This is a genomic window from Enterovibrio sp. QJM3NY_24, assembly GCF_057786035.1.
This window is the reverse complement of the sequence record NZ_CM173519.1, coordinates 2,363,395-2,421,065: the sequence shown is the minus strand read 5'-3', so window position 1 is coordinate 2,421,065 and position 57,671 is coordinate 2,363,395. Positions and strand designations below refer to the sequence as shown.

At 48.8% G+C, this 57,671-nt stretch carries 53 protein-coding genes and 2 pseudogenes (2 of these 55 only partly in view); 21 read left to right on the top strand and 34 right to left on the bottom strand.

Features of this window, described 5'->3' with window-relative positions; genetic code table 11:
* From AC3CIC_RS10615 to AC3CIC_RS10535, 17 genes are all read right to left on the bottom strand, one after another.
* On the bottom strand, window positions 1–659 hold the beginning of the coding sequence (locus tag AC3CIC_RS10615; RefSeq protein WP_488514579.1) for an efflux RND transporter permease subunit. The gene continues 2,596 nt to the left of window position 1, outside the view; only the first 659 of its 3,255 coding nucleotides appear in the window; it begins with the start codon at window positions 657–659; its stop codon lies off the left edge, out of view.
* On the bottom strand, window positions 656–1,804 hold the full coding sequence (locus AC3CIC_RS10610) for an efflux RND transporter periplasmic adaptor subunit (RefSeq protein ID WP_488514578.1): 1,149 nt from the start codon (window positions 1,802–1,804) through the stop codon (window positions 656–658). Before AC3CIC_RS10610 ends, AC3CIC_RS10615 begins: the two co-directional genes overlap by 4 nt.
* A complete protein-coding gene (locus AC3CIC_RS10605; protein ID WP_488514577.1) occupies window positions 1,801–3,417 on the bottom strand; it encodes a class I adenylate-forming enzyme family protein in 1,617 nt (538 codons plus the stop codon). Before AC3CIC_RS10605 ends, AC3CIC_RS10610 begins: the two co-directional genes overlap by 4 nt.
* Before the next feature lie 14 nt (window positions 3,418–3,431).
* A complete protein-coding gene (locus tag AC3CIC_RS10600; RefSeq protein ID WP_488514576.1) occupies window positions 3,432–4,745 on the bottom strand; it encodes an MATE family efflux transporter in 1,314 nt (437 codons plus the stop codon).
* On the bottom strand, window positions 4,742–5,854 hold the full coding sequence (locus AC3CIC_RS10595) for an acyl-CoA dehydrogenase family protein (protein WP_488515904.1): 1,113 nt from the start codon (window positions 5,852–5,854) through the stop codon (window positions 4,742–4,744). Before AC3CIC_RS10595 ends, AC3CIC_RS10600 begins: the two co-directional genes overlap by 4 nt.
* Window positions 5,851–6,495, bottom strand: a complete 645-nt coding sequence (locus AC3CIC_RS10590) for a hypothetical protein (RefSeq protein WP_488514575.1) — start codon at window positions 6,493–6,495, stop codon at window positions 5,851–5,853. The genes AC3CIC_RS10595 and AC3CIC_RS10590 overlap by 4 nt, the downstream gene beginning before the upstream one ends.
* Window positions 6,495–7,385 (bottom strand): hypothetical protein, encoded by an 891-nt coding sequence (locus tag AC3CIC_RS10585; protein ID WP_488514574.1) that lies wholly within the window; start codon window positions 7,383–7,385, stop codon window positions 6,495–6,497. The genes AC3CIC_RS10590 and AC3CIC_RS10585 overlap by 1 nt, the downstream gene beginning before the upstream one ends.
* Before the next feature lie 2 nt (window positions 7,386–7,387).
* The gene (locus AC3CIC_RS10580) at window positions 7,388–7,657 is read right to left on the bottom strand and encodes an acyl carrier protein (protein WP_488514573.1); all 270 of its coding nucleotides are present in this window, start codon (window positions 7,655–7,657) and stop codon (window positions 7,388–7,390) included.
* A 321-nt stretch (window positions 7,658–7,978) separates the two neighbouring features.
* Window positions 7,979–8,464, bottom strand: coding sequence for a GNAT family N-acetyltransferase (locus tag AC3CIC_RS10575; RefSeq protein ID WP_488514572.1), 486 nt, complete (start codon window positions 8,462–8,464; stop codon window positions 7,979–7,981).
* Window positions 8,465–8,754: 290 nt separating this feature from the next.
* Complete coding sequence (locus AC3CIC_RS10570; protein WP_488514571.1) at window positions 8,755–9,735, bottom strand: alpha/beta hydrolase family protein; 981 nt, start codon at window positions 9,733–9,735, stop codon at window positions 8,755–8,757.
* A 17-nt stretch (window positions 9,736–9,752) separates the two neighbouring features.
* Window positions 9,753–10,739, bottom strand: a complete 987-nt coding sequence (locus tag AC3CIC_RS10565) for a 3-oxoacyl-[acyl-carrier-protein] synthase III C-terminal domain-containing protein (protein ID WP_488514570.1) — start codon at window positions 10,737–10,739, stop codon at window positions 9,753–9,755.
* Window positions 10,726–11,670, bottom strand: a complete 945-nt coding sequence (locus AC3CIC_RS10560) for a transglutaminase-like domain-containing protein (RefSeq protein WP_488514569.1) — start codon at window positions 11,668–11,670, stop codon at window positions 10,726–10,728. Before AC3CIC_RS10560 ends, AC3CIC_RS10565 begins: the two co-directional genes overlap by 14 nt.
* A complete protein-coding gene (locus AC3CIC_RS10555; RefSeq protein ID WP_488514568.1) occupies window positions 11,667–12,668 on the bottom strand; it encodes an alpha/beta hydrolase in 1,002 nt (333 codons plus the stop codon). Before AC3CIC_RS10555 ends, AC3CIC_RS10560 begins: the two co-directional genes overlap by 4 nt.
* A complete protein-coding gene (locus AC3CIC_RS10550; protein ID WP_488514567.1) occupies window positions 12,661–14,256 on the bottom strand; it encodes an AMP-binding protein in 1,596 nt (531 codons plus the stop codon). The genes AC3CIC_RS10555 and AC3CIC_RS10550 overlap by 8 nt, the downstream gene beginning before the upstream one ends.
* On the bottom strand, window positions 14,237–15,232 hold the full coding sequence (locus tag AC3CIC_RS10545) for a 3-oxoacyl-[acyl-carrier-protein] synthase III C-terminal domain-containing protein (protein WP_488514566.1): 996 nt from the start codon (window positions 15,230–15,232) through the stop codon (window positions 14,237–14,239). The genes AC3CIC_RS10550 and AC3CIC_RS10545 overlap by 20 nt, the downstream gene beginning before the upstream one ends.
* A complete protein-coding gene (locus tag AC3CIC_RS10540) occupies window positions 15,229–16,836 on the bottom strand; it encodes an AMP-binding protein (RefSeq protein WP_488514565.1) in 1,608 nt (535 codons plus the stop codon). Before AC3CIC_RS10540 ends, AC3CIC_RS10545 begins: the two co-directional genes overlap by 4 nt.
* On the bottom strand, window positions 16,829–17,812 hold the full coding sequence (locus AC3CIC_RS10535) for a beta-ketoacyl-[acyl-carrier-protein] synthase family protein (RefSeq protein WP_488514564.1): 984 nt from the start codon (window positions 17,810–17,812) through the stop codon (window positions 16,829–16,831). The genes AC3CIC_RS10540 and AC3CIC_RS10535 overlap by 8 nt, the downstream gene beginning before the upstream one ends.
* A 142-nt stretch (window positions 17,813–17,954) precedes the next feature.
* On the opposite strand from AC3CIC_RS10535, the gene AC3CIC_RS10530 reads away from it, so the two are divergent.
* Window positions 17,955–18,335, top strand: a complete 381-nt coding sequence (locus AC3CIC_RS10530; RefSeq protein ID WP_488514563.1) for a hypothetical protein — start codon at window positions 17,955–17,957, stop codon at window positions 18,333–18,335.
* Between the two features lie 14 nt (window positions 18,336–18,349).
* Entirely contained in the window at window positions 18,350–19,738 is a 1,389-nt protein-coding gene (locus AC3CIC_RS10525; RefSeq protein ID WP_488515903.1) for a type III PLP-dependent enzyme domain-containing protein, read from the top strand.
* Window positions 19,739–19,887: 149 nt separating this feature from the next.
* Here AC3CIC_RS10525 and AC3CIC_RS10520 read toward each other — a convergent pair whose 3' ends face one another.
* The 3 genes from AC3CIC_RS10520 to AC3CIC_RS10510 form a co-directional block, all read right to left on the bottom strand.
* Window positions 19,888–20,628, bottom strand: a complete 741-nt coding sequence (locus tag AC3CIC_RS10520; protein ID WP_488514562.1) for a helix-turn-helix transcriptional regulator — start codon at window positions 20,626–20,628, stop codon at window positions 19,888–19,890.
* Between the two features lie 330 nt (window positions 20,629–20,958).
* A complete protein-coding gene (locus AC3CIC_RS10515; RefSeq protein ID WP_488514561.1) occupies window positions 20,959–21,462 on the bottom strand; it encodes a hypothetical protein in 504 nt (167 codons plus the stop codon).
* Window positions 21,414–21,956 carry a hypothetical protein gene (locus tag AC3CIC_RS10510; protein WP_488514560.1) on the bottom strand — a complete coding sequence of 181 codons (543 nt, stop codon included), beginning with the start codon at window positions 21,954–21,956 and terminating at the stop codon, window positions 21,414–21,416. The genes AC3CIC_RS10515 and AC3CIC_RS10510 overlap by 49 nt, the downstream gene beginning before the upstream one ends.
* 244 nt (window positions 21,957–22,200) lie before the next feature.
* On the opposite strand from AC3CIC_RS10510, the gene AC3CIC_RS10505 reads away from it, so the two are divergent.
* The 5 genes from AC3CIC_RS10505 to galM all read left to right on the top strand — a co-directional run bounded on the left by AC3CIC_RS10505 (window position 22,201) and on the right by galM (window position 27,423).
* On the top strand, window positions 22,201–22,788 hold the full coding sequence (locus tag AC3CIC_RS10505; RefSeq protein ID WP_488514559.1) for an acyl-homoserine-lactone synthase: 588 nt from the start codon (window positions 22,201–22,203) through the stop codon (window positions 22,786–22,788).
* A gap of 218 nt (window positions 22,789–23,006) precedes the next feature.
* On the top strand, window positions 23,007–23,711 hold the full coding sequence (locus AC3CIC_RS10500; RefSeq protein WP_488514558.1) for a VC0807 family protein: 705 nt from the start codon (window positions 23,007–23,009) through the stop codon (window positions 23,709–23,711).
* Between the two features lie 338 nt (window positions 23,712–24,049).
* Window positions 24,050–25,105, top strand: coding sequence for a UDP-glucose--hexose-1-phosphate uridylyltransferase (locus AC3CIC_RS10495; protein ID WP_488514557.1), 1,056 nt, complete (start codon window positions 24,050–24,052; stop codon window positions 25,103–25,105).
* A gap of 89 nt (window positions 25,106–25,194) precedes the next feature.
* Window positions 25,195–26,355 carry a galactokinase gene (galK, locus tag AC3CIC_RS10490; protein WP_488514556.1) on the top strand — a complete coding sequence of 387 codons (1,161 nt, stop codon included), beginning with the start codon at window positions 25,195–25,197 and terminating at the stop codon, window positions 26,353–26,355.
* A 9-nt stretch (window positions 26,356–26,364) separates the two neighbouring features.
* Window positions 26,365–27,423, top strand: coding sequence for a galactose-1-epimerase (gene galM, locus AC3CIC_RS10485; RefSeq protein ID WP_488514555.1), 1,059 nt, complete (start codon window positions 26,365–26,367; stop codon window positions 27,421–27,423).
* Between the two features lie 121 nt (window positions 27,424–27,544).
* On the opposite strand, the gene AC3CIC_RS10480 is transcribed toward galM, so the two are convergent.
* From AC3CIC_RS10480 to AC3CIC_RS10470, 3 genes are all read right to left on the bottom strand, one after another.
* Window positions 27,545–28,552 (bottom strand): substrate-binding domain-containing protein, encoded by a 1,008-nt coding sequence (locus tag AC3CIC_RS10480; protein WP_488514554.1) that lies wholly within the window; start codon window positions 28,550–28,552, stop codon window positions 27,545–27,547.
* Window positions 28,553–28,814: 262 nt separating this feature from the next.
* The gene (locus AC3CIC_RS10475) at window positions 28,815–29,915 is read right to left on the bottom strand and encodes an alkene reductase (protein WP_488514553.1); all 1,101 of its coding nucleotides are present in this window, start codon (window positions 29,913–29,915) and stop codon (window positions 28,815–28,817) included.
* A gap of 381 nt (window positions 29,916–30,296) precedes the next feature.
* Complete coding sequence (locus AC3CIC_RS10470; RefSeq protein ID WP_488514552.1) at window positions 30,297–33,737, bottom strand: M66 family metalloprotease; 3,441 nt, start codon at window positions 33,735–33,737, stop codon at window positions 30,297–30,299.
* 657 nt (window positions 33,738–34,394) lie between these two features.
* Here AC3CIC_RS10470 and AC3CIC_RS10465 point away from each other — a divergent pair.
* A pseudogene (locus tag AC3CIC_RS10465) lies at window positions 34,395–34,634 on the top strand (M24 family metallopeptidase); the annotation flags it as partial.
* Between the two features lie 18 nt (window positions 34,635–34,652).
* On the opposite strand, the gene AC3CIC_RS10460 reads toward AC3CIC_RS10465, so the two are convergent.
* Window positions 34,653–35,264, bottom strand: coding sequence for a response regulator transcription factor (locus AC3CIC_RS10460; RefSeq protein ID WP_394210372.1), 612 nt, complete (start codon window positions 35,262–35,264; stop codon window positions 34,653–34,655).
* Window positions 35,264–37,051, bottom strand: a complete 1,788-nt coding sequence (locus tag AC3CIC_RS10455) for a sensor histidine kinase (protein ID WP_488515902.1) — start codon at window positions 37,049–37,051, stop codon at window positions 35,264–35,266. Before AC3CIC_RS10455 ends, AC3CIC_RS10460 begins: the two co-directional genes overlap by 1 nt.
* A gap of 329 nt (window positions 37,052–37,380) precedes the next feature.
* Between AC3CIC_RS10455 and AC3CIC_RS10450 the strand changes: the two genes are divergently transcribed.
* From AC3CIC_RS10450 to AC3CIC_RS10400, 11 genes and pseudogenes are all read left to right on the top strand, one after another.
* Entirely contained in the window at window positions 37,381–38,364 is a 984-nt protein-coding gene (locus AC3CIC_RS10450; RefSeq protein ID WP_488514551.1) for a sulfurtransferase, read from the top strand.
* 97 nt (window positions 38,365–38,461) lie between these two features.
* Window positions 38,462–40,258 (top strand): FAD-dependent oxidoreductase, encoded by a 1,797-nt coding sequence (locus AC3CIC_RS10445; protein ID WP_488514550.1) that lies wholly within the window; start codon window positions 38,462–38,464, stop codon window positions 40,256–40,258.
* A complete protein-coding gene (locus AC3CIC_RS10440) occupies window positions 40,255–41,025 on the top strand; it encodes a heterodisulfide reductase-related iron-sulfur binding cluster (protein ID WP_488514549.1) in 771 nt (256 codons plus the stop codon). The genes AC3CIC_RS10445 and AC3CIC_RS10440 overlap by 4 nt, the downstream gene beginning before the upstream one ends.
* Before the next feature lie 161 nt (window positions 41,026–41,186).
* On the top strand, window positions 41,187–41,864 hold the full coding sequence (locus AC3CIC_RS10435) for a TVP38/TMEM64 family protein (protein ID WP_488514548.1): 678 nt from the start codon (window positions 41,187–41,189) through the stop codon (window positions 41,862–41,864).
* A gap of 120 nt (window positions 41,865–41,984) precedes the next feature.
* Window positions 41,985–43,132: pseudogene (locus AC3CIC_RS10430) on the top strand (ABC transporter substrate-binding protein).
* Window positions 43,133–43,137: 5 nt separating this feature from the next.
* Entirely contained in the window at window positions 43,138–44,847 is a 1,710-nt protein-coding gene (locus AC3CIC_RS10425; RefSeq protein WP_488515901.1) for an ABC transporter permease, read from the top strand.
* A complete protein-coding gene (locus AC3CIC_RS10420) occupies window positions 44,813–45,475 on the top strand; it encodes an ATP-binding cassette domain-containing protein (RefSeq protein ID WP_488514547.1) in 663 nt (220 codons plus the stop codon). Before AC3CIC_RS10425 ends, AC3CIC_RS10420 begins: the two co-directional genes overlap by 35 nt.
* A complete protein-coding gene (locus tag AC3CIC_RS10415) occupies window positions 45,468–46,085 on the top strand; it encodes a CDP-alcohol phosphatidyltransferase family protein (protein ID WP_488514546.1) in 618 nt (205 codons plus the stop codon). Before AC3CIC_RS10420 ends, AC3CIC_RS10415 begins: the two co-directional genes overlap by 8 nt.
* Before the next feature lie 141 nt (window positions 46,086–46,226).
* Complete coding sequence (trmY, locus tag AC3CIC_RS10410) at window positions 46,227–46,823, top strand: tRNA (pseudouridine(54)-N(1))-methyltransferase TrmY (protein ID WP_371733206.1); 597 nt, start codon at window positions 46,227–46,229, stop codon at window positions 46,821–46,823.
* Between the two features lie 162 nt (window positions 46,824–46,985).
* Window positions 46,986–47,843, top strand: coding sequence for a chemotaxis protein CheW (locus AC3CIC_RS10405; RefSeq protein ID WP_488514545.1), 858 nt, complete (start codon window positions 46,986–46,988; stop codon window positions 47,841–47,843).
* 221 nt (window positions 47,844–48,064) lie between these two features.
* The gene (locus AC3CIC_RS10400; protein WP_488514544.1) at window positions 48,065–48,430 is read left to right on the top strand and encodes a hypothetical protein; all 366 of its coding nucleotides are present in this window, start codon (window positions 48,065–48,067) and stop codon (window positions 48,428–48,430) included.
* A 97-nt stretch (window positions 48,431–48,527) separates the two neighbouring features.
* On the opposite strand, the gene AC3CIC_RS10395 is transcribed toward AC3CIC_RS10400, so the two are convergent.
* From AC3CIC_RS10395 to AC3CIC_RS10385, 3 genes are all read right to left on the bottom strand, one after another.
* Window positions 48,528–48,773 (bottom strand): HP1242/YdcH family protein, encoded by a 246-nt coding sequence (locus AC3CIC_RS10395; protein ID WP_017004175.1) that lies wholly within the window; start codon window positions 48,771–48,773, stop codon window positions 48,528–48,530.
* 75 nt (window positions 48,774–48,848) lie between these two features.
* Complete coding sequence (locus AC3CIC_RS10390) at window positions 48,849–49,280, bottom strand: MarR family winged helix-turn-helix transcriptional regulator (protein ID WP_488514543.1); 432 nt, start codon at window positions 49,278–49,280, stop codon at window positions 48,849–48,851.
* 38 nt (window positions 49,281–49,318) lie between these two features.
* A complete protein-coding gene (locus AC3CIC_RS10385; RefSeq protein WP_488514542.1) occupies window positions 49,319–49,945 on the bottom strand; it encodes a cytochrome b/b6 domain-containing protein in 627 nt (208 codons plus the stop codon).
* Between the two features lie 221 nt (window positions 49,946–50,166).
* Here AC3CIC_RS10385 and AC3CIC_RS10380 point away from each other — a divergent pair, with 221 nt between their 5' ends.
* Both AC3CIC_RS10380 and AC3CIC_RS10375 read left to right on the top strand, forming a co-directional pair.
* Entirely contained in the window at window positions 50,167–50,613 is a 447-nt protein-coding gene (locus tag AC3CIC_RS10380; RefSeq protein ID WP_488514541.1) for a c-type cytochrome, read from the top strand.
* Window positions 50,614–50,625: 12 nt separating this feature from the next.
* Window positions 50,626–51,093, top strand: coding sequence for a hypothetical protein (locus AC3CIC_RS10375; protein ID WP_488514540.1), 468 nt, complete (start codon window positions 50,626–50,628; stop codon window positions 51,091–51,093).
* 110 nt (window positions 51,094–51,203) lie between these two features.
* Here the strand turns inward: AC3CIC_RS10375 and AC3CIC_RS10370 are convergent, their stop codons facing one another.
* From AC3CIC_RS10370 to cmoA, 6 genes are all read right to left on the bottom strand, one after another.
* Window positions 51,204–52,361: a MalY/PatB family protein gene (locus tag AC3CIC_RS10370; RefSeq protein WP_488514539.1), complete on the bottom strand. Its 1,158-nt coding sequence runs from the start codon at window positions 52,359–52,361 to the stop codon at window positions 51,204–51,206.
* A 180-nt stretch (window positions 52,362–52,541) separates the two neighbouring features.
* Entirely contained in the window at window positions 52,542–53,522 is a 981-nt protein-coding gene (locus AC3CIC_RS10365) for an alpha-L-glutamate ligase-like protein (protein WP_017004171.1), read from the bottom strand.
* 4 nt (window positions 53,523–53,526) lie between these two features.
* The gene (locus tag AC3CIC_RS10360) at window positions 53,527–55,032 is read right to left on the bottom strand and encodes an inactive transglutaminase family protein (protein ID WP_488514538.1); all 1,506 of its coding nucleotides are present in this window, start codon (window positions 55,030–55,032) and stop codon (window positions 53,527–53,529) included.
* Window positions 55,033–55,073: 41 nt separating this feature from the next.
* Window positions 55,074–55,835, bottom strand: coding sequence for an ATP-dependent zinc protease family protein (locus AC3CIC_RS10355; RefSeq protein WP_394209900.1), 762 nt, complete (start codon window positions 55,833–55,835; stop codon window positions 55,074–55,076).
* A gap of 92 nt (window positions 55,836–55,927) precedes the next feature.
* Complete coding sequence (cmoB, locus tag AC3CIC_RS10350; RefSeq protein ID WP_488514537.1) at window positions 55,928–56,899, bottom strand: tRNA 5-methoxyuridine(34)/uridine 5-oxyacetic acid(34) synthase CmoB; 972 nt, start codon at window positions 56,897–56,899, stop codon at window positions 55,928–55,930.
* Between the two features lie 97 nt (window positions 56,900–56,996).
* Window positions 56,997–57,671: the 3' portion of a carboxy-S-adenosyl-L-methionine synthase CmoA gene (gene cmoA / locus AC3CIC_RS10345; protein ID WP_488514536.1), read on the bottom strand. 54 nt of this gene lie beyond the right edge of the window; the window shows 675 of its 729 coding nt (coding positions 55–729); its start codon lies off the right edge, out of view; it ends in the stop codon at window positions 56,997–56,999.

Here is a 57,671-nt window from a genome sequence, read left to right as displayed (position 1 = left end):
GCAGGCTGCGAAAAGGCCGATTGCACCGTGTCATAGACCTGGTTGAGCGCAAGCCCGGCGGCGTTCAAACGGTCTTGATCGACATCGATATAAATGGCATCGCTTGGGCCATAAAGCGCCACCGATTGAATGCCGGCTAAACTGCGCAGTATCGGCGTCACTTCACTTTCCAGCAATCGGCTGACCAGAGAATCTGAGCGCGCGTTAGAGGTGAATACGTATCCCAAGTCCGGCGCGAAATCGCCTTTGTCTAACCCCGAGGTCAGTTCATCAAGGTTATTTTGCACCATAGGGCGATTTGTCAGTTGGTTACTGATATCGCGAGCTACCGCGTCAATGTCCACGCTTTTGTCGAACTTACCGGTGACGCGAAGTGAGTTATTACTCACCGTCAGACGGGTATATTCCAATCCATCTTGCTCCGCAAAAATATCCTCAATATAGCTCGCTACGTGGGTCGCAATGTACTTAGCTGACTTATCGTAAAATTGGGCGGAAACAAAAATAGTACTGCTGCGAGAATAGGGGAATGAAGTGAGCGTGACGAACTTGAGTGCCGCCAGCCCACACAGAGTAATGAGCAACATCAAAATAATGTAGCCCATGCGTGATTCGAAGTAGCGACCAAGCAATGATGGCGCGGTGACTGTGCTTTTCATCGTACCATTCCCACTAATTGTTGCGCGGTGTCAGACTCAGGCTCAGCAGGCAGGGTATTGTCAGGGCGGGGCTTTTTCACGCGAACCAGTTCATTGTCCAGCAGCTTGAATGAACCTGCGGTCACAATGTAGTCGCCCGGTTTCACGCCGCTTTCAAGCTCCAACACACCATCGTCATACCAACTGACCTGAACATAATTTTTCTTCACGCGTCGACCATCGAGTTTGAACACATAAAACCCTTTGTAATCCAAATGCACCGACTTGTTTTCAAGGAAAATGCCTTGGTCTGCGCGTTGAAGCGGCAAAGTGGCCGTACAGCGTTCGAACAGTGAATGGTTTACCAAATTGGCGGGTTGGCCTGTGCTCTCCATCATCACATCGTCAGGGCTGAGCGAGCCGTAAAGGCTCACGAATTCACCGTTATCTTCGGGTTCGTGATGGCTGTACTGCGCTGTGGCAATCACATCGCCGTTATCGACAGAGCGCAGCGCGATTTCATCATTCAACGCAATGGAAGAGAAAATGTGGAGCGGAATTTTCGACGTGAACTCAAAGGTTTGGTTGCCATAAAACGTGAGTACCGACACGCCAGGATTCACGCGGTCATACTGCTTCACAGTCGGGGTTTCGAATACGCCATCTTCAGGCGCGTAGAATTTGAACGATTCAAATAACGCACGTTGATACGCCACTTCCGCGCGCAAGTTATCGACTTTCAATTGCAGCTCGTCGACTTCCTGCTTGGCATTTTTCACCCGTAGCGAGCGGTATCGTTGTAAATTCAGCTCATTCAAACGCAAGTTGTTTTGCGCCACTTGATAGTGATACCGCACCGATTCGTTTTCAATTTCGAGCAATAACTCGCCCTTCTTCACTTGATGACCGCCTTTGCGAACGTATACCACTTCACCCTCCACTTTAGGTGCAAGGTGGTAGATGTTCTGTGGTGCAATCATGCAAGCAGACTGATAAACCTTATTGCGACGTTCTGTCCGCACGAGCTGGCTTTCAACCGTTTTCATCTGAAGGCCCGCAGGAATATCTGTATCCGACGTTGTTTTCTTTACGCCTGCGAAGGTGAAAAGCGAAGCACCGAGTGCCACCGTGAAAACTGGGATAAGAAGAGCGAGTTTATTGTTCATAATGTCTCTGCTAACTGTCTTGGTTGAACATGAGAAAGCGGCTCACGTGATTGCCATTGGGTAAGGTCATCGTTCAATAACGCTTCTTTCAGGCGTGGCTTGTTATGCTTGCCGTTGTCATTGATTGGAATGTCCATCAAACGCGCAACATGCTTAGGCAGATGAGAAGAGAGAGCAGAACGCTTGAGTAAGCGCTCGCGAATCACTTTGTCTGATACGCTTTCGCCAATTTCTTCCACAATGAAGGCGGTGATTACCATGGTGTCTGGGTTCACCAAAATGCAGGCATCGCGAATTTCAGGTTGAGATTTCAACCACTGCTCATGCTCTTTGCAGGAATACTTCAAGCCATCAATTTTGAACACTTCATCTTTGCGACCGCTGAGGTAGAGATAGCCTTCGCTGTCCATGCAGCCAAAATCCCCGGTTGCAAGCTTCTTCTGGCAATCGTTTTCATCGAAGAAAAGCGCCTTGCGAGTGGCCTCTGGGTTATCTAAGTATTCGGTCATTACATGCGGGCCAGACACCACAACTTGCCCTTCTGTGCCTGCAGGAACGGGTTGGTTGTTTTCATCCAGGATCTCAATGCGCGTGCCAGGAATCGCGATGCCAACGCTTTCTGGCTTTTTGGCGTACTCGTCTGGGTGTAGCCATGTGGTGCGTTTGCACTCGGTCAAACCGTACATAGAAAAGAAGCGACAGTTGGGGAAAACGCTTTGCATGTAAGCCACTTCACCGCCGTGGATAGCCTCTCCCGTGTTCGTAATGGTAGTGACAGAATCCAGTGATTTAGCCGCACCAAATTGCTTAATCAAGCGCGCCATTGACGGCACAATAGGGAAATGGGTCGCATTGATTTTCTGCACTTCCATCAAGTTCTTCTGCGGGATCATAAAAGAGTTGGTTAAGAAGGTTTGGCAGCCCGTGAACAGTGGGAACAAGATTTGATAAAAGCCGTAATCGAAATTCAGGGGTAGGGCGTTGTAAATCACATCGTCGGCACTGATTTCCAAATATTCGATGATGGATTGGGCTGCGAACAGCACATTTGAATGACTCAGCGCCACACCTTTTGAACGGCCTGTTGAACCTGAGGTGAAGAACACCAAACCTAGATCGCTAGCGACGGGTTTGCGACTGCGCTGCTGTGCCGACACCGCGGTATCACACACGCCGGTTGCGCGGTCATTGCGAAGCCAGCAAGGCGCGTCTAATGCATAACCATCTTGGGCATGGGCGTTTAACTCCCGGTAGTAGCTCAATTGATACAGGGCTTTGCTTGCATGTTCAGGGGCAATCAACAACACATCGGCTTCATACTGATCGATAATGGCTTGATTTTTAGCCAGATCAGCGCGGGCATCAATGGTGGAAAACAGCACACCGAGCTTATTCGCCGCCAGAAGTAGCGGCAACGTATTCATGCCGCGACCTGCGATGTAAAGCAAGCGATCACCAAGACCGAGCCCTTCACGCGCCAGAGCATCGGCATGGCTATTGGCTTTATCCAGCAAGTCGGTGAACGTCCAATCGTTCTTCGCGTCGCGCAGACATACTTTGGTTGGGTACCGCTGTTGAATGTGTAGTAACTGATCGTAAAGTGTCGTTTTCATAGGGTCATATTCCTTCATAGCGTCACAGACTGCATTTTCTGCATCAGGTGGTATTCGTAGCGAGAACGGCCAATTTCAAACACGATGAAAATGGCAGAGGCGAAAAACGCCACGGCAAGTAAGGTGTAAAGCTCAATGCTGGTGGTGCAATAAGGGCGGACAATCTCAATCAGTGCGACTTCACCGCCGAGGTAGAGAAAGTTGTAGATAAACGCGCGACGAGAACGGAAGGTTTGTTCCATATACACCGTCATGCCGACATAAGTAGAGAGCACCAATAGCGCTGGGGAAATAATGCGAAGGTATTGCGCACATTCCGCTGCAATGGACGGCTCATTGACCAGCCAAAGAGCAATGTTTTCGCTGAAGATAAACACGGCCAACAGCACAGGGATTTGATACAGCGCCGATTGAACCACAAACTGGGTCACGCTGTTTTTGAGCATGCTGTAGTCGTAATCTGCCGAATGTTTATTGAAACGAATGGCTTGGCTTACCCCAACCGCAATGGACAGCATGATGATCAGATTCTGAATCCGCGCGTAAAGTGGGAAGGCAGACGCTGCCGCATCGCTGTATTGCAACAAGACATAGGTGATGTAAAACAACCATGCAATGAGTAACAAGTAGCTGGAAAATATGGGGAAAATAATGGATAGCAACTGTTTGCATTGCGCTTGCATGGCAGAGAAGTAGGCCAATGCGCGAGGGGCGATGATTTGGCGTAACGTCGGCGATAACGTCAGACCCATCGTGATGGCAACCAATGTTGAAGAGGCTGCAGCATAAGGCATTGCCATCACGCCGTGACCTTGCTTGGCAAACACGAAAATCAGGCTCAGTTGCAGAACATTGGCGACCACCACAATGCTGGTGGCCAGCGCGTTTTTCTCTTTCGCAAACAGGCAAGTTGTTAAAACCGAAGAAACAGTGATGGGCAAAAACACCAACGTCATGGCCAGCAGCAAGTCCGAGAAATCGAGATACGCGACGATTGGCAGATGAAAATAAGACTGGAGCAGGGGCATTAGCCCCCACACCATCGCGCCTAACCCACCAAACAGCACCAGCGCCATACCCAACAAAGTGATAATGGCGCTGTGAACCTCGGGCGATTTTGCATCGTCATGACTCGATACGATAGGCAGTGCACCTGCTCGTAACGCATCAGACAATGCAGACAGCGTGAAGCCAAACGGCATGAACACCGTAAGGATCAGAAGTGCCCGCTGGTCTTCTTGGCTGATGATCCACACTGCCAACAACTGCGTGACAAACGTCGACGACGAAGAGGCGAAGATAGAAAGTGTCGATGCGATATGTCTCATTGTCCGCTCCAAGGGCTCACGTAATCATTCCGCTTCAGGATGTTGGCCAAGTTATGCTTTTGGATAACGTGCGTGCCTTCCATAAAATCGAAGCCGTAGCTATCACGCATAAACTTACGAACGTGGGTGAAGTGGTCAGATTGCAGCTTGTTGACGTGCTGGAATAAGAACGGACGGATCTGTTTCACCAAATCATCCAGTTCGATTTTCGCCAGCGAGGAATACGCCATGTTGTCAGGCTCTTTATCCGCGGTTTTCGCTGCCACCAGATTCACCTCTCGAATGGTGGCGAGAATGGTGTTGAAGTAACGACATGTATCTTGCGGAATACCTGCCTCTTTGCCGTGTTCCAGCAAGAGGTCAACCGCCGCTTGTGCATAGCCAATACTTAAACCCACCACACAAGGGCGCATTTTGTTGAAGGTGCGGATCATGGAAAACAAACCGCGCTCGCAAGGGTGAAGGTGCTCCCCCAGCAATTGCTCTTGTGGAATTGGCAGTGAATCAAATTTCAAATAAGACAAACGCGCGCCACGCAAACAGTATTGCTTTAATAAACGGCGTTCTATCTGTGGCGAGTCAATCATCTCCTTGGTGAGCAATGCAGCGCGGGTCGCGAGCGGGCTAGCGCCTGTTTTGAACAGCACCACGCCCATGTCGCCGCGTGTCCCGTTGCCAATCAGCCACTTTTCGCCACTCAATGTTCCATTGGTATAGCGCGATTCCAATCGTCCGGCATCACTGCCTTTGTTAGGTTCAGTCACCGCAAAAAAAGTGCGGCAGTTGTGCGCTTTCAGGTAATCGTAAAACTGTGCTTTTTGTTCTTCCGATCCGGCTTCATTTAAGATCACCCCAGACAAACTTGGGCCAGGAGAGAACAACAAAGCGCCGGGGTCGCCGTAAGAAAGCTGCTCAAACATGCGGACACGTTGTTCCGTGGTCATGGAAAAGCTGCTCAGCAGCAGCGCATCCAGTTGCGCGTTGCGAAAATCCGTGTTGCTGTGAATGTCTTGGTAGCTATCAACCGCCGTCGCGATTTCACGCAGCCACTCAATATGCTCGCCATACAGCTCGCCGTAGGTCGCGGAATATCTGTCTAAGCTAATCATCGCCATTGCTCCAAATCGTTCAATAAAAGGGCATATTGCAGGTGATGTTCAACACCGCCTCCGGCAAGAATGGAAATGCCGCCTTGTAAGTTGGAAAGGATATTGGCTGCCAGCAGTACGCGCTCAGTCAGCGGCGCTAAGGTGTCTGGCAGCGTCTTAGACGACAATTCAACTTGGAACAAAAAACGGTGATAGTCGGTAACGGAAAGGGCAACATTTTCGATATCGAGTAAGGTGTTATCGCCGACTTTCTTTGTTTTCAGTCGTGACACAACATGGCGAAAGAACACCGACATTTCAGTGTGAAATTGGCTCAAAGATTGGGTGACAAAATCTGCCCAAACGTCGCCTTGCTTGGGGTCGGTTTCGTGGGTAAACGCCTCTTGGTTCACCGGCAAAGTAGGCAAGGTGTTGCCAATACGCGATGACACTTTCACCAAATAGGTATGAGGCAGGGCGATGAGGTTTTCAGCCTCAACAAGATCTAGGCTCACGGCAGGGCCGTGCGCGTTGGCTTGGCGATCTATCATCACCATGCTGCCATCGGCACCATGAAAAACAGAGATCAAGCTTCCTGTTATTTGCTCTTGTTGCAGATCATCAATGATGCTGCAATTATTTTCAAAATCGAGACGATACATTACAACGGCCTCAACAAGCTGATGGTTGTATTTAGCGATTCGGCATCTTCATCAATGAAAACCCAAATACTGCTGCGAAATGAATCGGGGTGTTGCTGATACTCTGCTAAGAGCTTGGGTAGGGAATTAACCGAATACTCCGGAGGTAAGAAGTGTGCGTTCGTGAGTAATGCTGGCGGGATCTCGCCTTTGTCAGATAAATAATCCAACTGCTTAAAGGCGGCCGTATTTCGCTGAAGGAAAAGGGTGCAATCTCCCGCGCCGAGTTTGTGCTTTTCGAGCAGGGCTGTTATTTCCCCGCTCAGCGCAAAGTGGGACGTATAGATTTTGTTTTCATTCAAAAATACGGAGTCTTCAAGTTTGAACAGAGCACCGTCGCGGTTGGCTTGGCTGACAAACATGGCTGAACCGCTCGACCCAGCAGGCATGATGTTGTTGTCTGGCAGGTAGCGAGGCACAGAGTTTTGCTCCATACCCACCAAGATCTTGGTGCGAGCGTCTTGCAAACTGTCGGTGTTGAAAAGAATGTGTAGCGCCGTCGTGGTAGCGATTGACCCCACATCGCACACATCAATGATCTCGGCGTCTAGGTCGCGTTTCCAAAGGAAGTAAGTCGCAAATGCCGAGTACTCTGGGTCCCACTCGGGTGTCCAATAACTAAAGGCCACATCGGAGATATCTTGGTAAGCCGCGAAAGGTAAGTCGCCGTCTAGCACCGTATCAATAATGTTGGTATAGCTGTATTGGTCACCCGCCAAAAAGGTTTCTTGCGACAGGTTCTTGTCGGAAATACGGTATAAATCCTTAAAGTAGGTGGTATACCGCTCCCGAGGTTCCTGTCGAAGGCTCCTTTCTTTCAGTGGGAAATATTGGCAATAATTAATGTACATAATTAAGCAGCCGGTGCGAGTTCTACATTTTCAACAATGTAATCGACCATGGCGCCAATTGAGCTGAAATGGCGTTCCTCCAAACTTTCAGGATTAATCGAAAACCCATCAATAGATTCTTCAAGCTCCATCAAGAACGTAAGAGAGCCTAATGAATCCATCCCTAAGTCATCACGTAGGCTGGTGTTCTCAGCAAGTTCAACATCTTCCGGAATCGTGATGGTTGATTTCAGAATGGCCACCATATTTTGATACGCAGTTTCTCTTTGCATAATTAACTCCATTTACTCGGTTAGGTTGTTTGTATGTTGCTAGAAATCCATGAATACAAACTAAGCCTGAGACGGAGATTTGATAACCTGACACTTTTAACAGTGCGTTTTTTCAAGGACAGAGTGGAAGAGGTATGTAGGCCTAATTGCTTGATTTTAATTATGTAAATTTGGGGTTGGTGTTAAGGCATGTATGGCGAGCGAGCGGAGCTGTCACTTATGACAGGCGAGTGGGTGCATAGGGGAAAAAGGCGAGAAAGAAGGAAAGATGAGAGCAAGGGAACATGGGGGATGGGTGTGCAAAGACGCCATTGACGTCTGTTATGTTCGTAGCCATTTGTACATGATGTAGCTATCAACTAGCCCTAACTGAGCATGTTTATATGCTTTTGGGATAGTACCAATGATAGTGAAACCCAGCTTCTCCCAAAGCTTGACCGCGACGTCATTGGTAGAGACAACGCTGTTAAATTGCATTGCATCGAAACCGAGCTCAATCGCTGTTTTTTGTGAGTGTTCACACATAAGGCGAGCAATACCTTTACCTCTCGCCTCACTTGAAACCATGTACCCACAATTGCAAATATGACGACTTGGACCCATCGCATTTGGCTTAATGTAGTAGGTGCCGAGAACGAGATCATTTTCAATGAAAACATAAGCTTTTAGTGGCATTTCACACCATAGCGAGAATGCCTGTTTCAACGTCATATCGGGGTCGAATGCATAGGTTTCTTGAGCCTGAATAACGGCATAAAACGTTGGCCAGAATGATTCGAAATCCGATCTTGTGATTTCCCTAATCATGAGTGTTCTCCTTGAACATAACACCTCTCGATAAGTCATCATGTCTAAACCAGATGTCTCTATCAAGTCGGTATCTATTCAGCGTGCTCCAACATCCCTTTTCTAAACACTAGGTTTCTGAACACAAGTGAGCACTGAGCTTTCTTTATCTTTTTGGTGGAATTAGTTTTCGCTTGTGAAAATGCGAGTTAGCAGGGCTTTTAAGTATCGGTGGGGTCGCTGACGGGAGGATAGGCAAAGGAAAGATGCTCCCCCACCTTTCAGCAAGGTGAGGGAGCCAAACCATCCCGCTATTGTGTGACCAAATTTTCATCAAAAAACGCCACCACATCATTCGCGAGTGCGGTTTGCTTAGGGGTGCGCTCAATTGGTTTCGGGTCTTTGCAGTTTTCCAAAAAGAGAGAAAGCGGCCAAGGGCATGACGGCAGGTAAACATAGTGTCCTGCACCTTCTAACTCTTGGTGCTGTTTGATGTAAGGGTGGGACTGCGCGAGCGATGCCATGTCGCTTGGGCTGACGTACTCATCTAACTGGCCGTTAGCAAGGAAAACCGGTGGCGCATTTTCTTGGTCTGCCATGTCAATCAGCTGAGTGTAGGCTGGCGCAAAAAGCGCGATGGCAGCAGCAGGAATTGCTGGGGTGAAGCTTAGTGACGATGCGTTAGCGTCTTGAGAAAGAATCGCCTGAATGCGCTGCCCAAAACGGGGGTTACACAGCAAGATGTTTTCACCACGTGGTTGGGTTTCACAAAATGCAGGCTGCTTGTCTAACAGCGGTGGAAAGGCAGTGCTGGTGAGCGCGGCGTAACCGCCTAATGAATACCCCAAGATGCCTACTGGTAAACCGCGAAGGGCATGTTGGACATCGTTGGTGTAAAGCTGTTCGAGCAGCAGTTGTAAGTGTCGTTGCCTGGCCACCATGGGGTCGTTTTCAACAAGGCCGCTGCGCAAACCTTTGAGATCATCATGAGAGACGGCGGCAACCACATAACCTGCGTGCGCCAATTGTGCGGCGTATACGCGCATGGTGCCTGCGGTGGCAGAAAAACCATGCGAGACTAGAATCACGCCTTTGGGTTGGGTATTACTGTCGGGGGGTAATTGCCAAGTCCGAGCCTCCAGCTCGGTTTGACCGGCGGCGTCGTCCACGGTGAATGTTGACACCTGCAAGCCTTTCTCTAGCGCAGGGTCTACTGGGGGGCGTTGCAATAAAAATATCGCCAGTACGATGATGCTCAGTACGACGATAGTGGAAATCAGAAAAATACTCATCTTCTTCCATCGACCTCTCATTCTGTTTCATTTCCTTTAGATATGCCGAATAAGGTAGCGCCAAAAGAGGCACCGATACCTGCTGCAACAGCGAGGCAGGTCACTGAGGTTGGGCTGTCTAATTCGTTATACAAATCGTTAAGATTGACGAACAGATCACCACCGAAGCAATGACCATATCGGGCAATGTTCTTGGTGTAAACCTTGTCCATGTTAATGCCTAATTTGGCTGTCAATTTCTTCCACGTTTGCACGTTGACGTTATGCGGCAATATCACATCAATGTCGTCGCGAGTGAGCTTGGCTTCTGCGAGGCAGCGGTCGACCACTCTTTCCACGTTGATCTGATAGAACTCGTTGTATTTTTGCTGAATACCGTCGTTGGATTGCAGGTAGATCCCGCCTGAAAATTGCCCGTCGAACAGGGTCGCGACAGACAACACCGAGATATCACTTGGCGTGCGAGTAAGCTGCACCATGTTGATGGTGTCTGAGCTGAGTGCAACAGGATTGACGCGAAGATCCACGTTGTCGGCAATGTCGCCCGTGACCAAAAGAATATTATTCAGGGCGCGGTTGCGTTCGAAATACTTCATCAGTTGCATCGGTGTGGCGCATTTTGCCGCCGAGGAAGAAAACGGCAGCCAGTTGTTGTCGGCCTCGTCGTTTTTGCTTAGCGCGGCGCGGCTGCTTCTTAGCATGACCCGTTCGCCAAACACGCCACATAACGCACCTGTGTGGTTGTGTACCACGGCATCTAGCGGCGCTGATGCGGTTTGTGAGGGCGATGAATGTTCAGTGTTGTCAGCCTCGACGAATGCGTGCAGCGCTTGCTGATAATACTCGGTGCAGGGGGTGTAATCGTAAAAGGGCAGTTCGTGGAACCCGTACCATTGGCTGAATACTTTGGCGGATGACGCGCTCAAAAAAAGCGCCTCATGGTCGGCCAACACATTCAGCACCCGAGGCGCGTCTGCCGTGACGTTGCGACTAATATAGAACATAGTCATTTTTCCTTACCGACAGCTTTTTATGTTTTCCTAGCGTGGGTGACACGCTGATTTCGCCGTCGGGCAAAAAGCGATCATCGTTAACCAACAGTTGATAACACTCGGTAAACGCTGCTTCATCGAGAAAATCGGTGGCAGCAATGGTGTCTAGCGCTTCTAGGTGCGGCTTGAACTTTGGCATCACACCTGGTTTTGAATCGGTTAAATAGCCCCATAAGTCAAACACATCAGCTTCGTATCGGCACAGGCTTGCCAAATCAAACAGCATGATTTTACGGACATACCACAACCCCATTTGTGCGTTGGGTGTGGTGCCACTGAACCATTCAGCGCGCAGGGTTTTGTTTCGGATCTTGTGCCATGCGCGAGGACCATTGATGAACTTTTTCGGGTCTACATCAATGGGGTTAATGCCTAGATCCTGATGGGCCATGAGACGAGAACTGCCGCGTGGTTCTAAGATTTTCCAACGTCCTTCATCGAAGTATTCCACCACCACGTGATCGGCGAGTGCGCGTTTGGTGTCGTAATACATGTGTGTAAACCCAAAGCGCAGGCGGGCAGGTACCCCTTGGGCGCGAAACTGGCTGCACACTAACAGCGCCAAATCACGACAGCGACCACCGACGGGGGTGGCAGGCGCAGACGGGTCGGGATTGAGTTCATGGAAGCGAGTAATGATTTCGCTGACCGAGCGCAGTTCGAGATCGTTGGCGCGCTCCGGGGCCATTTTGTGGAATTCGGAGTGGTTGTAATGCGCCACCAGCTCGTTGGCAAGGTCAATGGCGCTTTGTGGATCAGACAAGATGTCGTCACCGTATGCCGGATCAAAACGTTGCCAATCCTCAAATGCGGTGTATGGCGTTGGCGTGGAATAGACATTGGCGATGTTAGTTAAGCTCGTTGTGGCTATGTTCAGGCTCATTGTGTTTCTCCATGAATCAGGCTGTCGAGAATCGCTAAGCAAGCATGCTTGACGGTGGACGCGTGTTGAGATTGCGCCGAGGCGCCGCTGGCGGTGAGTTGCGCCGTTTTCTGTGCCGATTTTTGTATCGACAGTGGCAGATGTATGAAGTCGTAATGCTCACCATGCGAGAGCGCGTGAAGCTGAGTGCGTGATGGTTCAAAAAAGGTTAAATAGCGTAAGGGATCGCCAAAGGTTGGGTGCGTATCTTGCGCCGAGTGAACAAGATCCACATGGCAAATCGGTGCATCGGCCAGTAACGCAGCTACCCCTGGTGTGGCGGATAGCCCCGGTGCCATCAATAACAAGTGATGCTGCCAAGCGGGGCAGTTCCCCTTTCTGACGGCGCGGAGCAAGGGGTAGATACCTGCTGAAAAAGACAGGTATCGGATCGCTTTGATTGCCTCTGACGAAAGGGGCAATCCGGTGAGCTGAGTGAACGCTTCCAATACCGAGGGGTAGGCGGCGTATGCATCTTCCAGTGCAAGGGCAATCTTGTCGGGATCGTCACTCGGTTTGAGATCAGGGTTGATATAACAGCCTACAGACATCACCCAGTAGCCTGCTTTGGCCAGTGATTCAGCAAGGTGAAATTGATCGAAGGGGCCACCATTAAAACCGGGGAAAATCAGGCACAGTTTTTTCACCCGCACCTCTGGCTTTGCCTGAACGTGACGCGTTTTGAAGGCATCACCTTTGTGCGTGAGGTAGTAGCGCATGGTTTTTTGCTCACCCTGTGCACGTGCGTCATCGGTTAGTGCTAAATCTGTCATTGGCGCCCAAATGGCGAGGTTAGTGGGTTTGCCGTCAATGGGAACAAGCCGGTTGAACACCGCAATGGCTGGCGCGCGCGGCGGCGTATTCGTGACGTTGATAAGCGCGTCATAGGACTGCTTTGCGTAGTCAATGGGGGCTTCTCTTCGTGCCAACGTGCTTAAAGAAGGGCGTTGATCAAACATGGCATGCCACCTTTTCCATCAAGGCTTTTTTGTCCAGCTTGCCGTTTCGGTTGAACGGGAGCTCTGACACATTAACGAAGTGAGGCTGCACATAGTTATCGTATTGGTCGCGGAAAATACGCGCCAAGGCGGCTTCGCTGATTTGGGCATTCACGGTGATCACAAGCAGGCGATCAAACGTGCCTTCGGTGCTGTGCGAAAAGGGCGTCACCACCACGTCTTCGGCCTTGGATACTTCTTCGACAAAAGTGCGGCAGGCGGCGGTATTAAAGCGGTAGCCACCAATTTTGATGTCGTCATCTTGGCGTGCGATGAACGCGTGGTTGCCGTCTTCTTCAATGCGAATGATATCGCCGGTGCGAAACAGATAACCGTGTTCGGGGTGGTAGGAAAAACGGAGTGATGTTTGCTCAGGGTTTTTCCAATAGGCCTTTAATACCTGCGGCCCAGCGATGAAGGCTTCGCCTGTTCCCGTGGCATGAAATGCACCGTCTTGCTCGGTTTGAATGAATAAGCGATGGCCGCCAAAAGGCCGTCCGAGTGGCATGTGTTGAGCGTATTCTTTGTTCGGGTCATACAAGCACGCCATCATCGCGACGGTGCATTCGGTAGGGCCGTAATAGCTGTAAATGGTGCAATGTGGAGCGGCGACCGACAAGGTATGAAGCAGCGACGGTTGAACCGGTTCGCCGCCAACAAATGCCAAGCGCAGCGCGGGGTACTGGTTGGGGTTTAATTGTCGGGTTTTGTTTAGGTATGCCACGGTAGAGGGCACCGATGCCCACACGCTGACGGCATGTCGTAACAAATAGCCTGAAAAGTTGAATTTGTCGTTTTCACGCAGTACGGCAATGGCGGCTTGATTGAACAGTGCAATGAAGATCTCGTGAATACTGAAATCAAAACTCAGCGGGGAAATATGGCTGAGAATATCGTCTGCGACTATGCCAAACTCATCCCGTGTGGCTTCCAAGTAGTTGAGCAGGTTGTGGGATTCGACACTCACGCCTTTGGGGTTACCCGTGCTGCCAGACGTGAAGATCAAATACAGATCGGGGTTGTCTTGGCTTGGGGTGGCGTTTGTATTCGTCTTTGTTTCTTGCGCATTGGTTTCTAGCAGACTGTTTTTTTGTAGATTGGCTTCTTGTGAATGGCTTTCATGGCGAGGGCTCGGCTGATAAAAAATGCCGTCGCTGAGTCTTTTCCCGCGTTCCGCCACCCAGGTCGGGCACAGGGTTTGTTGTGCCAGCGTGAGTAAGCGCGACGAAGACGTGTCGGTGAAGAAGAAGGCCACCGGAAGGTCATTGATTAAACGCGTTAATGAACGGTCGTCGATTTCAGCAGTGACAGGCACCAAGGTATAGCCATAGACCACACTGAACACATACATGACCACACTGGTGTAGGAGCGTTGTGCCGACATCAAGATGTGCGTGCCAGTGGGGTTGCCGTTTGCGGCGAGATTGAGTTTCTCACGCAGCAAGGCGGCGTCTTCCAATACGTCTTGGTAGCGATAGGTTTTATCTTGGTCGAGAACAGCAATGCGATCGCCCGCCTCAACCATGATGCTATATAGCGTGTCTCTCATTACGTAATCCTTCTAGCTGAATAACATCAAGCACACAGGCGCCGAACATCCCGCCGGCGCCGGCGGCCACGGCAAGAAAACGCAAGGGGCTTTCTGCGGTGGGTGGGGTGTCTTCATGGGTAAATGCGTCTAGCGCATCACTGAGGTTGATCACCATGTCGTTGCAGAAACAGTGACCTTCACTTTGGATGTTTCGCGAGAACAACCGCGATTCAGACACATCGAGCGATTGGCACAGAAAGCGCCATGATTTGATGTTGATATTGTGGGGGAGCAGGTGGTCTATTTGTGACAGGGTGACACCTGCTTTGTCTAAGGCGCAATGGATCACCTGGTGCATGTTTTGGCGATAATTTTCTTCGTAGGCTTTGGTTTCCACATTATCGCCCCAAATGCCCCGCGCAAAGCGGCGGTCATAGTGCAAGTGCACACTACTGACTTGGATCTTCGGCGAGTCTGTGTGGCTTAACCGCAAGCTGGTGTTGCTGTCACCTTGCACTGACAAGCCACGGGTAATGCGCATTTCTTTGCTAAACGCCAATTCGCCATTGTGAATACAGTAATGACGAGGTGCAGGGGCAGTGCGCGAAATCATATCCAGTTGCTTAAACAAAGAGACACAGCGATTGGCGTTGCTTAATCCCAAAGGGATCAGATTGTGAATTCTCGCCAAAGAACGGTCGATAGATTGACCGAATTGCGCCCGCATCGCCCCCGTGTTGGCACTGCGCAATTCCACCTCTTGCCCGTTGCCGATTGGCGTTGACACCAAAGGCATCATCAAAGTTTGATGGGGTTCACCGTCGGGCAATACATTGACGGTTTCAATCCCCATCATCTTCTTTAAAATGTGCGCGTTGAATGATGTGCAATGCACGGCGTCATAATTGTCCACCAACACCAGTTTCTGCTTCGGTCGCACCACACAAATGGCATCAATAGACAGCGCGATATTTTCGTTATCGTCGATCCTCATGAGGTTTCCACCTCTGGGTTCACGTGGGCGAAGAGTTTCTTGTGGTCAATCTTCATGTTTTTGTTCATCGGCAGTGGGCCGATATTGATTTTCAATGGCAAGGCGTAGCTTGGCAGGGTGCGTGCTAAACGCCGGCGAATGTCCACCTCTTGCAAGTTCTCACCGCAGATAAACAGCACGATGCCGACAGTGGTGCCATTGCTGGAATTCTTCTCGACCACGGCGAGGTTAGAGCAGGGAATGGTTTGGCAAATTAGGTGTAAAATCTCGTTTTTTTGGATTCGATGTCCACGTATCTGCAGTTGATCGTCACCGCGACCTAGATAGTGATTGGATTGACTGTGCGAGAGGTCGACATTGTCGCCAGTGCGATAAAGCAATTGCCCCGTTTGCGGTTCTTCGACGAGTTTTTCTCGACACACGCGGCCTTCACGGAAATAGCCGTCAAAGACTTGTGGCCCACCGACTAATAACTCCCCTCGGCCTTCTTGACGGATGTGACCTTCATTGAGCACATAGAACTGGGTGTTGTCCCACGCCTGACCAATGGTTAGCACACCGTCGCGAATATCGTCTTTCCGCGGGTGTGTGACGTCTTTGCCTGAAACAGATACGGTGCATTCTGTTGGCCCATAGAGATTGAATATTCGGCTGTTGGGGGCGAGTGCTCGCCACGCTTGCTGGATCACTAACGTCAGCGCTTCACCACAAATCATGGTGTTGCGAATGCTGTTGAAGGTGTCGCTGTTGTATTTACGTAAATGGTCTAAATGGTTGATGAAAGAGGGAACACAAGACCAAAACGTGACGCTGTGGCGTTCAACAAATTTGCTGACCGTGGCCGGGCTGAGCAAATCCGATTTATCGGCAATGCACAGGCACCCGTGATTGTGAATGGGCAGGTACAGTTCGTGAATATTGAAGTCGAAACACACATCGTGGATCACCGAAAAGTGCTCGTCTTGCTCGATAGGAAAAAAGCGGGTTGCGGCGGACAGATACGCATCAAGATTGTGGCGTTTGATCGGCACCGATTTGGGCACACCCGTTGAGCCGGACGTGGAAAGAATGTACACACATTCGTCGAGCGATAAGTGGTTCTCTCCGGCGTTTTCGGGCCGAGATTGGATGCGATAGGAGAGGTCTTCATCGGCAATCAATGTCAGGCTGGCGCGCTCGGCAATGGGGCCAAGCTCGCTCTCTGTTTGGGTGTCGGTCAATAACACAAAGTTTTGCCATTTGCTGGCTTTAGCAATGGCACGATCGAACGGCTCATTCAGTGATAGTGGCTCATAGGTGATGCCTTCAATCCCAAGCAGTAAGTTGAACAAATTGGCGAAAAGTGGCGACCGCGAGCAGGTGAGAACGGGCACGTTATTTTGGTCACAGCCATTAAGCGCGCTTTTGCCTTCGTCTTTGACAATACGATGGGCATTAATTTGTTCTCGAAGTTGGCTGGCAAGCACCAACAAAGCGCGATAGCTGTAAGTGGTATCGCGATATCGCACTGCGGCTTTATCGCCAAGTTTGTCGATATTTGCCACCATGGTTTGTTGCAAAGCAGTCGGCGTGAAGTCACGCTCATGCGAGGTCGTGTTAGTCATAAGACGGGTCCTTTTTCATGCTGGTCGGTTTCAGCGTCACGCTTGAGAAAAAGCCACCTACGCCAGCGGTCACACACAGAAAGTAATCGGGCGTTGGGGGCGTTTGGTTGTCGTTAAATTGCTCAGCATGGCGTTTTTCGAGCAACTGAAGATTGATGAACGCATCGCTGCCATAGCAGTGCCCGTGGTCAGCCACGCCGTCGGTGAAGAAAAAAATCTGCGGGTTGTTGAGCTTTTTCTCGATGGCTTTCCATGTGTAGACATTGACGTTATGCGGAACGATAGCGATTCGGCTGTCTGCATCGAGCTTGTGTTCACGCGCAAGGGCCGCGAGCGATTGCTCGATCAACGCGACAATCCGATCTTTATAGGTTTTCTCGTAAATAGCGTGTTGCTCTGCCTCTTCCCACGCGCCCCCAAAATGGGCCGGATAAACCTGCGATTCATAGCCCACCAACTGATAGTCGCCCGCTGCACTGTCGTCCAAGCAAATGGCACTGCGCGCGTCGCCTGTTACGGTCGATCCGGGAATGTCTTTGAGGATTGGCGTGAAGCCGGTGTCACAGGTCACGATCACATGACGTTTTGAAACGAAAGGGTGTTGTTGTAACCGACGACGATAGAGATCGAACACTTTAAATGTGGATGCGCAATTACTGGCGGTGGAGCCGAACAATGAGCCATTTCCTTGGCTTGAACGATTAAGCGACCGCAAACAAGAGTGCCCGAAGGGATACACTTCTTGCCCAGTGTGGGTGTAAGTGAGCGTATCCGCCCCCAGCAGATCAGCGTGCTGGCAAAAGGCATCTTGCAGCAGGTATTGCTGAGGTGACAATTTGGACACGGGTGTTTGGGTGATACGAAAAATCTTCTTGATGATACCGACATAGCCCGTGTCGTAGCCGAGTTGCGAGAGGGTTGTTTCAACAGGCTCTCTGATTTTCGCAGTGTCCGACCAATAATTCAGTTGGGTCATGGTGTCATTCCATTTACGAACGTATGACACACATTGTTGTTGGTTATTTGTTCTTCACCCAGCTGTCAATTCTGACAGTTAGCGCCATTCCTTCGATGTGACATTGTGTCTGTGTCTTATCGCGTCATACCAAGGAGGATCCATGTGTAGTCCATTGTTCAAAACCGTCCTGAAAAAACGCTATCTGCTGGCACTGCTGCTGGTGGCGCCATTCGTGAATGCCAAATCCAGCTTCAATCAAGAGGAACTGCGAACCATGTTGAATGGTCATGCGCTGTCCGGTAGCCCTTGGGTGTTTGAAGAAAACGATGAAATCAATCACTTCACGTTTTTGCGCGAAGAGCGAAACCAAGAGTATTTGGAGTATTTCGTGTACATGAGTATGCGTGCTGAAAAGGCCTGTCATAACGTGCTCAGTCTTATCACGATAAACACCAACAACGATGAATTGGCGTCGGTAGACATGGTGCATCACGCACCCGCGAAGCGCTGCCTGACATACAAAGAATTTAAGAATCCATAATGGGACATTCAATGATGTTAGAGACTTCAAAGTCAGCGTCTTTGACGCGGGAGCTGCCCAGCGCGTCGCTTCCAACGACGCCTTTTTACGTTTATCACCAAGCGGGAATTCAACAACAATGTGAGCGCTTAAAAGCGGTGGCGTTGCCTAACGTGGCGAGTGTGTTGTATTCGCTCAAGGCTAACCCTAATCCTTCGCTAGTAGACACCATTGTTAAGCAAGGATTAGGCTGTGATGTGAGCAGTGCATTTGAGCTAGACCTGGCACTGTCCAGCGATGTTGACCCTAAAAACATTGGTTGTGTCGGCCCGTATAAATCCACACGATTATTGACGGAATGTGCGCGGAATAATATCGCGTTTGTGGCGGTTGAAAGTGCAGAAGAATTGTTGGAACTCGGCGAGTTGAAACAGCGATTTGGCGCCGATACCGCCATTCTTTTGCGTATTAACCCAAACATAGAAATTTCCGGTGGCTCAATGAAAATGGGCGGAGCGGCCTCTCAGTTCGGTATTTCAGAAGAAGATTTACCGTCGCTACTCACCCTTGCGAAATCGCACAACATTGCCATTTTGGGTGTACATGTGTACGCCACCACACGTGTGCTGGACTCCGTCAATTTTATTGCTAACTTTTCTAAGCTGTGTGATTACCTGATTCGCTTACAAATGCGCGTTGGGCTGCCAATGAATTGGCTTAACCTCGGTGGTGGGTTTGGCATTCCTTATTACAAAGGGGAGGACGCGTTATCGCTTGAGCCAATGAGAGAAAAGTTGTTGTTTTTACAAGAAAACTTGGTGAGGAGAACAGGTGCGTCGCGACTGTTTTTTGAAAGCGGACGTTTCATTGTGGGTGAAAACGGAAAAGCTGTCGTTCAAGTGAAATCCATTAAACAATCTGGCGGTAAAACCTTTGTGGTGTGTGATGGAGGCTATAACTTGTTCCACGGCGCAACGGCTTTCGCCAACTTAATGCGAAAACCTTATTTTATCGGTAAAGCGGAGGGGCATAGTCTCGAAGCTATCGCACAATCTGGTTTACCTGAACGAGAAGCGCAGGACAGTGCAGCGGCCTCAGACATTGAGCGCAAGAAATACACCCTTGTTGGCCCTTTGTGCACACCGTCTGACATTATTGCGGATAAATTCGAATCTCAACCTTTAGAGGTGGGGGATTATTTGGTGGTGCATCAAGTGGGCGCATATGCGATAACTAGCTCGCCCGGTTTGTTTATTGGACATGGCTTCCCTGCGGAATTCATGGTCACGCCAGCGGGTGTGAAACAAGTGGGTAAGCAAGATACTGTCGAAGAGATGAAGCGAAGATACACGCAGATAGATCAGACTGTGTGGGTTGGGTCGCCAGATAGCATTCAGCGTGATCCTTTGCGCCGTGCTGGCTAGAAACAGCTGGATGCTGTCAGATTGAACAAAAACGTGAAACCAAACTGGCTTCGCGTTTTTGATTTCTGTTTATTTTTATTGTTTATGGCTCACTTTCTCGTTTATCTCGAAATATGTGTGGGGGCGCAATGCCGCTGACATCGATTGATTCACAGATTCGGTTTAAGCAATCCCTTTTTGATCGCCAGTGCTACCGCATGTTGGCGGTTAGAGGCTGACAGTTTTTTGGTGCAGTTATTTAAGTGAAACAGCACTGTGCGTTCAGAGACATTGATGATCTTTGAAATCTCCCACGCGGTTTTTCCTTCGCTGGCCCAAAACAAGCAATCGGTTTCACGTTGGGTTAGAGATACTTTCTCGCTGCCTTTGGTTTTGATCTTCATGGTGAGATAACACTCGAGAAGATGGGTAGCGAGGGTATGGGCAAAAGGAATGGCCGCGTTTAGCTTTTCACATTGATTTTCCACATCGCCAATGGCCATGCTAAGCAAAACGAAATCTCCAGAAGCGGATTTGATGGGAATGGTGAAACCATTGCTGAGTCCATATTGCTTGGCGGTTGCCATGAGTTCTTGTTGTTTCGGGCATTGAAATTCTTCACGTTGCACAAGGGAATCCCAACGAATGGGAGATTGCTGCGTCATGATATAACTCACCACAGGATCGACGCGTTGTTTGTTTTGTTCAAAATATCTTTCTAGCCAAGGTGTTGGGTAATTGCTGTAGGAATGAATGATGGGGGCGTAAAGGGAATCTTGCTCTATCACACCAAATAAATAATAAGGAAGCCCTACGAGTTCACAAAATTGTTCGCAGATATTTTCTAACTTTTCTCTACTATTTACATGAGTCAGCTTTTCAACAATGGCATACAGTTGATCGGTATTCATAAGTACTGTTTCCATCCTTGGTGTATTACTTAAGATTAGACGCATTTCACATGATTTAGTCATGAATGAGGTCTAGGCTAGCTATCACTTTTGTGAGAAAAATATCGACCTTAGCCTTTGCTGTTAAGGGTTTCGCGATTTTTAGCATAGCACCGTGGTTGAGAAGCGATCAAATGATAGGCATGATTTTAAGGTAAGGTGTATTAATTTGTTTCTGTGGAATCTAAAGTGAGAAAAGATAGTAAAGTATTTCATTTTTTCTCATATTAGAAAATATGATCCCGGCATGAATTTTGTGATCAATTTTGCACACGGTTTTCTCTAATATTTCTATTTATCATGATCAAATGTTTGATTTTCTCGCCTTATTTGAATAAGTACCCCTGCGTCAAAACTGTGCGTGGAGGTGACTTTCCAACCAAACAAGTTTGGAACCCTTGGTACTTTTGAATTATTCGATGCAGAGAGCGGCTGGAAATGCGTCAGTTCGGTGAGGGCAACATACGTTCTGCACTCATCAACTTTGCTGTCATTCGCCAGTGCATAGAAAAAGGCATTGTCACACAAGGTGACGAGTGTGCTTTGTCCGCCTCGGGCAAGTTTTGCTTGAAGCTGTGCTAAAGCCTCGGCATTTTCTATCTCTATGGCGCAACATTTCTCTTTAATGGCATTCAGTTGTGGGTCGCTTTGGCTTAAGCCTTTTTGCAGTGCCACGATGGTGTGTTTGGTTAGCGAATGATGAAACGTGCTTTCTGCACCAAAACCTGAAAAAAAGTGGTCGTACTTTACCGCTTGGCGTTTTGGCTGTTCATGGAAACAAAACAAATGGTCCAAGGACGTTGGTGCTTTTTCAGTGTGGCAGGGCCAAAAAATAGTGACTCGTTGCCTGCGCCGATTTTTGGCATTTGAAGAGTCACGTTTTCTGTATTCAGATCTTTCAGCGTGAGATTTTCGACGGACAGCGCTTGACGCATAGTGTCGGAAAGCATGGGATAACAGATGGTGTTTAACGACCATTTGTCTGCCGTTTCCACTAATTCGCTGCGGGTGTAAGCATGTTGATGAGGTGGAGAGGAAAGATAGAGTCTGCGTTGATGATTTGAGGGCGAAGGATGGTTGAGTGAGGTCAACATTGGGTCACCAGCGAGACCACTATAACTCGCCACCAACTGATTATTTTCAAACAGCAACCACGCAACCCCGTTGCGGCTGGATAGCGTTTTCGCTTTGTTTAATGCCATGACTAATTCGTCTGGTATCGCATCTGTTTCTAATGATGGGGCATGTACGCTCTGCGCCACAGCGCTATTTTTTTGCTGATTATTCAATGTGGTCTATTCCTTAAATCGCATAGTGCAACAATAGGGAATTACCGAGGAAACACACCCTGTCAAAAGTGATAGGGACAGGTGAGTATCATTGTTTTCTCTTTATAAATGAGAGGATTAAAAATTAGACAGCGAATACTGTAATTTCAGACAGCTTACTGGACTGAAGGGACTGCCATAGCCTTTAACTCGTTCTCAAGAAATCGCCCTAAACGATGACCAATGACTAGTTGAAGGAATAACCATGAGCCAGATAATTACCCTGACACCTGAATCTAAACTTCAAAATCCTGCTGTTCTGAACAACATTTTTCGCTTGCGTCATCGCAGTTTTTTGGAGCGTTTAGGGTGGGAAGTGGAATCATCGGAAGAGATGGAATCAGACAACTTTGATGAGATGAATGAGACTAGCTATGTGGCACTGACGGAAGAAAACCAAGAAGTGATCGGCTGTTGGCGTGCCATGCCAACGCAAGGCAAGTACATGCTCAAAGATGTATTCCCTCAGCTTCTTCAGGGCGAAGAGGCACCAATGGAAGAGGGCGTATGGGAAATTTCGCGTTTCACTACCTCAAGAGAAAGCTACGAAAATACTAATGGCTGGTTCGGCAACAACGCGCTCACACTTATTCGATCGTTCTACGATTTCGCGCAAGCCAAAGACATTCGTGCTTATGTATTGGTTACCACGGTGGGCTGCGAAAGAATGCTCCGCTCACTTGGCTTAAACATGCGCCGCATGGGTAATGGAAAATCACTGCAAGTTGGTAAAGAGCGCTCTATCGCGCTGCGCTTAGAAGTGGATGAGCGTTTGAAGATCAATATTAACTAAGCGGTGTACCGAAACCTGAGTTCCGCGCTGTAAATGAAGAAGTGCCCACGTATTTGCCCGCACGTGTTGCTTGATACATCGTTGCTTCGATTGGTATTAATACGTCAGACACTAAATCGAACAAAAAAGGGCAGACAGAAAACTATCCAACGAATTTTCCATTCGATAGTATTAGCGATGGTATATAAGCCTTCATACTTAGTCTGGAACAACAAAACATGAATAGTGCACCTACACATAAACCACGCCCGATGATTGACCTTCTGGTCAGCATCGTCATCCCTGCTTTTGTTCTCATGAAATTAAGTGGTGAAAATGATCTAGGTGCGAGCGGCGGTTTGATTGTCGCCTTGAGCTTCCCGCTCGGTTGGGGCTTGTTTGAACTCATTAAATACAGAAAATTCAACTTCATTGCCTTGTTGGGCCTCGCCAACGTTCTACTCACGGGTGGCATTGGTTTACTCGAGCTGGACACCAAATGGTTGGCCATTAAAGAAGCCGCTATTCCCGCTGCGATAGGTATTGCTGTTTTGGTCTCTACTTTTACCTCTTCCCCGTTAGTCAAAGCGTTGCTTTTCAACCCAACGGTGATGGATGTTGAGAAGATCAATCAACGTCTGCAAATGCGAAACAGCATAGCGGCGTTTGAAAGCCGCTTGATGAAAGCCACCTACCTTGTCGCTGGCTCTTTTGCTTTTTCGGCAACCATGAACTTCATCCTCGCCAAGTGGATTGTCACTAGCCCTGCAGGAACCCCTGAGTTTAATGAACAACTTGGTCAACTCACACTATACAGCTACCCAATGATTGCACTGCCATCCACCATCATGATGATGGGCATATTCTATTACCTGTGGCGAACGATTCATGATTTGACGGGACTGAAGCTGGAAGAAGTGTTGGCGAATAGCTCGTCGAAATAACCAATCTAAAGGCTAGGGGCAGAGTAAAAGCTCTGACCCCCTGCTAATAAGAAATGGGTAAATAGCATTTTCATCACTCCCCCTCCATCATATTTCACGCAAAACACACACTAAGCAACCATGCTAGAGAGTGGTCGATGCGTCACAGTGCATCAGTTCCTATTTTCGACGATTGTTCATTCTATATCTTTCACTTTAAAGCCAATGTGTCGCGTGATGTGGCCGCAATGTAGTCAATAGAAAGATCAGGGCGGTTTTCTGCATTCTCTTTCAATCTGTATTATTCTATTATCTTATGGAAACGTTTACATGCGATTTAAGATTAATGAGTAACGAAGATGTCGAATGTTGAATTTAACCCTGTTGATCACGCACACCGCCGCTATAACCCGCTGACAGGGCAATGGATCCTTGTGTCTCCTCATCGAGCAAAACGTCCATGGAGCGGTCAAGATGAAAAACCGTCGAATGACACGCTGCCGAGCTATGAAAAAACGTGCTTCCTGTGCCCAACCAATGAGCGCGTGTCTGGTGACAAAAACCCCGATTATACGGGCACGTATGTATTCAATAATGACTTTGCTGCCTTGATGGTGGAATCACCTGATGCGCCCGAATCGGACAATCTATTGTTCAAAACGCAAGGCGTTCGTGGGTTGAGCCGCGTGATTTGTTTCTCGCCCGATCACAGTAAAACGCTGCCTGAGCTTCCGCTTGAAAGCATTCGCCGCGTGATTGATACGTGGAACGATCAAATCGAAGCACTCGGTAAAGATTACCTGTGGGTACAAGCGTTTGAGAACAAAGGCGAAACCATGGGCTGCTCTCAGCCACATCCTCATGGTCAAATCTGGGCAAATAGCTTTTTGCCGAACGAGATCGAACGCAAAGAACACCACTTAAATGCCTACTATCAAGAGCACGGGTCTAACCTGTTGGTGGACTATGTGAACGCTGAGCTGAAAGATCGCTCGCGTGTGGTCGTTGAAACGGAGCATTGGGTTGCACTGGTACCGTATTGGGCAGCATGGCCTTTTGAAACCATGTTGTTGCCGAAAACGTCTATTCGTCGCATGAACGAATTGAGTGATGATCAGCGTGATGATTTAGCGGTGGCGATCAAAAAACTGACCAGTCGCTATGACAACTTGTTTCAATGTTCTTTTCCCTATTCGATGGGGTGGCATTACGCGCCTTTCTTTGATGAGGGCACGGATATTGACCATTGGCAGTTGCATGCGTTGTTCTATCCGCCATTGCTGAGAAGTGCATCGGTGCGCAAGTTCATGGTCGGCTACGAGATGCTCGCAGAAAGTCAGCGTGACCTGACGGCAGAGCAAGCAGCGCAGCGTCTTCGTGATGTCAGCGACGTTCACTACAAAGAACAACAATGATTAAAGAACAGTGAAAAAAAATGAATTCAGAGGGCTTGCTCGATTTGGTGTGCCTTCACCCAGTTTGAAATTTTATAAGAGCGATAGATATGTCTGATCTGATTCAAAATGTGAAAGCGTCTTTTGAGAAGATTTTTCACTACCTGCCAACCCACATCGTGCAGGCGCCAGGACGTGTCAATTTGATTGGTGAACATACGGATTACAACGATGGTTTTGTGCTGCCCTGCGCGATTAACTATCAAACCATGGTGGCAGCGGCGAAACGTGAAGACAACATCGTTCGCGTGGTGTCGGTTGATTATGACAATGTGATCGATGAATTTGATATCAGCGAAGGCATGACCTTCCAACAAGACAAGATGTGGGCGAATTACATTCGTGGCGTCGTCAAATGCTTGCTTGAGCGTGGTTTGACGTTCAATGGTGCAGATATTTCGGTAAGCGGGAACGTGCCGCAGGGGGCGGGGTTAAGCTCGTCAGCCGCGTTGGAAGTGGTGATTGGTCAAACGTTTAAAGAACTGTATCAGCTCGATATCTCTCAAGCTGATATTGCCCTCAATGGTCAGCAAGCCGAAAACGAGTTCGTCGGGTGTAACTGCGGCATCATGGATCAGATGATCTCCGCCGAAGGCCGCGCAAACCATGCCATGTTGTTGGATTGCCGCAGCTTGGAAACCCAAGCGGTATCCATGCCAGAAGACATGGCGGTGGTGATCATCAACTCCAACAAAAAACGCGGCTTGGTCGACAGCGAATACAACACGCGTCGTGTTCAGTGCGAAGAAGCGGCGCGTATCTTTGGCGTGAAAGCCTTGCGTGACGTGACCATTGAGCAATTCAATGACCGAGTTAGCGATCTCTCAGAGTTAGTCGCCAAACGTGCTCGCCATGTGATCACCGAAAACGACCGCACCCTTGCTGCCGCAGACGCCCTTCGTGTGGGTGACATGAAGCGTATGGGCGAGCTGATGGCCGAATCCCATGCTTCAATGCGTGATGATTTTGAAATCACCGTCAAAGAAGTCAATGCACTGGTAGACATCGTGCAGGAAGTGATTGGCGATCAAGGTGGCGTGCGTATGACAGGCGGCGGCTTTGGTGGCTGTATTGTTGCCCTTGTGCCTTCTTCATTGGTCGATGAGGTGAAGGCCGCAGTCGAAGCCAGCTATGAAGCGCAGACAGGCTTGAAAGAATCCATCTACGTGTGTCAGGTGCATGACGGCGCAGGTCTAGTAGAAGCGTTGTAAGGGAGTGTAATGACGCATCCTCTGTTTCAATCAATGACGCAACAGTCTGCTTATGATGGCAAGCCGGCACAGCTGGTGGAATTAAGCAATGCGGCGGGAGTCAGCGTTGTGTTGATGGATATTGGCGCAACCTGGCTAAGTTGCCGATTGCCGATAGCTGACGAGGAGCGCCGAGAAATCGTACTGGGCGTGGCTAGATTGGCTGATTTTGAGCGTCAGCAAAGTTACATGGGCGTGACGGTTGGGCGCTATGCCAACCGCATCGCGAATGGACGTTTCAACATACACGACCATGCTTATCAGCTGACGACTAATCAAGTGGGCAACACCTTGCATGGCGGCGCATTCGGCTTTGATAAAGTGCGCTGGCGTATTCGCGAGCAGACGTCAGCAAAAGTGGTTTTTTCACATGAGTCTCCAGATGGCGATCAAGGCTTTCCGGGCAACCTTACTGTGATGGTGACGTATCAGCTCACCGAGGATAATTGCATTGAGATCTGCTATTTAGCGAACACAGACAAAGCGACACCCGTTAACCTGACCAATCATGCTTATTTTAATCTCGATGGGGCGGAATCGGGCGCAGATTGTCGTGACCAAAGGTTGCAAGTGAATGCGGACCACTACTTACCGACGACGGATTTGGGTATTCCTTTGGGGGAGTTGGCATCAGTCGGTGGGACGGGGTTTGATTTCAGGCAGCCTAAAACTATTCGTCAGGATTTCTTAGCGGATAGTCAGCAAGAAGGTGCCAAAGGTTACGATCACAGTTATTGGTTTAACCCTCGCCGTGAGGCTTCGATGGCGGTTGCTGTGCTTGCGAGTCATGATGAGAAGGTTCAAATGTCGGTGTTTACCGACAAACCGGCGATGCAGTTATATTCGGGGAATTGGTTGGCTGGTACGCCAAATCGCAGCGGTGGTGAATATGCCGACTATGCAGGCGTCGCGCTGGAAACTCAGTTCTTGCCAGATTCTCCTCATCACCCTGAGTGGGACCAGCCAAGTTGTGTGCTTGAACCAGATCAAACGTATCGCTACCACACAGTTTATGCTTTTGATTTTTAATCAGTTCAACGAGAGAGTTGCTGTCCTGCGTTAATGTTAGCGTTGGGCGTAAAAACAAAAAAGAGCACGAATATCAGCATATTCGCGCTCTTTTTTATTTGTCTGATTTGGTGATTTTGGCTTATCTCTCCGACACACGCACTACGGAGTTTCGACGCACAACGGTGGGTGAAAAAACGATGGTCTCATTTTCTACGTGATCCTCACGCGCTAATGCGAGTGCTAACCGCGCGGCTTTGTCGGCCATCATCTCAATTGGATAACGCACTGTGGTGAGGCGAGGGTAGACATAACGGGCGATTAAACCATCATCAAACCCCATCATGGACACTTGCTCAGGCACTTTGATGCTGTTTTCATCCAAAACAGATAACGCGCCTGATGCCATGTAATCGTTGTAGGCAACCACTCCTGTTATCTCAAGTGACTTGGTAAGCAGGTTCGTCATCGCGATTTCACCGCCATCACTATTGGGTTCGGCATACTCGATATGGCTTTTTGACAGCGTAATATTGTTGTCTTTCAGTGCGGCAAGATAACCCTCAACACGCTGAGAAGCATCTTCAATGTTTTGTGACGATGCGATACAGGCAATTTTAGTATGACCGTGATTGATGAGGTATTCGGTCGCTAGATAAGCGCCTTTGCGGTTATCAAGCGAGATGCAGCGCTCTGCCAGATCAGGAATGTGACGATTAATGATCACCATGCCTTTCACTTCTTTGGCATAGCCGATCAACTCTTCATCTGACAATCCTTTTGCGTGGATAACCAAGGCATTGCAGCGGTTATTGATTAGAAGCTCAATCGCATTGCGCTCCTCTTCAGGGCGGTGATAGCCATTGCTGATCAATATGTGTTTGCCGTGCTCATGGGCAACGTTGTCTACCGCTTTCACCATGGTGCCAAAAAAGGGGTCAGACACATCACCCACTAGCACGCCAACTGTGTTGGTGCTTTGACTGACTAAGGCTCGCGCTGCCGCGTTGGGACGATAGCCGAGTTTACTCATCGCGTTGGTGACAGATGCGATGGATGATTCACTCGTTTTTGGCGATTTGTTAATCACGCGAGAAACGGTTGCGACAGAGACTCCCGCCTCTTTCGCCACGTCCTTGATCGTTGCCATTTTCTACCTCTCAATTCACTGAGGCTATTAAATACCGATTGTGTAAATGAAGCAATTAAAGTGAGTTTCTCTGTGTGAATTTTTAAGATAACCAATTGTAATCTTGGTGATTAGTGGGAGTGTAAACGTTCTGCTTTTTTGGCTCTTTTTTATTGAATCTTCTATTGTCAGCGCAAATGCAAATGCGTCGAAAAACGAGAAAGCCCGGCCTGTCGTTGAACGAAAGGCCGGGCTTTTATATCCGAAACTATGTCGCTGAAAATCAATCAGCGTGATATTCAGGGTAATCCGTCAAGCCTTTTTCACCGCCACCAAAGAGGGTGTTTGGGTCGTGCTGTGCCAGCGGGTAGCCGTTGCGAAGTCTGTTTGGCAGATCGGGGTTGGCAACGAATGGGCGGCCAAAACCAATCATGTCAGCAAGACCGTCTTTGATTGCTTGTTCGGCTTTGTCGCCGTCGTATTTACCCGCGTAAATGATCACGCCTTGGTACACTTCACGCACATTATGTTTGAACACGGTTGGGGTGTCTGGGGCATCGTCCCAATCCACTTCCGCAATGTGCAGGTAAACCACATTCAGTTTGTTTAACAACACAGCAGCAGCGGTGTAGGTTTCTACGGGGGTTTTATCCACGGTGCCGTTCAATGACGTGAACGGCGCGAGACGCACGCCGACGCGGTCTGCGCCAATGGCGTCAGTCATGGCTTCAATCACTTCTCCGAGGAAACGCAGACGGTTCTCGATAGCGCCGCCGTATTCGTCGGTACGATGGTTAGCTTCTGAATCAATAAACTGGTTCACCAAGTAGCCATTGGCAGCATGCAGTTCAACGCCGTCGAAACCCGCTTCAATGGCATTCAAAGCCGCTTGACGGTATTCCGCCACCACGTTTTTGATGTCTTCTTTTGTCATTTCACGCGGTTCAACCACGTCGACAAATCCTGGTTCATCGGTACCGTTATTGATGAATACTTTGACGTTTTCGGCTTTAAGTGCAGACGATGAAATAGGTTGTTCACCGCCTGTGTTAGCCGTATGCGTCACACGACCTACGTGCCAAAGCTGTGCGAAAATCACGCCATCTTTTTCGTGAACAGCGTCGGTCACTTTACGCCAGCCCGTGATTTGCTCTTCGCTATAAATACCCGGTGTCCATGCATAGCCTTGGCCTAATGCAGAGATCTGCGTGCCTTCAGCCACGATCAAGCCAGCACTGGCTCGTTGTGCATAGTAAGTCGCCATCATGCCATTGGCGCTATTGCCGGGTTGGGTGGCACGAGATCGTGTCATCGGCGGCATGACAATGCGGTTTTGAAGTGAAAGAGAACCCAGTTTAATAGGTTGGAACAATGCGTCTTTCATGTCGATTTCCTCGTATTCGCTTATCTCATTCAGCGCAATCGGTTAGGCGTCAGGGCTATTGATAAGAATGATGTTCTCTTTTAAACGCCGCGCTAAACGTTGGCTTTGCATGGGGTCGAGAATAAGCGTTCATAGTGTGCGCGTAAAATTATCGATTATTATCGAGTGAATAATTTTACGTTATGAATATCGCGAGCTTTGTGAACGGACTTACGCGACAGAAAGAGTTAAAGAAGTTAATGAAATAACGGGGACTGAGCGGTGTTTCAGGTGGGATGTGAACAGAAAATATCCCGCCAACACACTGCGAAAAGCGCGGTGTTGGCGGGAAGGGTTGGATATGATTAATTTAACGAAAACTGTCGTTAAACGAAGCCATCATTAACGAAAGCTATAGCCACCATGACCAGTTGAGAAGGTCCAATGATTGCCATTTGACCAATACACTTCAGGCTCTTGCACACACTGGCCATCGCTGTTCACAAATCCCGCGCCGTAAAAATCACCGCCGCGATTCAAACTACAGAGGTTAGCATCGCCGTTTTCCGTCGCTTTGATGCGTTCTCCGATGTCTTCTCTGCTGATCAAAGACAGCCATTCAAATTGGTTCAGCGCGGATAAAACAGGGCGTTCGCCTTCTGCGTCACGTACTGTGATTTCACTGCCACCTGTGCATTGGAAATCACCGTTGCCAAGGTTATCCACGTAGCCATGCAAGGTCTTTTCTACGCCGTTTACTGTCATTGGGAATCGGCAGATATTTGGGTAATCGTTACCTAAACGAAGGGTTGCAAGGTTTTGGCGCTCTTTTTCAGGCAATGCCGCAGGGTCGAAGGTGTCGGTGTGGCTAAACCAGCCTGATGGCAATGCGGAATCCAGTGCTTCATAACCGTGTTCTTGACCAATAATGACAGGGCCAATCAGATCGTTAACCGCAGGGTTGCGTGGCGTTTCAACCGAATCGAGCACACTGTAAGAATCTACGCCTGTAGAACAGCTCAGAGATATTCGCTCAGGGTGCACATCTGCAGGCAAGTTGATGTGGAACTTGTTACTTTCACCGCTGTTGTAACGACCACCTGCCAGCGCAATGCGCTGCACTGAACCGTCTTCGCCATCAACAACTAGCTCACATTGCTTTTGTGAAGTCAGGCTGTACTGCATGATACCGCCTTGATGCGCTGCATAAGCCCAGTTTGCGCCGTTGACGTGTTTAAGACCGTCAAACTGCGTACATTTTCCATTAGCAATATAGCCTGCACCATCGTGTGATGTGCCTGCTTTATCTAAGCTACAAAGCGTTTGCTCACCCAGCGCCGCTGTTGGTGAATAGGTCACTTTGCCCAATAGTTCACCTTTGTTTGCCAGCAGTTGATATGCCATAGGCGCGGATATTGGCATTTCACGTTCGCCATTCACGGCCCAATACATGTCTGATGTGGTGCGACACACATTGTCTGCAACGTCTTCATAACCGACGAAGTTGGCTTGTTCACCATTCGCACTGGTGTAGCTGAACTGACAAAGCGGCAGCCATTCATTGTTTTCTTTGATCGTCTGCCATTGGGTGTTCACGCGATCAGCGCTGGTGAGGGAAGCGACGTCTTGCCAGCCTTCGAGTTGCAGGTCGATGGCACTTGGCGCAGGAAGATCAAATAGGTTGCCGTAGTTGGAATACACCAAGGGATAAATCTGGCTTGGGTTATTCTCTGAAGGGTCGTAAATGCCCAACACAGTGATAACTGGCACGCCTTTCGATGTCGGTTTTGAATGGTTTGAATCAGCTTCAACATATTGCTGTGCATAGTGATCCCACTGCGAGAAGCCCGTGGTGCTATTCATGTCCAGATTATTCGAACGGTTAAACCAATCTTGTGTGATGCGAGATTGAATAGGGTGCTCCAATGTGTAATGACTGATAAGGCCCGTTCGTGGGTACTCCCCGCCGCCCATGGCTTCACGAAGAAAGCGGAACTCACCCGCAAACGGCGGCACAATTTCACCACTGTTAGGGTTTTCCATTGTCTCTGGCGCAGCAGACCAATGGATGTTGCCGATGAAGCGATTGTAGCGTGCATCCCAACCCCAGCCAGATTCCATGTCATGAATCGATGAGTTTTGTGGGTGGTGACCACGACCGAAGTTGTGGCCAAGTTCGTGTGACCACTCGTTGCCACGGGTATCGTCTAGCGTCACAATGCCGCCGCCACCGCTCCCGCCGTGCACCACAACTTTAGACGTGACAACGTCGGTCTCCGCGTTTTTCGCCAAATAGCGGCCTCGGCTATTGTGTGCCGTGATATGGCTAAATGGACGAGCCCAGCTTGCATCGCCGCCAGCGGTATCTGTGATGCCGAAGTTAGCGTTGTTAATACCAATCGAGAATAGGCGCTTGCCGATGAATTCACGCATGTCACCAGCGTGCCATCCGGGAGTTTCAAACTCACTGGCTTTGGTGTACACCTTGCCGTTTGGCAGTGTCACTTTTCGTAAATGCACGGGCGTGTAATCTGCCATCACCAGCTTAGACACAGGGATCTTCTGGAAGTAATCCGTCGCCAGATTTGGCATTTGGTTAATCATGTCATAACGATCACGCGGTTCAACCAGCATGCCAATATCGATGTTTTGAATCACCATTTCTGGTGCGCCGCCGAATACCACCATGTCGCTGTTTAGATCGCCTTCACGGCCTCGGTTGTCGCTAAAGCGCAGTGATAGACCCGGCTTCATCCATTCCCAACTCAGAGGGAAACTCCACGCGTGGTGGGAGTACACCACTTTGCTACGGCCATTGTTTAGCTGATCGGTTTTCGCCAATGCGCTCGGTGGTAGCATGGGGAAACGGCCCATGCTGACGCCTTCAAGCTCAACATCGACCCACATCTGATTAATAACTGGCTGACTCGGCGTCACCAACAACTGCGCGCTGCGATCCATGACAAGGTTCGGGTGACCCAACACCTCGTTGCCATTTGGCATCACACTGGTGTGTGTCTGTGCAAAATTAACGTGGGCACGAAGGTTACCAAGCAAGTGATTTTGTGCATCGCGGCTGTCGTTGTAGCTAAGGCGGGTTGGTAAAGTGGTAAAGCTAAACGTTTCAGTGTCGCAACTCAGCACATTGCAGCCTGTCAGCTCGACGTCATAGGTGGTTTCTGGTTCGAGATCGCCAATATAGAAACTGTTCCCTTTGGCAGAATAGTTATCAGTGATCGGTGATTGGCCTTCGTGGCGAGCGGTCAGTGCAATTGAGTATTCAGCATCATCACTTGTTGCGATCCAAGCGAGCTCTACGCCGATGTCAGACACGGATGCTGCCTGCAGCTCAGTGATCTCTGGCAGAGTCAGCGTGCCGCAATCGGACGTGACGGTGCGCAAAACCATATCGCTTTGCCAAATATAGCTACCATCATCATGTTGTGAGCCCCGTGCTGCGGGAATGTATTCTACGTAGCAGCCCGTATCATCCGACGTCATGACGCCGAATTCGCGATGCATGACATAGAAGCCGCCATTGTAAGGCACGTATTCCCAATCTGTGTCGACAAACGGGAAAGCCGTACTGTATTCACCTTTTTTATCGTTTAGCGGAAATAGGGGGTAGTTCTCGTGGTTCACCCAATATTCTTTGCCTTGGTACTGCAAAAAGCGACGACCGTTGCGCTCAACAATGTTGGCGGGGTCAAGCGCGAGTTGCTGCATCTGTTGTAGCGATGCGCGAGTTTGTTCACCCAGCGCGGTGAGTGTGGTGGTTTCCGCCAGTGTAGGCAGGCTGACAAGTGCGCTCCCAATGAGTAATGGCAACAGCTTTAATTTCATGGTTTGTCCCAGAATAATGTTATTAGAATTATGTGTTTACGGACGGGATTCTGATTGATTTATCAATAATGATGATGGGTAAATATGCAATTCATTGATCTTGGTGCAGAGTTTGTTTTTAAAATGTCGATCTTGCTTCCAGAAGGCAGGAGTTGGCGTGCTACATGCTGGCTATAAAATAAGCTTTAAATCATTAACTTAGATTGAAAATATTGAGTTGGTGTTGTTCGAGTTAACATGGCGTGTCCACTGATATTGGCGAGATTGAAGGAGCGTTGGAAAGTGTGATCATCAACGGTGCTTGATGCTGACGGTGCGGGATTTACGCGTAGATCATCGCTATTTTGTATAAAACCCGCACTTCTGAACGCAACAAGGCGCAACCGCAGCAGGCCGTGTTGGTAAACTTTTATTATCAACATTGAACGTGTGCTTCACGGAATACACGCTGAAACACCGAGCCATGGGCGAACCAATACAAGGATGATTTTCTATGCAGCTTCTCACTGGCAACCTGACGCACTTTCGTAACCCTCTATCGCATGTAGAAACGCCATATAGCGATGCCCAACGGGGTATTTTGAGTGTGAAGAATGCAGAGCAAGCCATTTCCTCGATTTCGCAATGGCCCGATTATCAGGTGACACCGCTTCATGCATTGGCCGAATGGGGCACGGCTTGGGCATGCAACTCACTGAATGGCCGTCCCATGTGCCCAATGGTGATGTGGTGCTAAAACCGGGAATGGTACTCACGCTCGAACCGGGCATGGCGTTCGCGCCTAACCGAATGATGGTGCATGAAGACAATATTGTGATCACTGAATCAGGCTGTGAATTGCTGCACGAAAGAACATGGCAGCAGATGCCGTTAATTACCGGACATGCACAGGGGTGACAGGCTTCGTCTTCCCCCTTACAGCTTACTCTGCTGAATAAGCGTACTCAGCCTCAGCACCAAGTCAGCGACATTGGAGGCTTCGAATTTCTTCATCATGTTGGCGCGATGAACCTCAATGGTGCGCAGTGAAACGCACAGGGTCTTCGCCATTTGCTGGTTGGTTTGGCCTTTTAGGACCTCTTTCAGCACCTCTTTTTCGCGCTCGGTCAGGCTGTTGTATTTATTTTCTACGCTAACGTGGCCTTTGCGCTGAAAAGAGTGTGTCAGCGCCTTGTCGATGGCTTTGGCCAGTTTGTCGCCATCGACGGGTTTTTGAAAGAAATCGACTGCACCATCTTTGAGTGCATCGACTGCCATTGGCACATCGCCATGCCCGGTTAAGAAGATGATGGAAAGCGGACTTCGCGCCTCGTTCAATAAGGTTTGCAGTTCCTGTCCGCGCATTTCAGGCATGCGGCTGTCCAGCACAATACAACCTGGCTGATGAATATCAATATGATCGAGAAAGGCTTGCCCTGAGCTGAAATCTTGAATCGTTAAGCCGTAAGTTTCCAACATAAAAACCAGCGACTCTCGTACCGCGTTTTCGTCATCCACCACATAAACGGGGCCAGTGTTGGAATTCATCATGCTTGTTCTCTCTTGAGGGGGATGACCACCGTGACTTCGCAGCCATTCGGGCGGGCAGGTTGGATCATCAAATGCCCATGGTGTGATTCAATGACATCACGGCAGATTGCCAGTCCAAGTCCAAGACCGTCCTGCTTGGTGGTGAAGAAGGGTTCTTTTACCGTTTTCTCACAGGCTTCCAGGCCCACGCCATTATCTTCAACGCGAATAACAATGTCATTTTCGCCATAGAGAAGCTCGACGCTGACCATTGGCCGCTGTTCCCAATCCAGATTAGCAAGACACGCTTCTTTGGCATTTCGCAGTACATTGAGCATGACTTGTTGCATGCCAATGTAATCAAATTCGCCTTGTATTGGCGTGCCTTCAACCGTGAACTTCAAGCCAATTTTCAGTGCTTGAAAATCAAACTCGATAAGCTCTAACGATTCACTGACAAAGGCTGCTGGGTCACAGATAACCCGCTCGCTCGGAGTGCGTTTTATTAAGCTTCTTAAGCGCTGAACAATGTCACTGGCAACGCCCACTTGCTGGTGGATCTTGCCCAGAAATGGCGCGAGCTCTTCCGCGGTCATACCTTGATCTAACCGCCGTTGAATACCTTCGGAATAGTTCTTTATCGTACTTAATGGCTGATTAATTTCGTGGGCAATGCTGCTGCCTAGCTCGCCGACAATCATGGTGCGCTGGGCATGTTCCAGCATGGTGTTCTTTTCTTTTAAATCAAACAACGTGCGTTCCAAGTCCTTCTTGCTGCGGTTGAAATGGTATTCAAGCCAGAAGTGGTACACGTTGAGCAGAACAAGAAAAATCACGATGGCAAAGGTGATGAGTTGGTTTTTGGTCAGCCACTTGAATAGGCCCTGTTGCCAGCTTTCTTGCAGCGGGTGCATGTCAAGGTGTTGAAACACTTTGTCTACACGCATCGAACTGGCGGGCAGTGTCCAGCCAATGTTACCTGCCGCGGCTGCCGCTTTTGAATATTCAGGGAGTGACAATAAGGCCTGAGTGACTTTTTTACCGATCTCGTTCGATGCGCGTTCCGTTTTGGTCAGTGTCCAGTTTGGATAAAGCGCCGTTGTGACAGCGCATACCGAATCATGAGGGTGTTTACGGTCAAGTACACGAAGTTGATGACGTTTTAGTAAGCCTTCTTTGGCCATACTTTCCAGCGTACAGGCAGGCACAATCGCCACATCCAGTGTCTTATCCAGCACATCAAGCAGCAGTTTGTCTGTTGGTGGCCCCGTGAACGTGATGTTTTTGTAGAAAGCCCGACTGAACAAACCGCTTTTATCCAGCTCATACCGCAGTGCCAAAAATCCGCCAAATGCTTTTTCAGAAACTGCTGCGACTGACGCATGCTCAATATCCCTCAATGTTTTATAAGGCGAGTCGTCGTGCACGACGACCACCGAGGCGATGGAATGGGTTGCATTACTGCTGTAGGCAGTTTTCTGCGTGGCGAGCCAGTTAAGCGGATATTGGCGGGCAATATTGGTCGCCTGTCCTGGGCTGGTCAGCAGAAAGTCGAGTTGATTGTGTCGGAAAGCATCATCTAACTCGTCGAAATCGTACGTGTGGATATCAAATGTTGTATTTGGAATTTGAGATTCTAGCCATTTCAACGTTGGAAGCCACGCGGCTTTGGCATGGTCGTCTCCACGCAACGCAAGTACGCCAACATCATAATGCTGAATAACATTAGCTCGCACCGGACAGGCGCAAAAACAGCTAAAACTGACGACGAAAAGTAAAACGGCCTTGATGCTAAACAGGGGCATCAGGCGCACTAAATATCCAGACAAAAGGGAGGACCGTTAGAGGGCAAACTCGATTGGCGGGAATGATACCTGAAATAACCGCTTTCTTTATGTTGTTTTAGATCAAATTAGTGTCGATATTGTGGTTTACCACAATATCCGTCAGCCCTTCAAAAACGCACAATCCGTGCTACTGGCTCTTAGCGGCCAACTCAATTATTTATAGCGTGATGCTTTTCAACGTGTGGCACTAAAAAACAATAACTCAGCCTCCCAGTAAAGCGTCATGTCACCGATTTCAATCTGCTCAGTGATGAGCGAAAAAATTTAAACAATATTGGAATGATGTGATGAAGAAATCGACAATTGCAATGGGTGTGCTAGCTACTGCAATGGCAGCAGGCTACGTAGGATATACCTCAATGTTCGGCGCACAAGCCGTCACCGTAAGTGCAGACGTATTGAACGAAAAATTCAATGCGTATGCTAACCCTGAAGCCTTTATTTCTGCGCAAGATCTGAAAAGCATCATGGGCACGGGTGCAGATGTTGTGGTCATTGGTGCACTTAACCCAATGAAACCTGATGCGCCAATCGAAGGCTCTTTCTCTATGTGGCGTAATGACTACTCTGCAGCAGACGGCGCCTATGCATTTGACGGCATGCGCAATTCTGTCGATGAAATGGAAACGCTGCTAAGCCAGTACGGCGCGACGCCTTCTTCAACCATCATTGTTTACGCTGCTAACTCTCACCACGATGCTGCTCGCCTTTTCTGGCAAATCAAAAATCTAGGCCATGACGATGTTCGCTATCTTGACGGTGGTTTGAACGCATGGATTGGCGAAGGCTACCCAACGGGCAATGCTAACCCGACCGTGACGGCAAGCAATTACGAAGCGCCTGCACCGCAATCAGTAGAGAACGGATTAGCCACACTAGAGATGGTGATCGATGCACAATCTTCTGAAGATTGGGTGATCCTAGATACGCGCGGCGCTCAAGAATTTGATGGTTCTACCACCGTATCGGGGGCATTCGGTCCTGGCACGATTCCTGGCAGTGTTCATATCAACTGGACCCAAGCCCTGAACGAAGACAGCACGCTGAAAAGCGCTGAAGAGCTAACAGCACTTTATGGCGACGTGATCAAAGGCAAGAAAGTCATTGCTTACTGCCAGTCTGGTGTTCGTTCTGCACACACTCAAATGGTACTGGAAGAAGTACTGGGTGCAGAAGGTATCTACAACTACGACGGTTCTTGGATTGAATACAGCTACGCCCACTACGAGCAATCACGCGCTGACGTGGCGGTACAAAACGGCAAAAGCTAATTGCGAATGAGTAAGACGGTGGGTCGGTGTGTTGCTGACCCCTGCGTCATGTAACGGATACAAAAAGAATTCAACTTCTACTGGAAGCATAAAAATAATGAGCAATGTAATCTTTAGCCAAAAACTCTATGACGCGGCACAACGCGTAGTAGATGGCTGTATGGGCGATGCAGATCCAGCATGTCAAACAGCATGTCCAATGCACACTGATGTTAAACAGTATGTGCGTCTGGCCGGTGAAGGTAAGTATCAAGAAGCACTTGATACCATTCGCGGAAAGTTGTTTTTGCCACAAACACTGGGCCGCATTTGTGCGCACCCATGTGAAGCGGCATGTCGTCGTAACACAGAATACGGTCAAGCAATCAGCGTGGCGGGCATTAAGCGCTTCGTTGCTGAAAAAATGGATAATAAAGAAAACTGGGATCTTGCCGTTCTTAACCCAACGGGTAAGAAAATCGCGATCATCGGTGCGGGCCCTGCGGGTGCACAAGCGGCAATCGAGCTGCGTCGCAAAGGTCACAGTGTCACCATTTTTGAAAAACTGAGCGTATACGGCGGCATGATGCGTGTCGGTATACCCGAGTACCGTCTGCCACGTAATGTGATTGATTTCGAATACAGCTACCTAGATATGCTGGGCATTGAAACCAAGTTCGGTGTGGAAATCGGCAAAGACATCACTTTCGAAGAACTGCGCAATACCCATGATGCCGTTGTTCTGGCGCACGGCGCGCACATTGGTTCAATCATTCCTCTGCCGGGTCACAAAGCAGAAGGTGTGTTCTCAGCGGTTGAATACTTGAAAGAAGTCTCTGAAACCCGTGCGTTCCCGCGTGCTGGTAAGCGTGTGATGGTTATTGGTGGCGGCGACGTTGCGATGGACTGTGCACGTTCTTCATGGCGCATCGGTGCAGATGAAGTGCACCAGTGTTCACTGGAAAGCATGGAAAATCTGCCAGCAAGCCACGTTGAAATTGAAGAATCGCTGGAAGAAGGCGTGTCATTCAACGCAGGTTGGGGTCCAATCTCTATCGAAGAGAAAGACGGCAAAGTGTTCTCTATCACACTGAAGCGTGTACTTTCTATTCTCGACGCAAACGGTAATTTTGCACCGAGCTACGCAGACGAAACCCGTGTTATTGAAGTCGACACCGTGTTATTCGCAACAGGTCAAATTGTTGCCGACATCACTGATGGTGCTCTTGAGCAAACCCGTGGCGGTCGTTACGTGGTTGATAAGAATACGATGGCAACCTCAGTGGCGGGTGTGTATGTAGCGGGCGATGCCTGTGGCGGTAACATCGTGATTGAAGCGATGGCGCTAGGCCGTAAAGCGGCAATGAGCATTGAGCGCCAATTCGCAGGTCGTCCTTTAGAAGAAGGTCGTGATTTCCAAGATGAGTACAGCTACGCATCTCGTCTGGACGTTCCACTACCAAAAGGCACTGTAGATGTTCCACGTCTGCATGGCGAACTGCGCGATGCGGAAGAACGCAAACGCGACTTCGCACAAGTTGACTTCGGCTTTACCCAAGAGCAAGTGAAGCAAGAGTCTACGCGCTGTCTGCAATGTAGTTGCAAACTGTGTATGAGCGAGTGCGTCATGATGAACGACTTCGGTGATTGTCCGAAGACGCTGTTCGGTGACTTCGTTAACAAGAAAGAGATGGATCCGCTGCTGGCTTACTCTTGTAACGCTTGCGACCAGTGCACCATCGTCTGCCCGAAAGATTACCCAATGAAGGAAATCTTCCTTGGTGCGCGTGTTGATTTCGTGAATGCGAACAATGGCGAATCACCAATGAAAGGCCACAAGGCGATCAATATGCACCAGAAGCTGGGCTTCTCGAAACTCTTCACTATGGCTAAACGCGCGGTAACGACAAAATGACCAATAAAGTATTTATGCCAGGATGCAGCCTGCCATCCTACTCACCAGAAGGCGTTGCTGCGATTGCTGCACACCTGAAAAATGTATTCCCAGAAATGGGTGCAGTTCAGAAATGTTGCGGTAAACCTACTGCGGCAATTGGTCAGGCTGACAAGTTTAAAGAGCGTTACGGCGAGCTACAGGCTGACTTTGACAAACTTGAAGCAGAACAAGTTATTGTGGCGTGCCAGAGCTGCTACGGCATGATCAAAAAATCGGGTGGCAAGCAAAAGCCGTTGTCGCTATGGAAACTGCTACCGGAAATCGGCCTTCCACCAGAGTTGGTTGGTAAAGCAAAAGACAGTGATGTGGTATTTACCATTCACGACTCTTGCTCTACCCGCTACGAAAGCGAACTTCAAGACGGTATCCGTTGGATCCTGAACGAGCTGGGCTATAAAACTGTTGAACCTGAATTCACTCGCGAAAACACACGTTGCTGTGGTTTCGGTGGCATGGTGGTTCCAGCGAACCCTGATGTGGCGAACCGCGTTGTTCAACGCCGTGTTGATGAGTTCCAAAGCGATCACGTTGTGGTTTACTGCGCAGCATGTCGCGCGTCCATGATGGGTGTTGGTCAAAACTCATGGCACATTCTGGATCTGATGTTTGGTCCTGTTGTGATGAAAGACTCACCCGCACCGGTCAACGTATTGGCAAGCCCAGTGAAAGCATGGTTCAACCGTTATAAGTCCAAAGCGGCTCTGATCAAGTGCGTGTCACTGTAACTATCAGTCACGTTAATTATTGGCCAGTCTAGCGCGTTAACATCATCAATCACTTTGCGTTCCCCCGCGTGTTGATGATGTTGGCGAGAAGCTTGATCTAGCCAAGGTCTTGCCTTCTTTGGCAAGACACTGTCGAATTCGTTTTTATTGGGTAACACATAATGAAATTTGTAAAAATTGGTTTGTTCGCTTTGGCGATCGCAGCGATTGTTTTCGTGGCAAAGCAAACAGGCATTCTTGAAATAATCACTGACATCAAGAGCTTGCAAGCGTGGATCGCAGGCTTCGGCGCGATGGGCTACGTTGTGTTCATTGCAGCATTCGTGTTTGCGTGTGTTTTCTTGCTACCGGGCAGTGCATTCACCATCGTAGCGGGCATTGTTTTTGGCCCAATCAAAGGTGGCATATTGGCGCTGTTCTCTGCAACGCTAGGTGCGGTTGTGGCGTTCGTGGTTGCCCGTTTCTTGCTGCGTAACACCATCATGAAGAAGTTTGGTGACAACCCAATCTTCAAGAAAATTGACCAAGGTGTGGCGCAAAACGGGACGAGCTTCCTCATCCTGACGCGTCTGGTTCCTGTGTTCCCATTCAGTCTGCAAAACTACGCATACGGCCTGACCAGTTTGAACCTTGGTACTTACGCGCTGGTTTCTCTGATCACCATGGCGCCGGGTGCATTCATTTTCGCTTACATGGCGGGTGACATCGCAACGAACGGCGTATCAGCCATGTTGCTAGTTAAGTTCGCAGGTGCAGGTTTGGTGTTGTTCGGTATGTCGCTTATCCCGAAATACATTGCTAAGAAAAAAGGCATCAACATGGAAGAATTAGCGAAATAACTTGCGCTAGTTTCTGAAGTGAATATTGTGTCGTCCCTTGCTACACGTAAGGGACGATTTTTGCATTTATATCCTTCAATAAAATGCAGAAAACCCAATAAGAAAATAAGACCGAATTCGATGAAAAAACTGATTTCTGCCATTGCATTGCTCACTGCCTCTTGTGTCGCTTTCGCCACTGATCTCGATAACTGGCAACAGATCGAAGAAGACGCTGTTGGGCAACACGTCTATTTCCACGCATGGGGTGGAAATCAGGAAATAAACCGTTACCTGCATTGGGCAAAGCAAGAAGTGCAACGCCGTTATGGCGTGACGCTGCATCACGTAAAAGTGGCGGACATTACCGAAACCACCACACGTTTGATCGCCGAAAAAGCGGCGGGGAAAACCCAAGGCGGCAGTGTCGACCTGATGTGGATTAACGGCGAAAACTTTAAATCACTGAAAGACAGCCAATTACTGTTTGGCCCGTTCGTGGACAAGCTGCCGAGTTGGACATTCGTTGACCAGTCTTTGCCTGTGACCGTCGATTTCTCTGAGCCTACCGAAGGATTAGAAGCGCCTTGGGGCATGGGGCAGTTAGTGTTTGTTCACGATGAAGAAGAACTGGCTAACCCGCCACGTTCATTCACTGCAATGCTCAGTTACGCCCAAGCACACCCGAACCGCATCACGTATCCAGGTCGCCAGAGTTTCATGGCACCAGTTTTTTGAAATCGCTGTTGATTGAATTGACCAGCAGCGATGAACGTTTGCAGCGACCCGTGTCTGAGGCGGATTATGCGTCGGTCACGACACCGTTGTGGACGTACTTAGACGCGTTACATCAAGTCGCGTGGCGCGGAGGCAAGCAGTTCCCAGCAGGCACAGCCGAAACCTTCCAATTGCTGGATGATGGACAAATCGATCTTGCCATCACTTTCAACCCAAATGCGGTGTACGCTGCGCATGCCTCGGGTAATTTAGCCGAATCGACTCGCGCCTATGCGTTTGATTCTGGCGCCTTGTCGAACATTCATTACCTTGCTGTTCCGTGGAATGCGAATGCCAAAGCAGGCGCGTTAGTGGTGACTAACTTTCTACTTTGCCCTGAAGCGCAATCACGCAAAGGGAACATTGAGATCTGGGGCGATCCCTCAGTATTGAGAACGGAGTACCTGTCTGGCTCTGCCAAAGAGAACACGCCATTTAAATCTATTGCTGAAACCCACCCGAGTTGGCAAAGCGCCATCGAGAAAGAGTGGCTGACACGTTACGGAAGCTAGATTTGATGTTACGCGCGCTCTATTTAGTTATCGTCATTTGTTGCGTTCTGCCGACCGTGTTTGGGCTAGTGGGCGTCTCTTTGTCTTCACTCGGCTATATTCCGCCGCTGGGCATGCATCATCCGTCGTTGGACGGCTTCGCCATGGTGTTTGATTGGCAAGGTGTGTGGCGCTCCATCAGCATGACGGTGTATTCCGCCGTTGCGAGCACCTACCTTGCTTGTTTGATCACTTTTGCTGTTTTGCAGGCCACTTGGGGCACTGCGTTTTGGCGTAAAGTTGAAGTTTCGTTATCGCCATTACTTGCGGTTCCTCATGTGGCGTTTGCGATTGGTTTTGCTTTCTTGTTCGCGCCAACAGGGATGGGCACACGCTTACTGCATGAATGGTTTGCCTATGATTCCGCGGCGCAGGGCGTGGCTGATCTCGCGCGGGTGATCAACGACCCGCATGCGCTCGGCATGATCCTGATGTTGGCATTGAAAGAAGTGCCGTTTCTATTGTTGATGAGCATTTCGATTTTGCAGCAAGTGAATGTGAGCCAAATTGAAAAAGTGTCAGCATCTCTTGGCTACAGTCGCGCACAAGCGTGGTGGAAGTGTGTGCTGCCGCAATGGCTGACCAAGCTGCGTTTCCCAATGCTGGCGGTCATGGCATATGGCCTGTCTGTGGTTGATGTGGCGTTGATCATTGGGCCGACCAATCCGCCCACTTTTGCGGTGTTAGTGTGGCAATGGTTTAACGATCCGGATTTAACTTTACTCCCACGTGCATCCGCCGGTGCTGTCGTGCTGTTTGTGATTTCCCTGATATTGATCGGCCTTGCGCGTTTCATCGAGTGGTCAATCACTAAAGGGTTGAGGTCGTGGCAATACGCAGGGCGACGTGGATTTGCCCTGCCGGGTAAAACCGTATTCTTGGGGTTACTTGTCATGTCTGTGTCTATGATGCCGCTGATGTTGTTGTGGAGCGTTGCCCAACGTTGGCGTTTCCCTGATTTATTGCCAAGCCGATACAGCCTGCGTTTTTGGGAATTCGAATGGGCGTCCATTGTTGGCACCATTGAGCAGAGTATGCTGATCGCGTTGATTTCAGCCACCACCGCCTTGGTGATGGCATTGCTTGCTCACGAATATCGTCTGCGTTACCGCTTGCAGGTACCGGGCTACATCATCGCTATTCCTATGTTAATTCCTCAGCTTTCCATTTTGTTTGGCATGCAGGTTGCGACCTTGTACGTCAGCGGTGACGCGCATTTCTTGTGGGTGTGTTGGGCGCATGTATTTTTCGCTTTCCCGTATGTTTACTTGTCGTTAGATGGCCCGTGGCGCAGTTACAACGAAGGCTTTACGCGTGTTGCTTTGAGTCTGGGTAAATCGCCGCTGCATGTTTGGTTGAATGTGAAACTGCCGATCCTACTTCCTGCGATTGTGTTCGCGTGGGCGATTGGGATCAGCGTCAGTCTCGCGCAATACCTCCCTACACTGGTACTCGGTGCGGGTAGAATCAGCACCTTGACCACAGAAGCGGTGGCGCTCTCAAGCGGGTTCGATCGACGTGTTACGGCGGTCTATGCCATTTGGCAGGCGTTATTGCCGCTGCTATTTTTCTCATTTGCGATATTTGTCAGCCACTTACAGGTCAAATATCGTCGACTTTCAATCAAAGGGTTATTGCCGAATGAGTATTTGTCTCGAAAACCTCGCCATTCGTAAAGCCTCTGGCGAGACGCTGTTTTCGTCGCTCAATATGTGCGTTGAAAAAGGGGATATCCTTTGTCTGATGGGCCCCAGTGGTTGTGGTAAATCAACCCTGTTGGATGCGGTTGCGGGGCATTTGTCCGATGAATTTCGTTATTCAGGCACCATCACCTTAGACGGCGTGGCGCTAGATAACATGCCAGCGCATAAGCGTGACGTGGGTATTTTATTTCAAGATGACTTGTTGTTTCCCCACTTGAGTGTGTGGGAAAACCTAGCGTTTGCATTGCCTGATGCCATTAAAGGCGCTGAGCGAAAAGAACGTGCGATGCAAGCACTGAAAAATATCGCCCTCACTACATTGGCAGATTCATTTCCCGATCAGATCTCGGGCGGTCAGCGAGCACGCATTAGCTTAACGCGTATGTTGTTGGCTAAACCCAAAATAGCGTTGCTGGATGAACCTTTCAGCAAGCTCGACAAAGATCTGCGTACCCAATTTCGTGATTGGGTGGTTGAACAACTCAAAGACGCGAACATTCCTGCATTGATGGTGACACACGATATGGCTGACATTCCTCCGGGCAGTCAGCGTCTCACTTGGCCTTGGAATGCCGCGCAAGAGGAACACGTTTATGCTTGATAGCATCGGAATTAAAGCGGTGCGTTGGCCGTTATCGCGAGCCGCAGAGTGGGCCGATAAGTGGGGCATCAGCGCCAATCAAACCACAGTCACGGGTTTTGCAATTGGCGCCATGGCGTTGCCGGCTTTAGCGTTTGAAAACTATGCGTTGGCTTTGCTGTTCATTTTAATTAACCGTGTCATGGATGGGCTAGATGGCGCAATAGCGCGCATTCAAGGGGTGACTGACGCAGGCGGTTTTCTCGATATCAGTCTCGATTTTCTGTTCTATTCGCTGGTACCGTTTGGCTTTGTGCTGGCCAACCCTGATCAAAATGCCATCGCAGGCGCATTTTTGATTTTCTCCTTCATTGGCACAGGAAGTAGCTTCTTAGCGTTTGCCATTATGGCGAACAAACAGGGCATCGACGATCCCGTCTACAAAAACAAATCGCTCTATTACATGACAGGATTAACCGAAGGGTCTGAGACTATTCTGTGCTTTATCCTGATGTGTGTGTTCCCTGCACATTTTATGGAAATTGCCTGTGTGTTTGGTGCCATGTGTTGGTTCACCACGGGGTCACGGATTTTCAATGGCTACCAAACCTTGGCAAAGCAAATCGTCTAGCGCCCTCGAATCAAGCGGTGATTAGAGAGTTACATACCTGAGTAAAACTGTGATAATGCCGCGCTTAAATCTATGACCATGAATCGCCGCTCCGTTCGTTTTAAAGAAGGTGCGCCGTTTAACTCATTAGGAACTTCATCTATGCGTGCTTTTGTATTACGAGCCCGATCTACTTCTGTGGATAGTCAGCAAGTGCTGGCATCGGTCGGCCAGGAAGCTCATACCGAGATTTTGGCTCACACCTTAATGAACGCTATCTTTGTGGCGCAATCTCACCGTGAAGATGTGGTCGTGTATCTGGTGCTGGAAAAGACGCAAGATTACTCACGAACAATTCGTTTTAACGCGAATGAACTGACCAACGTTGGCGGATTTCATGAGCAAGCGTTATTGGCCAAAGTCGCCAGAGCGTTAGATGCTTCGAAAGGCATGGGTAAAGAACAAGAACGAGACGTTGAGCCAGGTATCTCTGTTCGTACCGTCAGCTTTGAAAAGCTGGTACAAGAACTATCAGAAGAATATCAATTGTTCATGATGGACAAAAAAGGTACGCCTATTCGTGAACAAACGTTTCCTGCGAACTGCTGCTTCTTGTTAACCGATCACCTGCCTATGCCGAAGAAAAGCTTCAACAGCTTAAAACGCCTTGGTGCAGAGAAGATCAGCCTTGGGCCAAAAATGATCTTCGCCTCTCAATGTGTGGTATTGATCCATAACGAGTTGGACCTTTCTGAATAATCGCAATCTGCGGTCATGCTCAGTGTTGAAATTGATGAATACGCACCTTCGGGAGCGTATTTTTTTGTCTGCTCATTTCAGGAAACTTTTGTCTTATAAATAAAACGTTATGTGCGCATTTGACTATGCTTATTCAGATGGGTAACTAAGGAATCGAGGCACATGGATTTTATCAATTTCAAAGTGGGACAAAAGACCGTCGCACTCAAAATCTTGGACATTCTCCTGACCGAGCAATATGAAGAGAACCTCACTCAACTTCCTAATGACCGCGAGAGCTTTCTTGGTATCAAGGATTTCATGGGTAAACCTGTTCCCATTTTTGACTTGGGTTTGATCCTAAACCGCGTGGCGACCAAAGACACCAACAACGATCTGATTGCGTTACTTTCTGCTCGCGAACAAGACCATGTGGATTGGCTGCGTGATTTGCAATTGACTATCCATGAAGGCGTGCCATTTACCAAAGCTCGAGACCCACACAAATGCGCATTTGGCCGCTGGTACGATACTTATAAGCCAGAAAATGAAGAGTTCGCGGAGATCTTGGCGAAATTCGATGACCCACATCGCAAGCTCCATGAGTTGGCCGATGAAGTGTTGGACATGCTAAAAGCAGGCAAACAACAAGAAGCGAAAGACGCCTACAGACGAGAAGAACGCTCAACGTATGCGCGCCTGATCCGCTTGTTTGAATCTGCTCGCGAACAACTCACGCTCGATTACAAACCTATCATTGTATTCACCACCAAGGACGGAATGAACCCGAGCATTGGTTTACTTGTAGATAAAGTGGAAGACAATGTGTCAGTGGTTGAAACCGATATACAACCACTGGAAGAGTTGGTGAAAGTCGGTTTTGACGTGGACGCGCAAACCAAAAAACTGATGCGCGGGCTGATCAAACACAAACAATCTCATAGCTTGATCCTTGATCCCACCGCTATCTTCTTAGATACCTCTGTAGATGAAGATACGCCGCCAGTGCAAGATGAACCGCCACTAGAACATGCTGGCTAAGGCTGAATTCAGGTAAGGCGTGCTATTTTTCGAACATCGTTGAAATAGCACGTTTATGAATTTATCCAACTGACACCGTTACGCTATACGATTATTCGCCATCCAATGTTATCCAGCCAGCCCTGCCATTCCCCCTTCCAACGACGGCACATACGTAAATCCCATCACCTGCAACGATTGACAAGCGCAATGATTGAACTGTGAACCATGTCGGAGTCTTTTTGAAACAGGGTGTTATGAGTGAGGTCGGTATGGTTTATTGGTGTTTGGGTATAATAATGGGTAGGGAAACAACGATGCCAAAGTATCAGTTCTTTTGTAAACCAGAATCAAATCGTAAAGAGTTCACCTATATAGACATGGGCTCTGACACCTTTGTCAGCGAAAAAGATCAGCTCTTACAGATTGGCTTTGAAGTTGAAGATGATGTGATTTATGCCGACTCCCCAAAAGATGCCATCGAAAAGTTTAAGTCAAACTTTTGTGCGCCTTTAGAAGATTATGCAAATTCAACGTCTGCAGGTGGGATAGCGACATTTGTTTATGAATCGGCGAAAGCACTTAAGTTGTACATGGCTAAAAAGTAATCATGAAATCTACAGGAATATTGGCCTATCTTGCTATCTCAACGCAATGGGCATGAAATTTAACCCAGAGAGGCCAATATTCCTGCAAGTGATTGAATCAACCGTTTGATTGAGTGACACGCTGGTAGAGGGAATCTTTCATCACTGATCTTTCATGTTTTAGCTGATGCATCGCATCATCCCCAATTGGGGCGCCTTGCAGTTCGAGAGTGCGGATTTCTTTGTCTAGTGCGTTGTATTTTTTGTTGTCGGTGGCAAAGGTAGCATCCGACTCGACAAGTTGATTTATGCGATCTTCAAGTTCTGGAAAATCATTTAGCAGTGAGTGTTTTTCGCCTAGCATACAAACTCCTTTTGAGTGGGATTTCACTAGCTGAAGTGTAGCAGGCGATGGCGCAGTATTTGTTACTGAGACTGTTCAATACTCTACTTTATCAACGATCTTTCGCAGCAAAGAGACTAACTGCTCGGTTTCGTTAGGGCTTAAATCAGCCAGCAATGCTTGGTTTACCGCTAAAGGCAATGGCGAGATAACCGCTTGTAAATCTATGCCTTTATCAGTGAGATAGATTCGGTAGTTACGGCGACTTTCCGGATCAGTGCGGCGCTCGACTAACCCCAGCTTTTCAAGCTTATCTAACGTGCGTGTGGTGGTGGAGCTTTCTACTTTGGCCTTTTTCGCGATCTGCCGTTGGGTAACACCTTCTTCTTCCCACAGACACATCAACGTTGGCCACAGTGCCACAGTCAGACCATGTTCTTTTAAGGCTGCATCTAGCTCCTTTTCAGCTTGTCCCGCTACTACATTTATCAGCCAGCCAAAGCTGTTCTGGCGATTAAATTCGCTCATCGTTATTCTCTTTTAGTGCCATACGTCGACGTTGTTTGCTATGCAAATGCGGGGTACAGAAAAACACTGATCAATCCACCGATACTGGCAAGTAGTATACCAGCACGTAGATTGGAACGAAAAAACACACTCAAGGTGTTAGTCAGTGCTGGTTGCTTACCTGTGAGCATCGCTTTCACTAAAGGCTTGCCGCGTAAGTTATAGATGACGATCGCCAAGAGATGAAGTGCGACGCAAGCTAAAAGCAAATAAGCCAAGGTCGCATGGACGGAAATCAGAAGATCCATGTCATATAACAGGCTGTCTTCGTGGATATACGCATCAAAATATCCCCCCATCGATAACCCAACAAAACATTGCGCGAGGAGCAGAGACAACAACGTTATCACCATCCAACCACCTGCTGGGTTATGACCGACACCATGATGAGAGTGACCGCCATTTAGATAATTGATGACGGTTTTTGGCGAGCGCACAAACTGGCGGAATCGACTGGTTTCGCTACCAAAGAATCCCCACAGTACACGCCATGCCAAGAGTGTTGCTAACGCGAGACCAAACAATTCATGCGGTCCATTACCGAAAAATCCGCTGAGGGCGAGAAGGGTAAACAGCAATGCCTGTAGCCAGTGATAAAGGCGGGTAGGCAGATCCCATATCTTCATGTTCTGTATCCGATCATTGTGGATTGACAGTAATTTACACTGCAATTGTTGCTTATGCAATGATTGTGATGTAAATTGTTTTTGTCTTTTAAGTAAGCACGAAGATGATAGGGGGTAGGTGTACAGGCTAGAAGCCTTTTCGCGTATTTAATGCACATTCATCGAGCTTATCAACACTCAAATTGAAACAAGCCATTACGGCCTAAAAAGGATGTAAAGAAATGCGTAAACCAATCACGTCTGTTGGACTGATTTCTGCGGGTCTATTGATGGTGGCAAGTGCAGTGGCAGGTGACTTCTCACAACAAATCGATGAGCGACAAAAAGGTTTTCTGTCATTCGCTGACAATCTCCAAGCGATGAAAGAAATGGAAGACGGTAGTGATTCGGATTGGGCGCAGATAAAAACGTTGGCGCTGAAAAATAGCGAAACGATAGCGACACTGCCCGCGCTGTTTCCTGAAGGAAGTGATGTCGGTAGCCGAAGTCGTACAACGGTTTGGAACAAGTGGAATAAGTTCGAACAAGATCTCTCAACGCTCGATATGCAGTTTGCTGACATGGCTTCAGCGGCTGAAGCACAGGATGTTAAAGCGTTGAAAAAAGCATTTAAAGCCGCAGATCGCAGCTGCAAAAGCTGTCATCGCGGGTTTCGCACTAAACGATAAGAGGACAGTGAGATGAATCGGCAAACATTGGTGTTAATCCACCGCACGGCAGGCGCTTTGGCGTTTTTGACGGTTGCGAGCTTTTTCACATCAACACTGTTTGCCGAACTCTCTGGTGTGCAGCACCACATAGTGACGGTAAAGCAGGCGATTTTATGGTGTATCCCTTTGTTGATCCTATCAATGATGTTGACTGGGGTGAGCGGCAATAAGCTTTATCCGTCAAAAGGCAAAGGCGTGATTGGCGCTAAGCAAGGCCGTATGAAAGTCGCGGCAGCCAACGGTCTACTTGTGATGCTTCCCTCTGCCGTGTTTTTGTACTTTAAAGCCGTTTCGCAGGAATTTGATGGTTACTTTTGGGCGGTACAAGCCATTGAGTTAGTCGGCGGTGCCATCAACCTGACTATGATTGGTTTGAACATTCGTGACGGACTGTCGCTGAAACGAACTAAGAACCCAAGGACAAAACAATCAGCATGAGAAGACGTTAACTTTCACGCGGCTATTGCTTTTTAGGCAACCCAAAACAGCACCGAATCGGTACTGTTTTTGGGGTGTCTTTGCTACTGTCCGTTGGGTTAGATCGCCTATCAGAGCGCTTCAATCGCGGCTTTCATTCTGCGTATCGCTTCTTCCAACGTTTTGCGCGTGCAGCCGAAATTCAGCCTGACAAATTGTCGATTACCAAAATCTAACCCTGGTGATAAGCCAACGCCGGCTAGTTCAAAGAAACGAAATGGGTTATCGACGGGTAATTGGCTGCAATCAATCCACGCTAAATAGGTGGCTTCAATGTGCTCTAGCTTTAAGCCGGGTAGGGTATTAATTTCTCGCATCAGATAGTCTCGGTGCCCCGCCAAATATGCCAGTTGTGCTTGTAACCATGCTTCTCCATGTTCATAAGCGGCTTCTGCGGCGGTAAAGGCAAGAAGGCTCACGCCCGGTACAATACCGCGTTTGACTTTGTTAAAGCGCACCCGAATGTCAGCGTTAGGAATGATGGCGATAGACGCTCCCAATCCGGCGATGTTGAAGGTTTTGCTCGGCGCCATTAGCGTCACACTGCGTTGTGCTGCACTGTCACTTAAGCTGGCGAACGGAATGTGTTTGTGTTCGTTGTCCAAAATCAGGTCGCAGTGAATTTCATCAGAGCAGACGAGCAAGTTATGTTTTTCCGCAAAAGCCAGCGTTGCTTCGAGCTCGTCACGTCGATAAACCGTGCCGCCGGGATTAAGCGGATTACACATTTGCAGCAGTCCGCCTTTGTCTGTTAGCTGATTCGATACGCCCAGCAGGTCTGGTAACCATCTGCCGTTTTCTAATACCACAGGTGCTTTGATCAGCGGACGTTCCGCTAGCTTGGCGGATGAGATAAACGGCGGGTAAATAGGGCTAGGGCTAATGATGGTTTGCCCTTGCTCGGTCAAGGCGCGTGCTGCGATGTTCAGGCCGCAAACTAGACCCGGTAAATACACCACCCATTCAGGCTGAATGTGCCAATCATAGCGTTCAGCCATGCGGGCAACGAAGATCTCGGTGAGCCTTTCTGGCGCATGGGTATAACCAAATACACCATGAGCGATGCGTGCGTGCAGGGCGTCTAAAACGGCAGGTGGTGATTGGAAGTCGCTATCAGCGACCCACATAGGAAGAATATCCTGACCTTTGTATTTGTCCCATTTATCGCTGCTGGTGGCAGTGCGATCGAGTTCGTTGTCGAAATCAAAAACAGGCTGACTAGCTTCCATTACGCGTCCTTACGTCCTAACGTTTCTGTGCATTTAGAGAGCAATTAGCTTACTTAACGCGATGGTTGAGGGTAAAGGGAAATTAGTTTTAAGATATTGATGTGTGAATACACAGATATAATTGCGGTGGCTTGGGTATCAGAGAGGCTTGGAAAAAAATCGGGCATTTGCCCGATTCACTTATTTCTGTTGGAGTGTGTCTCCAAAATGCATTCTGGCATAGTCGACACGTTCTTCTGGCGTGTGCGGTGTGGCTGAGGTGCCAAGGTGTTCAATATGACGCAACCTTGGCAGCAACCCGCAGCCATTGGCAATTTGTATCGCCAAGCCTGGACGTGCATTGAGCTCTAGGACCATTGGGCCTTGTTCTTTATCAAGTACCATATCGGTGCCGATATAACCAAGGCCTGTCATTTCCCATGCACTGGCAGCAAGTACGAGCAGTTGTTCCCAGTGAGGCACTTTAAGCTCACTGAGCGGTCTACCTGTATCAGGGTGGCGCTCAATGGGGCGGTTAAACTGCACCGCGCGCACGGCGTTACCTGTCGCAATGTCAATGCCGACACCTACTGCGCCTTGGTGAAGGTTTGCTTTACCGTCAGACGCTGAAGTGGAAAGGCGCATCATGGCCATCACGGGATAACCTTTGAACACGATGACGCGAATATCCGGCACGCCCTCGAAGCTGAAGCCATCAAATACATTATCGAACTGGATCAGGTTTTCCACTACGGCAACGTCGTTTTTGCCACCCAGCGAGAACAAGCCTGCCAGTGTGTTGGTGATGTGGCGTTCGACTTCGCTTTTGCTCACCTCTGCACCTGACGGTTTCTTGTAAACACCGTCTTTGTTAGAGGTGACCACCAAGATACCTTTACCGCCTGAGCCTTGTGCGGGCTTGATAACAAAGCCCGGCCAGTTTTCGACCATCTTATGAATGGAAGGAACGCTGTGCTGTTCACTAAGCACACCAATTAATTCAGGTACTGTCGCCCCTGATTGCTGGGCGAGGTGCTTGGTTTTGAGTTTGTTATCCACCAAGGGAAAAAGCCTGCGCTGATTATAGCGACCGATGTAACTGATGTTACGACGGTTCATACCCATAATACCGGCGCGGTTTAGCTTAAACGGCGAGGTGTATTTTTTTAACAATCCCAACATGCGCTTAGTCCTTCACGAGTGGCTTAAAACGCTTCAATTCGCTGAGGCGATAACCGGTGTAGTTACCCAACATCAAGATAACAGCCAGAATCACGAGCTGAATACCGATGAAGTTAAACGTAATGTGGCGAACAAAGTCATTGGTCATAGCAAGGTAAACGAGTACCGCGGTCAGTAGTGAACCACCACCTTGCACGAGGACTTCTTTCGGGCCTTCTTCTTCCCAAATGATAGACATTCGCTCGATAGTCCAAGACAGGATAATCATTGGAAAGAAGGTGATGCTGAGACCTTCTACCAACCCAATCTTAAAGGCGACGACCGTGAAGACGGCGATAATCAAAATCACGGTGATGATTACCGCAGATATCCTTGCCACGAGGAGTAAGTTAAGCCGCGACAAATAACTTCGAATGATTAAACCTGTTCCGACAATGAGCAAGAAGCCAACAATACCGGGCACCAATTGGGTTTGCACAAAAGCGACGGCAATCAGCACTGGCATAAATGTACCAGACGTTTTGAGGCCAACAAGTACGCGCAGCAAAACCACGATCAGCGCGCCAATAGGCACGAGCATAATGGTTTTGAACATGGCCTGTTCTTCAATCGGCAGACTGTGAATGGAAAAGTTCAGCAGGCTTTCTGCTTGGATCTTTTCATCTGTCGCTTGTTTAGGGCTAATGTCCTGAGAAATGATGGAGAAGCTGACCTGACTATTCGTACCACCTGTGACTTCGAGCAGTGGCGTGCCTTTTTCATTCCAAAGCAGCAGATTTTTTGTGAAATCTTTTGAGCCGGTTTCAAGGTTAAATAACTGCCAGTATTCACCGTCCCAAATTTCGACCATCGGGATGATGTTTTGGCGGCGTCGACCATCTTCCAGTTGTAACGCACCCGCCACGCGAGCATGGATGTTTTCGAGTGACAAGATCGCCACGATCGCGTCAGCTTTGCTCATCTCTTTGGTCAGCAGTGCTGCGTTTTGGCTTTCGCTGTCGTTAAATTGCTTGATGAGCTCGCGTGTGAGCGTGCTGTTATCTGCAGAAAGTTGTCGAGCTTCAGTCAAAATAGCGTCAGCTGCGGTTTTTAATGGGCCATCGAGAGCGATAGGGACAACATTGCCAATCGGCGGCTCATTGGGGAATTTGGCATTGTCATCAACCAGCATTTGGTTTTTGAAGTACAAGATTTGCTGGCCTGCTGCTTCGCGCTTGGTCCATTCTGCACGGCGACCATTCTCGGTATTGACCAGTGCAAAACCATAACCGGGAGAGCTGGTGTTCTCGTTGATCAAAGTAAAGCCGTTTTGGGTATCAGGTGTCGCCAAGGACACTTTAACGGGATCGCCTTTAGCTTCAAATTCAACGCGGGCTTCAACTTCCCAAACTTGGTGTTTTTGCCCTGCAGTCCAAGGCACACCGTAAACATCGTGACGGTACATACTCATGCCGATCCCTACTATAACAAGTAGGATGACCAACAGATAAAAAGGGACGCGTGAAGTCATGTTTTCCTCTTTCGCTTAACTGATGAAATTACATCAGCGAATTATTTTTTTTCAGCGACGAACTTGGGATGAACGTATGACTGACTGACGTCAACCATCGCAATGTCTTTAAAAAATTCTCGGCCGAGCAGAACCGGAAACTCCATCTGGGAGCGGTCAGCTAGCGTAAATTGTGCTTTTTCATGTAAATCACCAAGACGTACTCGCAATTCAACCACGGGACGACGCTCTAATTCATCGGCAGAGGCTTGACGGATTTTCACCCAGCGTTTGACCTGGGCTTCAATGGCGACGGCGGGCTCAGCATCATTTTGGTCAGATTTGGTGTGTGCTAAATTGAAACGCACCCACGTTTTCCCATCGCGTTCGAACTCTTGAATGTCAGTGGCATTCATGGATGACGTGGTAGCGCCTGTATCGACACGCGCTTTGAAATTGTCACCTGCCGCATCAATCCATACCCATTCTTGTTCGCCCAAAATGGTTTTGTCTTGCGCGGTTGGAACCGGCACTTCTTTCTCTACGTACACCACTTGTGGCTCTGGGCGGTTAGCCGCTTCGCGTGCTTGAGTTTGTCTTAGCACTTTGAGTGTGTCAGACATGGTGAGTAGCTGTTGTTCAAGGGTTGCGATTTGTACTTGTTGAGAGGCAACATTTTGATTCAACGTCGTCATATCCGATTGGATATTAGTATCGATGTTGCTGATGGCGTCCAATGTTTGCTGATGCTGCTCTTGAGATGTCAGGCTGCAGCCAGAGAGAACAACAGTGAAAAAAATCAGCAATCCGCTGCGTGTTAGCATGGGTAGCTCCGTGCTGGGTGATGAACCGTATGAATTAATGGCACTTAGTTTACATTGAAAAAAAGGACGTGAGAAGCGTCCATTGTCATGACTTAGTCAGGATTTTTTGCTATTAAAATCGCGCGCTTAGGTGCGGGGTAGCCTTCTATTGTTTTCGACGGGTCATTCGCATCCAAGTATTCTGGCAGTGAATTATGCGTCATCCAATTGGTGGAACGTTGTTCGTCGGTGGTCGTAACACACTCATCAACAATGCGCACATCAACGAAGCCAACTTTCTCTAACCATACCTTCAGCGCTTTTGCCGACGGGAAGAAGTAAACGTTGCGCATTTGCGCGTAGCGATCAATCGGCACTAGTACCGCATTTTCGTCGCCTTCAATCACCAGCGTTTCCAATACCAGTTCACCGTTTTTCACCAGTTGATTCTTAAGCTGGATAAGATGATCAAGCGGCGAGCGGCGATGGTATAGCACACCCATACTGAACACAGTGTCAAAAGCTTTGAGTTCAGGTAGACGTTCAATGCCAAGCGGCAGCAGGTGCGCACGTTGGTCGTTGCCCATCAATCGACGAATGGCTTCAAACTGCACCAAAAATAGTTCTGATGGGTCGATGCCGACGGTGAGTTCTGCACCCTCACCAAGCATGCGCCACATGTGATAACCATTTCCACACCCTACATCCAGCACATAACGGCCTTTCAGCGGGGAAATATGGGGAAGTACACGATCCCACTTCCAGTCTGAACGCCATTCAGTATCAATCTGAATCCCGTGCACGTCATAGGGGCCTTTACGCCACGGATGGAAGGTACGCAGTAGGTTTTCGAGCTTTGCACGTTGTCCTTCAGGCAGTTCGTTTTCGGTGCCAATGGATACGCAATCTTTAAGCTCCACGGTTGATGGGGTATCGGTTGGGATCTTTTTCAGCACCCGCATCCACTTCGGCATGTCGCCGTGCGGTTGGTCTTGCCACTCAGAAAGCTGCGCGGGTAGTACGTTAAGCCATGATTGCAGGCGGTTTTTAGCGATCAATTGGTAAAAATCAGAAAAATCGAACATGGCTTATTAGTCTGTCAGTTAAGTGTTTATTAAATGTTGTTTGCTAGTCGAGAGAAGCGAGTTTTTTTACCTAGGACCTAGGCTATTAGCTTCCCGCTTACTTGATCGCAAACATCGAGCCGAAGTTAAAGCACTGGAACCACACCGCGGTGCTGCTAAAGCCAATATCGCTTAAGCGTTGCTTGTGGCAATCAATGGTATCGGGCTTCATCACGTTTTCCAATGCACTGCGCTTTTGGCTGATTTCTAGCTCGCTATAGCCATTTGCACGTTTGAAATCATGGTGTAAATCGATGAGCAATTCATGGGCAGTTTCATCAGCGAAGCTGTATTTCTCGGACAAAATTAAAATGCCGCCCGGTTTCAAGCCTGCGTAAATCTTTTTCAGCAGTGTTAGGCGATCATCGGGATTCAAGAATTGCAGCGTGAAGTTTAGGACAACCACAGATGCATTTTGAATATCGACGTTGCGAATATCTTCTTCAATCACTTCAACGTTGGTGTCTGATCGATAGGCATTCACGTGCAATTTGCAGCGTTCCACCATGGCTGGCGAGTTATCAACGGCCACAATGTTGCAGTTTTCTGCTTTGATATGACGACGCATAGAAAGGGTTGCCGCGCCTAGCGAGCAGCCAAGGTCATACACGGTTGAACCGTCAGACGCGTAGCGCTCAGCCAACATACCAATGGCGGATATGATGTTGCTGTAACCGGGTACAGAACGTTGGATCATATCGGGAAAAACTTCAGCCACGTTTTCATCGAACGT

What these genes read in the sequence shown, in the direction of transcription:
- AC3CIC_RS10545 (WP_488514566.1), bottom strand. Translation starts at nt 15,232, where the DNA reads ATGAGGATCGACGATAACGAAAATATCGCGCTGTCTATTGATGCCATT.
- AC3CIC_RS10405 (WP_488514545.1), top strand. Translation starts at nt 46,986, where the DNA reads ATGGATTTTATCAATTTCAAAGTGGGACAAAAGACCGTCGCACTCAAA.
- AC3CIC_RS10460 (WP_394210372.1), bottom strand. Translation starts at nt 35,264, where the DNA reads ATGAATTCCAACACTGGCCCCGTTTATGTGGTGGATGACGAAAACGCG.
- AC3CIC_RS10415 (WP_488514546.1), top strand. Translation starts at nt 45,468, where the DNA reads ATGCTTGATAGCATCGGAATTAAAGCGGTGCGTTGGCCGTTATCGCGA.
- AC3CIC_RS10570 (WP_488514571.1), bottom strand. Translation starts at nt 9,735, where the DNA reads ATGAGTATTTTTCTGATTTCCACTATCGTCGTACTGAGCATCATCGTA.
- AC3CIC_RS10540 (WP_488514565.1), bottom strand. Translation starts at nt 16,836, where the DNA reads ATGACTAACACGACCTCGCATGAGCGTGACTTCACGCCGACTGCTTTG.
- trmY (WP_371733206.1), top strand. Translation starts at nt 46,227, where the DNA reads ATGCGTGCTTTTGTATTACGAGCCCGATCTACTTCTGTGGATAGTCAG.
- cmoB (WP_488514537.1), bottom strand. Translation starts at nt 56,899, where the DNA reads ATGTTCGATTTTTCTGATTTTTACCAATTGATCGCTAAAAACCGCCTG.
- AC3CIC_RS10590 (WP_488514575.1), bottom strand. Translation starts at nt 6,495, where the DNA reads ATGTATCGTCTCGATTTTGAAAATAATTGCAGCATCATTGATGATCTG.
- AC3CIC_RS10455 (WP_488515902.1), bottom strand. Translation starts at nt 37,051, where the DNA reads ATGCCCCTGTTTAGCATCAAGGCCGTTTTACTTTTCGTCGTCAGTTTT.
- AC3CIC_RS10475 (WP_488514553.1), bottom strand. Translation starts at nt 29,915, where the DNA reads ATGAAAGACGCATTGTTCCAACCTATTAAACTGGGTTCTCTTTCACTT.
- AC3CIC_RS10470 (WP_488514552.1), bottom strand. Translation starts at nt 33,737, where the DNA reads ATGAAATTAAAGCTGTTGCCATTACTCATTGGGAGCGCACTTGTCAGC.
- AC3CIC_RS10495 (WP_488514557.1), top strand. Translation starts at nt 24,050, where the DNA reads ATGTCGAATGTTGAATTTAACCCTGTTGATCACGCACACCGCCGCTAT.
- AC3CIC_RS10505 (WP_488514559.1), top strand. Translation starts at nt 22,201, where the DNA reads ATGAGCCAGATAATTACCCTGACACCTGAATCTAAACTTCAAAATCCT.
- AC3CIC_RS10595 (WP_488515904.1), bottom strand. Translation starts at nt 5,854, where the DNA reads ATGATTAGCTTAGACAGATATTCCGCGACCTACGGCGAGCTGTATGGC.
- AC3CIC_RS10560 (WP_488514569.1), bottom strand. Translation starts at nt 11,670, where the DNA reads ATGAGCCTGAACATAGCCACAACGAGCTTAACTAACATCGCCAATGTC.
- AC3CIC_RS10395 (WP_017004175.1), bottom strand. Translation starts at nt 48,773, where the DNA reads ATGCTAGGCGAAAAACACTCACTGCTAAATGATTTTCCAGAACTTGAA.
- AC3CIC_RS10605 (WP_488514577.1), bottom strand. Translation starts at nt 3,417, where the DNA reads ATGAAAACGACACTTTACGATCAGTTACTACACATTCAACAGCGGTAC.
- AC3CIC_RS10575 (WP_488514572.1), bottom strand. Translation starts at nt 8,464, where the DNA reads ATGATTAGGGAAATCACAAGATCGGATTTCGAATCATTCTGGCCAACG.
- AC3CIC_RS10440 (WP_488514549.1), top strand. Translation starts at nt 40,255, where the DNA reads ATGACCAATAAAGTATTTATGCCAGGATGCAGCCTGCCATCCTACTCA.
- AC3CIC_RS10385 (WP_488514542.1), bottom strand. Translation starts at nt 49,945, where the DNA reads ATGAAGATATGGGATCTGCCTACCCGCCTTTATCACTGGCTACAGGCA.
- AC3CIC_RS10420 (WP_488514547.1), top strand. Translation starts at nt 44,813, where the DNA reads ATGAGTATTTGTCTCGAAAACCTCGCCATTCGTAAAGCCTCTGGCGAG.
- AC3CIC_RS10390 (WP_488514543.1), bottom strand. Translation starts at nt 49,280, where the DNA reads ATGAGCGAATTTAATCGCCAGAACAGCTTTGGCTGGCTGATAAATGTA.
- AC3CIC_RS10585 (WP_488514574.1), bottom strand. Translation starts at nt 7,385, where the DNA reads ATGTACATTAATTATTGCCAATATTTCCCACTGAAAGAAAGGAGCCTT.
- AC3CIC_RS10425 (WP_488515901.1), top strand. Translation starts at nt 43,138, where the DNA reads ATGTTACGCGCGCTCTATTTAGTTATCGTCATTTGTTGCGTTCTGCCG.
- AC3CIC_RS10565 (WP_488514570.1), bottom strand. Translation starts at nt 10,739, where the DNA reads ATGTTCTATATTAGTCGCAACGTCACGGCAGACGCGCCTCGGGTGCTG.
- AC3CIC_RS10525 (WP_488515903.1), top strand. Translation starts at nt 18,350, where the DNA reads ATGTTAGAGACTTCAAAGTCAGCGTCTTTGACGCGGGAGCTGCCCAGC.
- AC3CIC_RS10445 (WP_488514550.1), top strand. Translation starts at nt 38,462, where the DNA reads ATGAGCAATGTAATCTTTAGCCAAAAACTCTATGACGCGGCACAACGC.
- AC3CIC_RS10555 (WP_488514568.1), bottom strand. Translation starts at nt 12,668, where the DNA reads ATGTTTGATCAACGCCCTTCTTTAAGCACGTTGGCACGAAGAGAAGCC.
- AC3CIC_RS10520 (WP_488514562.1), bottom strand. Translation starts at nt 20,628, where the DNA reads ATGAATACCGATCAACTGTATGCCATTGTTGAAAAGCTGACTCATGTA.
- AC3CIC_RS10550 (WP_488514567.1), bottom strand. Translation starts at nt 14,256, where the DNA reads ATGAGAGACACGCTATATAGCATCATGGTTGAGGCGGGCGATCGCATT.
- AC3CIC_RS10580 (WP_488514573.1), bottom strand. Translation starts at nt 7,657, where the DNA reads ATGCAAAGAGAAACTGCGTATCAAAATATGGTGGCCATTCTGAAATCA.
- AC3CIC_RS10530 (WP_488514563.1), top strand. Translation starts at nt 17,955, where the DNA reads ATGTGTAGTCCATTGTTCAAAACCGTCCTGAAAAAACGCTATCTGCTG.
- AC3CIC_RS10610 (WP_488514578.1), bottom strand. Translation starts at nt 1,804, where the DNA reads ATGAACAATAAACTCGCTCTTCTTATCCCAGTTTTCACGGTGGCACTC.
- AC3CIC_RS10370 (WP_488514539.1), bottom strand. Translation starts at nt 52,361, where the DNA reads ATGGAAGCTAGTCAGCCTGTTTTTGATTTCGACAACGAACTCGATCGC.
- AC3CIC_RS10360 (WP_488514538.1), bottom strand. Translation starts at nt 55,032, where the DNA reads ATGACTTCACGCGTCCCTTTTTATCTGTTGGTCATCCTACTTGTTATA.
- AC3CIC_RS10535 (WP_488514564.1), bottom strand. Translation starts at nt 17,812, where the DNA reads ATGACCCAACTGAATTATTGGTCGGACACTGCGAAAATCAGAGAGCCT.
- AC3CIC_RS10365 (WP_017004171.1), bottom strand. Translation starts at nt 53,522, where the DNA reads ATGTTGGGATTGTTAAAAAAATACACCTCGCCGTTTAAGCTAAACCGC.
- AC3CIC_RS10355 (WP_394209900.1), bottom strand. Translation starts at nt 55,835, where the DNA reads ATGCTAACACGCAGCGGATTGCTGATTTTTTTCACTGTTGTTCTCTCT.
- AC3CIC_RS10600 (WP_488514576.1), bottom strand. Translation starts at nt 4,745, where the DNA reads ATGAGACATATCGCATCGACACTTTCTATCTTCGCCTCTTCGTCGTCG.
- AC3CIC_RS10380 (WP_488514541.1), top strand. Translation starts at nt 50,167, where the DNA reads ATGCGTAAACCAATCACGTCTGTTGGACTGATTTCTGCGGGTCTATTG.
- AC3CIC_RS10435 (WP_488514548.1), top strand. Translation starts at nt 41,187, where the DNA reads ATGAAATTTGTAAAAATTGGTTTGTTCGCTTTGGCGATCGCAGCGATT.
- AC3CIC_RS10450 (WP_488514551.1), top strand. Translation starts at nt 37,381, where the DNA reads ATGAAGAAATCGACAATTGCAATGGGTGTGCTAGCTACTGCAATGGCA.
- galM (WP_488514555.1), top strand. Translation starts at nt 26,365, where the DNA reads ATGACGCATCCTCTGTTTCAATCAATGACGCAACAGTCTGCTTATGAT.
- AC3CIC_RS10480 (WP_488514554.1), bottom strand. Translation starts at nt 28,552, where the DNA reads ATGGCAACGATCAAGGACGTGGCGAAAGAGGCGGGAGTCTCTGTCGCA.
- AC3CIC_RS10500 (WP_488514558.1), top strand. Translation starts at nt 23,007, where the DNA reads ATGAATAGTGCACCTACACATAAACCACGCCCGATGATTGACCTTCTG.
- AC3CIC_RS10375 (WP_488514540.1), top strand. Translation starts at nt 50,626, where the DNA reads ATGAATCGGCAAACATTGGTGTTAATCCACCGCACGGCAGGCGCTTTG.
- galK (WP_488514556.1), top strand. Translation starts at nt 25,195, where the DNA reads ATGTCTGATCTGATTCAAAATGTGAAAGCGTCTTTTGAGAAGATTTTT.